Source organism: Vibrio sp. 779(2023) (assembly GCF_033344285.1).
In the GTDB taxonomy this organism is placed as follows: Bacteria; Pseudomonadota; Gammaproteobacteria; order Enterobacterales; family Vibrionaceae; genus Vibrio; species Vibrio alginolyticus.
Genome location: NZ_JAWPOM010000027.1, coordinates 1 through 55,680, shown reverse-complemented (window position 1 = coordinate 55,680; position 55,680 = coordinate 1). Strand labels below are relative to the sequence as shown.

The 55,680-nt window shown below is 43.9% G+C and carries 55 protein-coding genes, 3 pseudogenes and 1 riboswitch; of the genes and pseudogenes, 40 read left to right on the top strand and 18 right to left on the bottom strand.

Features of this window, described 5'->3' with window-relative positions:
- Nucleotides 1–98: 98 nt before the first annotated feature.
- Nucleotides 99–695 (bottom strand): tRNA-uridine aminocarboxypropyltransferase, encoded by a 597-nt coding sequence (locus R8O70_RS22470; RefSeq protein WP_258624534.1) that lies wholly within the window; start codon nt 693–695, stop codon nt 99–101.
- Nucleotides 695–2,245 (bottom strand): COG3650 family protein, encoded by a 1,551-nt coding sequence (locus R8O70_RS22465; protein WP_258624531.1) that lies wholly within the window; start codon nt 2,243–2,245, stop codon nt 695–697. The genes R8O70_RS22470 and R8O70_RS22465 overlap by 1 nt, the downstream gene beginning before the upstream one ends.
- A 47-nt stretch (nt 2,246–2,292) precedes the next feature.
- Between R8O70_RS22465 and R8O70_RS22460 the strand changes: the two genes are divergently transcribed.
- The gene (locus R8O70_RS22460) at nt 2,293–2,763 is read left to right on the top strand and encodes an EVE domain-containing protein (protein ID WP_005378735.1); all 471 of its coding nucleotides are present in this window, start codon (nt 2,293–2,295) and stop codon (nt 2,761–2,763) included.
- Between the two features lie 50 nt (nt 2,764–2,813).
- On the opposite strand, the gene R8O70_RS22455 is transcribed toward R8O70_RS22460, so the two are convergent.
- Together R8O70_RS22455 and R8O70_RS22450 are read right to left on the bottom strand one after the other, a co-directional pair.
- A complete protein-coding gene (locus R8O70_RS22455) occupies nt 2,814–3,638 on the bottom strand; it encodes a Cof-type HAD-IIB family hydrolase (protein ID WP_005378734.1) in 825 nt (274 codons plus the stop codon).
- Between the two features lie 244 nt (nt 3,639–3,882).
- Nucleotides 3,883–4,893: an alpha/beta fold hydrolase gene (locus R8O70_RS22450; protein WP_005378733.1), complete on the bottom strand. Its 1,011-nt coding sequence runs from the start codon at nt 4,891–4,893 to the stop codon at nt 3,883–3,885.
- Between the two features lie 65 nt (nt 4,894–4,958).
- Between R8O70_RS22450 and rhtB the strand changes: the two genes are divergently transcribed.
- The 7 genes from rhtB (at nt 4,959) to R8O70_RS22415 (ending at nt 11,634) form a co-directional block, all read left to right on the top strand.
- Nucleotides 4,959–5,576 carry a homoserine/homoserine lactone efflux protein gene (gene rhtB, locus R8O70_RS22445; protein ID WP_054729573.1) on the top strand — a complete coding sequence of 206 codons (618 nt, stop codon included), beginning with the start codon at nt 4,959–4,961 and terminating at the stop codon, nt 5,574–5,576.
- A 24-nt stretch (nt 5,577–5,600) separates the two neighbouring features.
- Entirely contained in the window at nt 5,601–6,824 is a 1,224-nt protein-coding gene (locus R8O70_RS22440) for an EAL and HDOD domain-containing protein (RefSeq protein ID WP_053304474.1), read from the top strand.
- A gap of 154 nt (nt 6,825–6,978) precedes the next feature.
- On the top strand, nt 6,979–7,314 hold the full coding sequence (locus R8O70_RS22435; RefSeq protein ID WP_005378730.1) for a metalloregulator ArsR/SmtB family transcription factor: 336 nt from the start codon (nt 6,979–6,981) through the stop codon (nt 7,312–7,314).
- Between the two features lie 42 nt (nt 7,315–7,356).
- Nucleotides 7,357–8,358: an ArsJ-associated glyceraldehyde-3-phosphate dehydrogenase gene (locus tag R8O70_RS22430; RefSeq protein ID WP_005383630.1), complete on the top strand. Its 1,002-nt coding sequence runs from the start codon at nt 7,357–7,359 to the stop codon at nt 8,356–8,358.
- 12 nt (nt 8,359–8,370) lie between these two features.
- Entirely contained in the window at nt 8,371–8,865 is a 495-nt protein-coding gene (locus tag R8O70_RS22425; RefSeq protein WP_318184381.1) for a cyclin-dependent kinase inhibitor 3 family protein, read from the top strand.
- Nucleotides 8,866–9,119: 254 nt separating this feature from the next.
- Entirely contained in the window at nt 9,120–10,337 is a 1,218-nt protein-coding gene (gene arsJ, locus R8O70_RS22420) for an organoarsenical effux MFS transporter ArsJ (protein ID WP_054575539.1), read from the top strand.
- 283 nt (nt 10,338–10,620) lie between these two features.
- Nucleotides 10,621–11,634, top strand: a complete 1,014-nt coding sequence (locus R8O70_RS22415; RefSeq protein WP_206955042.1) for an acyltransferase — start codon at nt 10,621–10,623, stop codon at nt 11,632–11,634.
- On the opposite strand, the gene R8O70_RS22410 is transcribed toward R8O70_RS22415, so the two are convergent.
- A complete protein-coding gene (locus R8O70_RS22410) occupies nt 11,631–11,960 on the bottom strand; it encodes a DUF2500 domain-containing protein (RefSeq protein ID WP_005389668.1) in 330 nt (109 codons plus the stop codon). The two genes, R8O70_RS22415 and R8O70_RS22410, sit on opposite strands and share 4 nt — an antisense overlap.
- A gap of 327 nt (nt 11,961–12,287) precedes the next feature.
- Here R8O70_RS22410 and R8O70_RS22405 point away from each other — a divergent pair, with 327 nt between their 5' ends.
- The 4 genes from R8O70_RS22405 (at nt 12,288) to R8O70_RS22390 (ending at nt 15,340) form a co-directional block, all read left to right on the top strand.
- Nucleotides 12,288–12,656, top strand: coding sequence for a hypothetical protein (locus R8O70_RS22405; protein ID WP_005378717.1), 369 nt, complete (start codon nt 12,288–12,290; stop codon nt 12,654–12,656).
- A 1,081-nt stretch (nt 12,657–13,737) separates the two neighbouring features.
- Nucleotides 13,738–14,358, top strand: a complete 621-nt coding sequence (locus R8O70_RS22400; RefSeq protein ID WP_005389670.1) for a lysoplasmalogenase — start codon at nt 13,738–13,740, stop codon at nt 14,356–14,358.
- 69 nt (nt 14,359–14,427) lie between these two features.
- Nucleotides 14,428–14,649 (top strand): YecH family metal-binding protein, encoded by a 222-nt coding sequence (locus tag R8O70_RS22395; protein WP_005378711.1) that lies wholly within the window; start codon nt 14,428–14,430, stop codon nt 14,647–14,649.
- 106 nt (nt 14,650–14,755) lie between these two features.
- Nucleotides 14,756–15,340 carry a YhgN family NAAT transporter gene (locus tag R8O70_RS22390; protein ID WP_005389671.1) on the top strand — a complete coding sequence of 195 codons (585 nt, stop codon included), beginning with the start codon at nt 14,756–14,758 and terminating at the stop codon, nt 15,338–15,340.
- Nucleotides 15,341–15,397: 57 nt separating this feature from the next.
- Here the strand turns inward: R8O70_RS22390 and R8O70_RS22385 are convergent, their stop codons facing one another.
- Together R8O70_RS22385 and rsmD are read right to left on the bottom strand one after the other, a co-directional pair.
- Complete coding sequence (locus tag R8O70_RS22385; RefSeq protein ID WP_005378704.1) at nt 15,398–15,664, bottom strand: DUF1145 domain-containing protein; 267 nt, start codon at nt 15,662–15,664, stop codon at nt 15,398–15,400.
- A 25-nt stretch (nt 15,665–15,689) separates the two neighbouring features.
- Nucleotides 15,690–16,289 (bottom strand): 16S rRNA (guanine(966)-N(2))-methyltransferase RsmD, encoded by a 600-nt coding sequence (rsmD, locus tag R8O70_RS22380; RefSeq protein ID WP_005378702.1) that lies wholly within the window; start codon nt 16,287–16,289, stop codon nt 15,690–15,692.
- A gap of 230 nt (nt 16,290–16,519) precedes the next feature.
- On the opposite strand from rsmD, the gene ftsY reads away from it, so the two are divergent.
- The 6 genes from ftsY to glpG all read left to right on the top strand — a co-directional run bounded on the left by ftsY (nt 16,520) and on the right by glpG (nt 22,085).
- Nucleotides 16,520–17,740 (top strand): signal recognition particle-docking protein FtsY, encoded by a 1,221-nt coding sequence (gene ftsY, locus R8O70_RS22375; RefSeq protein WP_064368850.1) that lies wholly within the window; start codon nt 16,520–16,522, stop codon nt 17,738–17,740.
- Nucleotides 17,741–17,762: 22 nt separating this feature from the next.
- Nucleotides 17,763–18,437, top strand: a complete 675-nt coding sequence (gene ftsE, locus R8O70_RS22370) for a cell division ATP-binding protein FtsE (RefSeq protein ID WP_005393800.1) — start codon at nt 17,763–17,765, stop codon at nt 18,435–18,437.
- A complete protein-coding gene (gene ftsX / locus R8O70_RS22365; protein WP_005378695.1) occupies nt 18,427–19,395 on the top strand; it encodes a permease-like cell division protein FtsX in 969 nt (322 codons plus the stop codon). The genes ftsE and ftsX overlap by 11 nt, the downstream gene beginning before the upstream one ends.
- Before the next feature lie 176 nt (nt 19,396–19,571).
- Complete coding sequence (rpoH, locus tag R8O70_RS22360; protein ID WP_005378693.1) at nt 19,572–20,429, top strand: RNA polymerase sigma factor RpoH; 858 nt, start codon at nt 19,572–19,574, stop codon at nt 20,427–20,429.
- 493 nt (nt 20,430–20,922) lie between these two features.
- Nucleotides 20,923–21,243, top strand: a complete 321-nt coding sequence (gene glpE / locus R8O70_RS22355; protein WP_005378691.1) for a thiosulfate sulfurtransferase GlpE — start codon at nt 20,923–20,925, stop codon at nt 21,241–21,243.
- The gene (gene glpG, locus R8O70_RS22350) at nt 21,243–22,085 is read left to right on the top strand and encodes a rhomboid family intramembrane serine protease GlpG (RefSeq protein WP_193838024.1); all 843 of its coding nucleotides are present in this window, start codon (nt 21,243–21,245) and stop codon (nt 22,083–22,085) included. Before glpE ends, glpG begins: the two co-directional genes overlap by 1 nt.
- Before the next feature lie 63 nt (nt 22,086–22,148).
- Here glpG and R8O70_RS22345 read toward each other — a convergent pair whose 3' ends face one another.
- The gene (locus tag R8O70_RS22345) at nt 22,149–22,559 is read right to left on the bottom strand and encodes a flagellar basal body-associated protein FliL (protein ID WP_005378687.1); all 411 of its coding nucleotides are present in this window, start codon (nt 22,557–22,559) and stop codon (nt 22,149–22,151) included.
- A gap of 161 nt (nt 22,560–22,720) precedes the next feature.
- Here R8O70_RS22345 and R8O70_RS22340 point away from each other — a divergent pair, with 161 nt between their 5' ends.
- Complete coding sequence (locus R8O70_RS22340) at nt 22,721–23,260, top strand: chorismate lyase (protein WP_005378686.1); 540 nt, start codon at nt 22,721–22,723, stop codon at nt 23,258–23,260.
- The gene (gene ubiA, locus R8O70_RS22335) at nt 23,261–24,115 is read left to right on the top strand and encodes a 4-hydroxybenzoate octaprenyltransferase (RefSeq protein WP_318184380.1); all 855 of its coding nucleotides are present in this window, start codon (nt 23,261–23,263) and stop codon (nt 24,113–24,115) included.
- Between the two features lie 64 nt (nt 24,116–24,179).
- Here ubiA and plsB read toward each other — a convergent pair whose 3' ends face one another.
- Nucleotides 24,180–26,606, bottom strand: coding sequence for a glycerol-3-phosphate 1-O-acyltransferase PlsB (gene plsB, locus R8O70_RS22330; RefSeq protein ID WP_062730810.1), 2,427 nt, complete (start codon nt 26,604–26,606; stop codon nt 24,180–24,182).
- A gap of 368 nt (nt 26,607–26,974) precedes the next feature.
- Between plsB and lexA the strand changes: the two genes are divergently transcribed.
- The 3 genes from lexA (at nt 26,975) to dinF (ending at nt 29,989) form a co-directional block, all read left to right on the top strand.
- Nucleotides 26,975–27,595, top strand: a complete 621-nt coding sequence (lexA, locus tag R8O70_RS22325; RefSeq protein ID WP_005378682.1) for a transcriptional repressor LexA — start codon at nt 26,975–26,977, stop codon at nt 27,593–27,595.
- Nucleotides 27,596–27,789: 194 nt separating this feature from the next.
- Nucleotides 27,790–28,584 (top strand): class I SAM-dependent methyltransferase, encoded by a 795-nt coding sequence (locus tag R8O70_RS22320; RefSeq protein WP_005378679.1) that lies wholly within the window; start codon nt 27,790–27,792, stop codon nt 28,582–28,584.
- Nucleotides 28,585–28,639: 55 nt separating this feature from the next.
- Nucleotides 28,640–29,989, top strand: a complete 1,350-nt coding sequence (dinF, locus tag R8O70_RS22315) for an MATE family efflux transporter DinF (RefSeq protein WP_258624517.1) — start codon at nt 28,640–28,642, stop codon at nt 29,987–29,989.
- Between the two features lie 57 nt (nt 29,990–30,046).
- On the opposite strand, the gene sthA is transcribed toward dinF, so the two are convergent.
- Entirely contained in the window at nt 30,047–31,477 is a 1,431-nt protein-coding gene (gene sthA / locus R8O70_RS22310; RefSeq protein ID WP_186584596.1) for a Si-specific NAD(P)(+) transhydrogenase, read from the bottom strand.
- A gap of 263 nt (nt 31,478–31,740) precedes the next feature.
- On the opposite strand from sthA, the gene fabR reads away from it, so the two are divergent.
- From fabR to R8O70_RS22290, 4 genes are all read left to right on the top strand, one after another.
- On the top strand, nt 31,741–32,382 hold the full coding sequence (gene fabR / locus R8O70_RS22305; RefSeq protein WP_005378632.1) for an HTH-type transcriptional repressor FabR: 642 nt from the start codon (nt 31,741–31,743) through the stop codon (nt 32,380–32,382).
- Entirely contained in the window at nt 32,382–32,747 is a 366-nt protein-coding gene (locus R8O70_RS22300; RefSeq protein WP_005378634.1) for a YijD family membrane protein, read from the top strand. Before fabR ends, R8O70_RS22300 begins: the two co-directional genes overlap by 1 nt.
- A 292-nt stretch (nt 32,748–33,039) precedes the next feature.
- On the top strand, nt 33,040–34,317 hold the full coding sequence (locus tag R8O70_RS22295) for a tyrosine-type recombinase/integrase (protein WP_025576334.1): 1,278 nt from the start codon (nt 33,040–33,042) through the stop codon (nt 34,315–34,317).
- A gap of 428 nt (nt 34,318–34,745) precedes the next feature.
- Entirely contained in the window at nt 34,746–35,651 is a 906-nt protein-coding gene (locus R8O70_RS22290; RefSeq protein ID WP_025576420.1) for a GGDEF domain-containing protein, read from the top strand.
- A gap of 469 nt (nt 35,652–36,120) precedes the next feature.
- Here the strand turns inward: R8O70_RS22290 and R8O70_RS22285 are convergent, their stop codons facing one another.
- Complete coding sequence (locus R8O70_RS22285; protein WP_318147572.1) at nt 36,121–37,656, bottom strand: bifunctional diguanylate cyclase/phosphodiesterase; 1,536 nt, start codon at nt 37,654–37,656, stop codon at nt 36,121–36,123.
- A 376-nt stretch (nt 37,657–38,032) separates the two neighbouring features.
- Between R8O70_RS22285 and R8O70_RS22280 the strand changes: the two genes are divergently transcribed.
- Entirely contained in the window at nt 38,033–39,595 is a 1,563-nt protein-coding gene (locus R8O70_RS22280; protein ID WP_064377010.1) for a sensor domain-containing diguanylate cyclase, read from the top strand.
- A 172-nt stretch (nt 39,596–39,767) separates the two neighbouring features.
- Here R8O70_RS22280 and R8O70_RS22275 read toward each other — a convergent pair whose 3' ends face one another.
- Both R8O70_RS22275 and R8O70_RS22270 read right to left on the bottom strand, forming a co-directional pair.
- The gene (locus R8O70_RS22275) at nt 39,768–40,556 is read right to left on the bottom strand and encodes a hypothetical protein (RefSeq protein WP_064377006.1); all 789 of its coding nucleotides are present in this window, start codon (nt 40,554–40,556) and stop codon (nt 39,768–39,770) included.
- 63 nt (nt 40,557–40,619) lie between these two features.
- Nucleotides 40,620–40,967, bottom strand: a pseudogene (locus R8O70_RS22270) (hypothetical protein); the annotation flags it as partial.
- Here R8O70_RS22270 and R8O70_RS22265 point away from each other — a divergent pair.
- The 4 genes and pseudogenes from R8O70_RS22265 to R8O70_RS22250 form a co-directional block, all read left to right on the top strand.
- A pseudogene (locus R8O70_RS22265) lies at nt 40,933–41,343 on the top strand (type I restriction enzyme endonuclease domain-containing protein); the annotation flags it as partial. The pseudogenes R8O70_RS22270 and R8O70_RS22265 overlap by 35 nt on opposite strands.
- A gap of 254 nt (nt 41,344–41,597) precedes the next feature.
- Complete coding sequence (gene radC / locus R8O70_RS22260) at nt 41,598–42,065, top strand: RadC family protein (RefSeq protein ID WP_064377005.1); 468 nt, start codon at nt 41,598–41,600, stop codon at nt 42,063–42,065.
- Nucleotides 42,062–42,510: pseudogene (locus tag R8O70_RS22255) on the top strand (DUF2787 family protein). Before radC ends, R8O70_RS22255 begins: the two are co-directional and overlap by 4 nt.
- A gap of 41 nt (nt 42,511–42,551) precedes the next feature.
- Nucleotides 42,552–42,983, top strand: a complete 432-nt coding sequence (locus R8O70_RS22250) for a DUF2787 family protein (protein WP_064377004.1) — start codon at nt 42,552–42,554, stop codon at nt 42,981–42,983.
- A 58-nt stretch (nt 42,984–43,041) separates the two neighbouring features.
- On the opposite strand, the gene R8O70_RS22245 is transcribed toward R8O70_RS22250, so the two are convergent.
- Nucleotides 43,042–43,251, bottom strand: coding sequence for a helix-turn-helix transcriptional regulator (locus R8O70_RS22245; protein ID WP_064377003.1), 210 nt, complete (start codon nt 43,249–43,251; stop codon nt 43,042–43,044).
- A gap of 77 nt (nt 43,252–43,328) precedes the next feature.
- Here R8O70_RS22245 and R8O70_RS22240 point away from each other — a divergent pair, with 77 nt between their 5' ends.
- Nucleotides 43,329–44,318 carry a GTPase family protein gene (locus R8O70_RS22240; RefSeq protein WP_064377002.1) on the top strand — a complete coding sequence of 330 codons (990 nt, stop codon included), beginning with the start codon at nt 43,329–43,331 and terminating at the stop codon, nt 44,316–44,318.
- A gap of 109 nt (nt 44,319–44,427) precedes the next feature.
- Nucleotides 44,428–44,874: a hypothetical protein gene (locus R8O70_RS22235; protein WP_064377001.1), complete on the top strand. Its 447-nt coding sequence runs from the start codon at nt 44,428–44,430 to the stop codon at nt 44,872–44,874.
- 39 nt (nt 44,875–44,913) lie between these two features.
- Here R8O70_RS22235 and R8O70_RS22230 read toward each other — a convergent pair whose 3' ends face one another.
- Both R8O70_RS22230 and R8O70_RS22225 read right to left on the bottom strand, forming a co-directional pair.
- Nucleotides 44,914–45,558 (bottom strand): inovirus Gp2 family protein, encoded by a 645-nt coding sequence (locus R8O70_RS22230; RefSeq protein WP_064377000.1) that lies wholly within the window; start codon nt 45,556–45,558, stop codon nt 44,914–44,916.
- A 229-nt stretch (nt 45,559–45,787) separates the two neighbouring features.
- Complete coding sequence (locus R8O70_RS22225; protein WP_236716955.1) at nt 45,788–46,804, bottom strand: hypothetical protein; 1,017 nt, start codon at nt 46,802–46,804, stop codon at nt 45,788–45,790.
- A gap of 144 nt (nt 46,805–46,948) precedes the next feature.
- Here R8O70_RS22225 and R8O70_RS22220 point away from each other — a divergent pair, with 144 nt between their 5' ends.
- From R8O70_RS22220 to R8O70_RS22210, 3 genes are all read left to right on the top strand, one after another.
- A complete protein-coding gene (locus tag R8O70_RS22220) occupies nt 46,949–47,620 on the top strand; it encodes a hypothetical protein (RefSeq protein ID WP_064376998.1) in 672 nt (223 codons plus the stop codon).
- A 328-nt stretch (nt 47,621–47,948) separates the two neighbouring features.
- The gene (locus tag R8O70_RS22215; protein WP_005378671.1) at nt 47,949–48,416 is read left to right on the top strand and encodes a Panacea domain-containing protein; all 468 of its coding nucleotides are present in this window, start codon (nt 47,949–47,951) and stop codon (nt 48,414–48,416) included.
- Complete coding sequence (locus tag R8O70_RS22210; protein WP_318147573.1) at nt 48,413–49,636, top strand: RelA/SpoT domain-containing protein; 1,224 nt, start codon at nt 48,413–48,415, stop codon at nt 49,634–49,636. The genes R8O70_RS22215 and R8O70_RS22210 overlap by 4 nt, the downstream gene beginning before the upstream one ends.
- A gap of 191 nt (nt 49,637–49,827) precedes the next feature.
- Here R8O70_RS22210 and trmA read toward each other — a convergent pair whose 3' ends face one another.
- A complete protein-coding gene (gene trmA, locus R8O70_RS22205) occupies nt 49,828–50,937 on the bottom strand; it encodes a tRNA (uridine(54)-C5)-methyltransferase TrmA (RefSeq protein ID WP_064376997.1) in 1,110 nt (369 codons plus the stop codon).
- A 184-nt stretch (nt 50,938–51,121) separates the two neighbouring features.
- Nucleotides 51,122–51,322, top strand: a riboswitch (cobalamin riboswitch).
- Nucleotides 51,323–51,377: 55 nt separating this feature from the next.
- Here trmA and btuB point away from each other — a divergent pair.
- The 3 genes from btuB to murI are packed head-to-tail and all read left to right on the top strand — an operon-like array spanning nt 51,378 to nt 54,800.
- Complete coding sequence (btuB, locus tag R8O70_RS22200) at nt 51,378–53,213, top strand: TonB-dependent vitamin B12 receptor (protein WP_258624516.1); 1,836 nt, start codon at nt 51,378–51,380, stop codon at nt 53,211–53,213.
- Nucleotides 53,214–53,272: 59 nt separating this feature from the next.
- The gene (locus tag R8O70_RS22195; protein WP_017821272.1) at nt 53,273–53,965 is read left to right on the top strand and encodes an ATPase; all 693 of its coding nucleotides are present in this window, start codon (nt 53,273–53,275) and stop codon (nt 53,963–53,965) included.
- Between the two features lie 31 nt (nt 53,966–53,996).
- Nucleotides 53,997–54,800, top strand: a complete 804-nt coding sequence (murI, locus tag R8O70_RS22190) for a glutamate racemase (RefSeq protein WP_033907261.1) — start codon at nt 53,997–53,999, stop codon at nt 54,798–54,800.
- Here murI and R8O70_RS22185 read toward each other — a convergent pair.
- Complete coding sequence (locus R8O70_RS22185) at nt 54,763–55,218, bottom strand: RNA-binding protein (RefSeq protein ID WP_017636066.1); 456 nt, start codon at nt 55,216–55,218, stop codon at nt 54,763–54,765. The two genes, murI and R8O70_RS22185, sit on opposite strands and share 38 nt — an antisense overlap.
- Nucleotides 55,219–55,680 lie beyond the last annotated feature (462 nt).

Here is a 55,680-nt window from a genome sequence, read left to right as displayed (position 1 = left end):
GCGCTGGACTAAACAAAGGCCCCCTTTTAGGGGGCTCACACAAAGCCACCTTCTTTAGAAGGTGGTAATTTACTTGGTTCTTCTACTGAGCTTAATGGTTAACGCTTAAGAGCGTGTCCACTCCTTTCAGCTTGGAACAGAGCGAGGTAATGGGCAAAAAAGCGCTGCATTTGTTGTTGGTTGTTTTGTTCTCCAAGTTGCCCGAGCAAATGTGCAGCGACTTCAAACGTACACAAATTACCTTGTTGTTGGTTGCGTCGCAGCTGATATTGTGAGTCCGCCGACGCAGACAATCCCATAGTAGGGATACCTTCTAACCAACGGCTCTTATTGATCATCTTGCGCGCCTCTTGCCAGGTGGCATCTAAAATAATAAACAGCGGAGTTTTGGTTTGTTGCTGGCTTTGGAGTACCACATGTTCGAGTGTGATACTTTCTTCACAGGGGAAGAGCAACACCGGATACCGCGACGGATCAGCTAATAGAGTGAGCAATTCTGCTGGTGGCTGTTTGCGCTCCCAGATTACTCGCTCAATGCTGAGTTGGCACTGCTCTAGTAGCTGGCCGGTATTAGTATCACGCTTCAGTTCATTCGGATGCATTAACAGCAGGATGTTGTGCTCACTGTTAAGTTTCGGCATTAGCGAGCACATACAATTGAATTGAAAACCGCAGGTTGGACACGGTTGTGACATTACAGACGAACTCCTTCTCGCACCGGGCTTATCCCATCAGAGAACAGACGCACGCCACTGACTTGGTTCGGCGTTGCCGTTGGCGCCATGCTTGGGTTGAGTGGGTAGCTAACCCCAGTGTATTGCATCACATGTTGAGCCGCTTTAGCTCCGCCACCGCTGACATTAAAAATCAGATCTCGCCAACCATGAGAGGTTTGTTGGCCGAGCATAATCGGGCTTTGCACTAGTGTAATGCGGCTATTAAATCGCCATTCCTTTTCGTGATGTTCAAATATCAGCAATGTACAGCCACCGGAACCACACCAATCCAACTGTACCAATAGCTCTTCGTTACCATCGCTGTTGAGGTCGTAAGTTAGCCAACGGTATTGGTTATTGTTGGGGGTGGTTTGATGGATAAAGAAGTAGTTGCGCACCGCGGCATCTACTTTTGAATCAAACTCTGCACTAGAAGGGACGTTAGCACTACCGATGGGGTTGTTGGTGCGTTTTTCGGCTGGTTGCATGATGCCTTCATCACGAACGGTGGCAGGATAAAGGACTAAACCACCATCGGCGATTGGGTATACCAAGTTACCGACTTTTTCTTTGGTCGCTTTGAGCTGATTGCCTTCTCGAGTAAACAGTCGCTCTGACATTAGCCTTTGCTGTTGATGATGCGTCATGACAACTTGAACCTGAGACGGACTTAACTGTTGCCAGTAACCACGCTCGATTAATGGTGCTTGTCCATTGGCGTAACGGTATTTTGTTGTGGCGCTGTGGTCTGGGTTTAAGGTCATTTGTACTTCAAAGCCTTGTGATTGGGTTGAGGTCGCGACATAGGTATTAGCCCAGCCAAGCGTTGCATCGACGTTTGCAGTCATACCACAACCTTGATACGTCTCGCCATCATGTTTTAGTGTTGCTTTCCAGCCATACAAAGAATCGCTCATTGTGTCTGAGCAGAGGTTTTCTGTTAAGCGAAGCTCACCACCTTGCAGTTGATAAGTGCGCTGGCGAGGTTGAAGCTGACTGCTGTTAATCGCTAATTTTGTGGTTTGTTTGCCGATTTGCTGGAATGTTAGTCCATTAGCCTCAAAGCTTGCCGACCAAGAAGGCTCATTACCAAACACGCGAGTTGGTTTGTTTGGTTGCTGACAACGGTTTGGGTTTTCCGTTGTGAGGAAGTTCACTTGTTCCACGACAAAGTTAGCATCGAAATCAGCAGAAAACCCATCGATGCCCGGTGGGTTGAGGTGGCCGATAACCTCGCCATACATAGTCTGGTAAGGCTCGTTATTTAACTGAATTGCTCGTTGCATTTGCTGTGGTGATAGTTGCAACCAATATTGCTTGTCGCTGCCACAAGGCATGATGTATTGGCTCTCGTGACCGACGATCACTTTTCCGCGCAGCATAAAAGTTTGAGGTTGAATGGTTTCAGGCTTATCTAAGGTTGCTGGTGGAGAGGTTGGGTCAGCAGCACCAGATTGTGGCGGCTGTGAACTACATGCTTGCAGAACCAGCAGGGTGGCAAGCGCCACTGGGTTTTTCAAAGCCTTCATGTTATATCTTCCTCATTATTATTACTCAATCGGCATCGGATGGCATTATGGCATATTGGTTATTTAAAACTGAACCAGATACCTTTTCTATTGACACGCTTCGAACCCAAAAGGTTTCATGTTGGGAGGGAGTTCGTAATTATCAGGCGCGCAATATGATGCGTGACCAAGTGAAGGTGGGCGATTTAGTCCTGATTTACCACTCTTCTTGTAAACATGTTGGCGTGGCAGGTATTGCTAAAGTTGTGAGAGAAGCCTATCCCGATCATTTCCAATTCGATCCCGAAAGCGATTATTACGATCCAAAGTCAGACCCAGACAACCCGCGTTGGATTATGGTGGATGTCGAGTTTGTACGTAAAACGGCGCGAGTGATTCCGTTGTCGGTGATGAAAGCGATGCCAGAACTTGAGAACATGCCGTTGGTGAAACGTGGAAATCGCTTGTCGATTATGCCCGTGACAGAAGAAGAATGGGACGCGATTCTTGGCAAAGAGAAGCTGCCAAGTCAGCGATAAAAGAGAAGGGCTGCGAATGTGCAGCCCTTCATTATTTGGAGTATTGAAGCTTACAGCAAGTGTTCTTGTAGGTAGTGTGCAACCGCATCTTCTGCATTGCTGCCAATTACTTCATTATTTGGTAGAGCTTTCATCACTTTTTCGTGTGATGTACCCATAACTAGCCCTTTACCTGCCATCGACAGCATTTCTACGTCATTCATGCCATCACCAAATGCTACGCAGTTTTCTAACGTGAGGTCGAGTTTTTTCGCTACCGCTTCAAGAGCATGGCCTTTAGACACGCCAGCGCTCATTACTTCCAAACACCAAGGCGTTGAAAATGCGATGTTCAGCTTATCACCAAACTGCTCACGTAGTTTGTTTTCAAATACGACCAAACGTTCGTGGTCTTCTCCTGGATGCGTGAAGAAAACTTTCGCAATACCGTCAGTTGGGGCTTGGTCTTCATCAAATAAGACGTAAGTGAATTCATCGTGGAAGTCACGTAACGTTTCATCATCCTTGTTCATCAACCAGCTATCATTTTGATACATGTGAATAAGTATTTCTTGATCATGTTTGATCGTGTCGATCACGCCTTGTACCAGTTCCGCAGGGACATTCTCGCTGTACATTAGCTGATCTTCCTGGTCATGCACTCGGGCACCATTCGACGTGATCATATAAGCTGGAATGCCAACTTGGCGACGGATGCTCGCAACGTCTACGTGGTGACGGCCGGTTGCAAAGACAAAGGTATAACCCTTTTCATGCAGCGCTTTTAGCGTCTCTTTTGAGTAAGCACTGAGCTGATGGTTAGGTGCGAGTAACGTGCCATCCAGATCAGAGGCAACGATTTTGGTGATCTCTTTGCAAGGTAGCGATGTGCTCATGAAGTCCTCGTAAACGGTTTGGATAGTGTGGAACAGGTGAATTGCAAACGGAGTACAGCAGACTGACTAGATCGTACTGCTCCGAATGCGGGGGAACTTGGGCTCGTAGCACTATGCGGTTAAACACAGTGTCAAAGTAGCCAAGTTCAAGCAGTGTACGTCAAAATGAGGATGAAAAAGAGGGTAAATCGATGTGCAGACATTTCCTCTTTAATCTTAGTCGTGAAATGGTCGCCTAGAGTTCTTATTGTGCTTGTTCGTTTGATGGCGATTTAGGGTCATTCATAAAGCGGAAAATCGCATCGAGAGCTTGATTACGATACTTGTCGGTCTCGAATAAGATTTCATGCTGTGCGCCTTCGATGGAAAGCAGCTCCGCGTGCGGGTTGGTTTTCCGCAATTTATCAATAAAACGCTTTTGCGCGAGGTTGCTAACAATCCGATCGTTTCCGGCTTGGATTAGGATTACTGGTATTTTGACTTGGCGAGTTAATAAAAAGCACTGCTTAGCGGCCATGAGCCCTTGCCAAACCCAGCGAGTGCTTGGCCCACCGACTTGCAGTTCCGGTTTTTCCGTATATAGGTTTCGGAACCATTGGTAGCGGCCGTAACTTTGGCTAAGTGGGTTATCTTCAAAGGGCTTAGGGAAGTAGGCCTGATGTCCTGGTGCATAGCGTGGCAAAGTCGATACCGCTGACATAATTTGTGTGACCGGAATCGCTATTGGTGATAGGTACCATGGCAGGTTAATGCCAAACATGGGCGCACTTAGAATCAAACCAGTAAAAGGGTGTTCTGGGTGAGTTTGCAGGTAACGTGTGGCGATCGCGCCGCCCATAGAGTGCGCGATGATGAAGCATTGTTGATATTCGCTAAGGTCGTGTTTTTTTACGACGATGTCCATATCATCAATATAATCAGTAAAGTCATAGACGTGACCCATATCTGAGTCAGATAATAAACGATCTGATAAACCTTGACCGCGGTGGTCAAAAGAATAGACATCGAAACCTTGGCGGTAGAGATCGTAAAACAGCTCTTGGTATTTCCAGGAAGACTCAATGCGTCCATTTACGATGAGCACAGCTTTTTTATGCTCTGGGTTGGTTAGCTTGCACCAGTAAATGTTCTTTTTCTCAGTCCCTTTAACAAAGCCCTCTTGGCGAGTTTGCCAAAGTGCTGCGATCGGACCACCAATTGCTTGCTCAAATAATGTCTCTTGAGTATAAGTCAAAGGTGAATGGTTAGTCGCCATTAGTTGATTACCTGAAGATACGTTGTTTACGCGATGTATCATCGAAGAATTAGTGAGGAAATGCAATGGATACCCATGTCTGGTTAGCTTATGTAGTAACAGCAATCGTTTTTAGTTTGGCTCCGGGCTCTGGCACGGTGAACTCAATCAGTAATGGTTTGAGTTACGGTACCCGTAAATCACTGGGTGCCATTATTGGCTTACAAATTGGTTTAGTTATCCACATCGCGCTGGTGGGGGCGGGTATTGGTGCGCTTGTCGCGCAGTCAGCAACCGCATTTTCTGTCATTAAATGGGTTGGTGCCGCTTATCTGGTTTGGCTGGGGGTTCAGAAATGGCGCGACACATCAAGCTTAGTCGCAGCTGAAAACCACAACGAGATGTCAGGCACGGCGCTGTTGTACAAGGCAGTGTTGATTAACCTCACCAACCCTAAATCGATTGTTTTTCTGGTGGCGTTGTTCCCGCAGTTTATTGACCCGGCAAAAGACCAAATCACGCAACTGTTGGTGCTTGGCGTCACTACGGTCGTGATTGATGCGTGTGTAATGTTGGGTTACACGAGCTTGGCAGCACAAATGGGACGCTTTATTCGCTCCGATAAAATCATGGGAAAAATAAACAAAGTATTCGGTTCAATGTTCATGGGTTGTGGTGCATTATTAGCAGCTGCAAAGTCATAAGCCATTTATAGGTCCTTCTTTAGCATGAATACAACGTATGTCGCTCGCCAGCCGATCTTTAATCGAAAAAGACAGACGCTGGGTTATGAATTGTTGTTTCGAGACGGGGAGAGTAACGCATACCCTTCACATATTGATTCAAATCGAGCGACATACCGACTGATCGTCGAAAACTTCCTATCACTGGGCACTAACCCAGTGATTGCCTCTTCAAGATGCTTTATTAACTTTCCTCATCAAAGCTTGGTGCGACGTTTGCCGCGCAGTTTGCCGAAAAACAAAATTGTCATCGAAGTGTTGGAAACGTGCCAACCTACGGATGAGCTTCTTGATGCGATTCGTGAGTTTTATCGAGAAGGTTACTTGATCGCTTTGGATGACTTCACCCTAACACCAGAATGGCGTCGTTTTTTGCCATATGTGCATATTGTGAAGCTCGACATTATGGCGATGGGGCTCGAAAAGGCCTGTGAACTGGTCAAAACACACCTTGCCAAACGCGTCAAATACCACTTTTTAGCAGAACGTGTTGAAACCGCAGAAGAGTTTGAGCAAGCGAAAGCGGCTGGCTTTAAATTTTTCCAAGGTTATTTTTTTAGCAAGCCACTCGTCTCGCAGACTAAATACGTCAGTCCTGAGCAAGTGTTGGCATTGCAACTGTTTCGTGAAGTTTGTGCTCCTGAGCCTGACTTTACTCGTATCGAGTCCATCATTACGCAAGATGTCGCGTTGTCATATAAATTATTGCGTTTTGTAAATACGCAAGCGCCGAATTTGGCTGTCGAAATCAGCTCTTTTCGTCAGGCATTGATTTATCTTGGCCAGGATAACCTTAAGCAGTTTGTCTCTTTGGTTGTGGCATCGTATATCTCCAGTAACAAGCCTCGAGAGCTGTATCACCTTTCATTGCAACGAGCTCAATTTTGCCAATTGATGTCGCGCTATCAGCCATTCTCTCATCTCAACGAACAAGGTTTCATGGTTGGTTTGCTGTCGATTCTAGATGCGCTGTTGGATCTTTCGGTGGAATCTTTAGTTAGGCAGTTACCGCTTAGTCATTCAGTACAACAAGCGCTATTACATCGCAAAGGGGTTTATGGTGCACTTATTTCCCTCGAAGAGTGCTACGAGCGTGCCGATTGGTCAGGGGTTGAAAAAATCACGATGCAATTGGGGTTGCCTTTAGAGGAAGTGAAGCTCTCCTTAGGTGAAGCGGTTCGCTGGAGTCAAAGTATCGCGACTGCATAATTTCTGGTTTTATCTTTTATCTCTTTGAATCTCTCTCTTTACAATCAAGCTGTTCGTTAGATGTGAAACTTTTATGACGATGGACGGTTTCCTCTTGACGATATATCTTAATTAAATAAACATATACGCATATCCATATATAGGTATGTTCATTATGCTTCCACATCAGTTTTTTAAGCTGTTATCCGATGAAACACGCGTACGTTGTTTAATGCTCGTGGCCCGTGAAGGTGAAACTTGCGTTGGTGATTTGGCGTTTGCTCTACAAGAGAGCCAGCCGAAAGTTTCTCGTCATCTTGCTCAGTTACGATCCAGTGGCATCTTGGTGGATAAACGCCAAGGACAATGGGTGTATTACGAGTTATCACAGCAATTACCAGGTTGGATGCGAAAGTTAATTGAAGACTTAGTGGCATCAAACTGTTTGAAGCAGGAATACCAAGACGACATCACACGCTTACACGATAAAAGTCGTGAGGCTTGCTGTTAACAGCGAATAGAGATTCAAGGTAGAAGATTAGAGGGTAAAACTATGACAATTAAAGTAGGAATTAATGGCTTTGGCCGAATTGGTCGCTTAGCGCTGCGAGCGGCATTTGATTGGCCAGAATTGGAGTTTGTGTTAATCAACGATGTCGCAGGTGACGCCGCTACGCTTGGTCACTTATTAGAATTCGATTCAGTGCAAGGTCGTTGGCATCATGGAGTTCAGGTCGAAGGCAGTGAGCTCGTCATCAACGGCAAGCGTGTCGCCACGACTCAACAACGCGATATCGATGCGGTGAACTGGTCTGATTGTGATGTTGTGATTGAAGCGACAGGCGTACATCGCAAAACATCATTCCTAAACAAATACCTAGAGCAAGGCGTGAAACGTGTCGTGGTAAGCGCACCTGTGAAAGAAGAAGGTATCGCGAACATTGTGGTGGGCGTGAACGACCATATTTTCGACCCTGAAAAACATCGTATCGTGACAGCAGCTTCGTGTACGACTAACTGTATCGCACCTGTGGTTAAAGTCATTCATGAGAAATTGGGTATCGAACAATCTTCTTTTACGACCATTCACGACCTGACGAATACGCAAACTATTTTGGATGCGCCACACAAAGATCTACGCCGTGCAAGAGCATGCGGCATGAGCCTTATCCCGACTACGACGGGTAGCGCGAAGGCGATTGTCGAAATTTTCCCAGAATTAAAAGACAAAATTAATGGTCATGCGGTTCGCGTACCTCTAGCAAACGCATCGTTAACAGACATCATTTTTGATGTGAAGCGTGATACCACAGCAGAAGAAGTGAATGCACTGTTAAAAGAAGCATCTGAAGGTGATTTGAAAGGCATCCTTGGCTTCGAAGAGCGTCCTTTAGTTTCTATCGATTATAAAGGCGACCAACGTTCAACCATCGTTGATGCGCAATCAACCATGGTTGTGGGTTCTCGTATGGTTAAGATTTACGCTTGGTACGATAACGAAATGGGTTATGCAACGCGCACAGCAGAGCTGGTTCGTAACGTTGGTTTGGCTTAAAAGGGGGTCACAATGTCTCATCCTACATGGCAATTAGATTTGGACTCCGGTGCTTTAATCTTAACACCGTGCCCAGGAACGAAAGGTGTCGATTTGCATGCGTCGTTAGAACAGTTGAAAGAGCAGGGTGTTCAAGCGGTCGTTACTGCATTAGATGATAGTGAATTAGCTGCGAAGAATGTCTCTGCATTGGGTGAAGCCACTCAGCAACTGGGTATGAAATGGTTCCAGATCGAGATTGAAGACGACTGCGCACCAAATGAAGAATTTGCGACGAAGTGGCAACAAGCCAGTCCGGAACTGCACGCGATTCTTGCTCAAGGTGGCAAAGTTGCGATGCATTGCATGGGTGGTTCGGGGCGCACAGGTTTGTTCGCTGCTCACCTACTCCTAGAAAAGGAATGGCAGTTAGAAGATATCGTGCGAGAAGTGCGGGCATTGCGCCCTGGTGCATTTACAAAACCTGTGCAAGTTGAGTACATCGAACGCGTGGCTCAAGACGCTTGATCAGCTTAAATAGCTTTTGGTTCATTATGATCCAAAAGCTAAATTCGAGCTTCTTCAGGATACGACTGTTTACAAGAAAAGCCATTAATATTAACTAATGCATTGTTTTTAAGGTGTATTTTGCTTTTTATTGATGTTGGGGCATTTTTTGAAAATCACAGCAACATTGTATTGGTCAATGTTGCTGTACAGGTTAGGAAGTATTTAGAACATGATGATCTAAATGCTTCTATCGCTGTACATATGAGGTCAATATGATTTCTCAATTAAGCAAAAGTATTCGTCAGTACATGTTAGTGACGTTTAACTATTGGAACTTTACGGTGACCGATGGCGCACTGCGTATGCTGGTGGTGCTCTATTTTCATGACTTAGGTTATTCCACGTTAGCTATTGCCTCACTGTTTCTTTTCTATGAATTTTTTGGTGTGGTGACAAACCTGGTTGGTGGTTGGTTGGGCGCAAGGTTAGGCCTAAATAAAACCATGAACATTGGTTTAGCGATGCAAGTGTTTGCGTTGCTGATGCTCGCAGTACCAAATGCATGGCTGACCATCCCTTGGGTGATGGCAGCGCAAGCTCTGTCGGGGATTGCCAAAGATCTGAACAAAATGAGTGCTAAGAGCGCGATTAAAACGCTGGTACCAGACGAACAGCAAGGTGCGCTCTACAAATGGGTAGCGATTTTGACTGGCTCGAAGAATGCACTCAAAGGAGCGGGCTTTTTTGTTGGCGGCTTGCTGCTGTCTTGGGTGGGTTTTCAAAACTCGATGTTTATTATGGCGGGTGTACTTACATTAGTGTTTGTTTGCAGCATGATCTGGCTAGAAGCGGACATGGGTAAAGCAAAGAGTAAACCTAAGTTTCGCCAAATATTCTCCAAGTCTGAATCGATAAACATTTTATCCGCAGCTCGCATGTTCTTATTCGGTGCTCGTGATGTGTGGTTTGTCGTTGCTCTGCCTATTTATCTTGGTAGCGTGTTTGGCTGGGATCACTTGTGGGTTGGTAGCTTTCTCGCTGCGTGGGTCATTGCTTATGGGTTTGTGCAAGGCATTGCGCCGCGTATTACTGGCAAAGCGCAAGGTCGTGTGCCTGATGGTAGTGCAGCATTGGTGTGGGCAGGAGTCCTAGCGTTAATTACGGCTGGTATTGCTTATGGTGTGCAAATCGGTTGGCAGCCTGAATTGGTGATTGTGGTAGGTTTGATGATTTTTGGCGCTGTGTTTGCCATTAACTCTTCGCTGCACTCGTACTTGATAGTGAGCTACGCTAAAGGCGATGGCGTCTCGTTGGATGTCGGTTTTTATTACATGGCCAATGCGATGGGACGTTTGATTGGCACGGTATTATCGGGTTGGATCTACCAAGAGGCTGGTCTTGCGGCGTGCTTATGGGTTTCTTTTGCTTTCTTGGCACTGACGACGCTGATTTCAATTAAGTTGCCAAAAGCTGATGTTGCTACTGCGTAACTATCCCCAGTATCGCTATCTGTAGATGGTATAAATGGCTCCAAATCGGAGCCATTTTTGTTTCTTATGCGCCGTTTGGTGTAATCAGATTGTGTCGGTTTGGCATGGAGAGTGAATACTGATGCTTGGTTTTTGGTTCTCGTTAAGTGATTAGAGTGGTGATGAAATCCCCGTTGTAGGTCATTGTTGAGTTAAAAATAAGCAAAAACAGATTGTTAACCATTTCACTGGTTGAGATTTACCCTATGCTATAAACGATAAGCGACTCAAAGTAGGGAAAGGTATGAGAGAAAGGGTTCTGTTTTTTGATTTATTGCGCTGCTTCGCAGCGGTAGCAGTGATCGCCATTCACGTCTTGGCACCGTATCGAAATGAGTTAGGAGTGATTCCATTTGACCAATGGCTGACAGCGGTAGGCGTGAATAGCGTAACCCGCTGGGCAGTGCCAGTTTTTATTTTGATCACCGGAGCGCTAATGCTCAGTGACACTCGACCATTTGACGGTAAGTATTATATCAAAAGGCGTTTGGGCAAAGTTTTAGTTCCATTTCTTATTTGGTCGATGTTTTATGCGTACCTTTCAGGCTGGACTTCTCAAGGCTTTGATTTTGAAACCGTAAAAGAGGTATTAAGCAATAGCCCATTCCACGCAACGTATTACCATCTCGGCTTTTTCTATTACTTTATACCACTGTATTTTGTGATTCCGCTGTTTCAATGGATGGTACGCAACGTGGATGACAACGTCTTGTATACCTATCTCGCATTTTGGCTTTTCACCAGCACACTGTTCTTGTTCAAGATTGATGGCCCTTGGAGTAATCAGATGTGGCTTTATATGGGTTACCTTCCACTGGGGTATGTTTTATTTCAAAAGGTACCTTCGAATCGCTCTATGGTGACCTTATTTGTTGGGCTAGGACTCGTGGCGTTGGCAGTGACCTTTACGATGGTTGTGACAAATAGCTTAGAGGCGGAGAAGTATACGGTTGGGCGCTGGCTCTCTTATAAAACACTGAATGTGATTCTAGCGGCTTCGATGATTTTTATGATCGGGCGTTACTTTGGTGAAGGCTTATCACCAAAAGTACAAAAAGCGGTCAGTGTGATCAGTCAGCACAGCTTGGGGATTTACTTACTTCACCCTATTTTCTTATGGCCGATGAAAGAGTTCGGTTGGTACACAGGACATCCTGCTTGGGTGATTCCAGTCTGGATCGTTCTAAGTGGATCTGGAGCCTTGGCGATGAGCTATCTCTTTTCTCGTTCTGCCAAGACTCGTTGGTTACTGCCTTAACGTTTGATAGCGAAGTGAAGGAACTTGTTGCCGCGATAGGTCAGTGTTCCCTTATCTCCAGGGTTGAGTGCATGGTAGTAATGCACTCCAATTTGGAATTCACGCTTTGGACCGATAGAACCACGTTGAACGTAAATCCAATACTCTTGATCGTCTTGACCTGGTGGTGCGTTTGGTATGTCTATCGCTTGTTTATCTAAAACCGTTACCTGCGCGCTTTGCTCTGGAGCGTCTTCGCCCACATAGTGCTTACTATAAAAACGGAAAAACACCCACGCGCCCAAGGCAATAAGGGCGAATAGGGCGACAATAAGTGAGATTGGCATATTAACCTCCAATGTTTTATCGGGTCCCATTCTACAGAACTCGCTGACGAAACGATGAGTTGAGGTAGCTTATTCATAATCTAATGAAAGGGATATGGAGATTATTCGGCGCACTTCACGATTTATCTTAATGATGCACGATGAAATCGTCGCTTCATCTGCAAGCGAAGTCACTAAAGCTGAACGAAGCGGCTTTCACTTGTTGGGCTATATGAGCTCAAGGGCACAAATTGAAAGTAAAATTGCACTTAACGGCTCGAAAAAGCTCTAAATTTATAGAAGAATAAAAATAATGAACATAGGAAGGGTCTGGCAAGGAGGGTTACGATGTCAGATATTGAAAAAGTAGTCATGCGTACCCGAACGATCGAAAAACTTTTGCGTACTCAGTACCATGCAGAAGGGAAAGGGTTGCACCAACTTATTAATAGTTGTGAAGAACGTTTACCGCATGACGTGATAGCAAAGCTTCGATTCATCGCAACCGTGCGTAACAAAGTGGTGCACGAAGACGATTACAAGCTGGATGATCGTAAAGGCTTTATGGCGGCATGTGATGCTTGTGAAAAAGAGCTGACACCAAGAAGCTCTCGCTTTATTTGGCGTACAGCAATTTTGCTAATGACGTTGATTACGCTGGCCGCTCTTGGTTTCTACTATATGCACTGGGATATTTTGTCTAAGCACATTCAGTAGAGCTATACAGATAAATAAAAAAGGACGCATTTGCGTCCTTTTTTATTTTAAATCATTGGGTTAGTACATCATTGGCAGTGTCATTAAACCCACAACCACTGCAATCATAACCAGCCCTTGTTTTTGAGAAGATGAAATCATAACACTACCCCTTAATCTTTGATGAACTCGATGAATTTAATATAGCACTGTTTTTGGGGTTTGATCAACATATGCTCGTTAATCTTTTCAAAAACCACACTTAACTTGTCTAGTTTTACGTGATTCTGACTAATGAAACTATGTTTTTTGTGCTGTATTTAAAGTGTTCACATTGTTTTATTTCTATCCTTTTTTGTTTTAAGTGTATGATTTTATAATGTTAAATGGTTTGTGATGTTGGCTTTGTAATTGTTTTTTGTTTCGAGTGGTATGTTGGGTGTTTATTTTGTCTGTATTTCTCAAAAATTGAGAAAATTAAAAAATGTGCTATGAGGTTGCATCGTCAAATCGAAAGCATGGAGTGAGATTTTCTTACCTTATGAGAAAATATGGGCTTCAAAAGTGTTTAGTGATTCTATGGTTTATGAAGTCCGCACTTTTATCTGTTATTGAAATTATGGTTTTATTTATCATTGACTTACTTTTCTTGTCTGATGTTTTTTTTACTGAATTAAGGTCGGTTTCCTTAGTTTTTACCCCTAGTCATCAGTGGTTTCTCCTCTCTTAGAGCGCTACTAAGACTATTTTCTATTTTGTGTCTGTTATTTATTCTTGTTGACTGCATTATATACATCCTGGTGGTTTAATCGTCAGTTTGTGAAATGGCGGCTTACCTGGAGCACTTATCTGTTTTTCAGTTAAATAGTTTTAGAAAGCGTTGGTTATTGTGTCGTGTGATTTGATGGGTTCGGCTGATGAGCAAAGCTTGGCCCCAATGTTTAGTGGCATCATTCAGGCTCATCGGCTTTATTATTACGTAGGCTGAGGGTTACAAAATGTTTCGAATCGCTAGCGAGATCCAACTTTCGTAGATTGTGTCTTTACATCAAAACTGGTCTACCTAGACTAGCGGCGAGTTTAAGTAAAAGGTGTATACTGCATGTGGAGTTGGCTGGCGATAGGGCTATCAGGTGTGTATTCCGTGTTGGGAGCAAAGCAAGCTAACCCGACACAATCCCTCGTGTTTAAAATCTTTACTCTGCTACTTCTTCTTGTGTTGGTGTTAACTCAAGGTGCATCCGCAACATATACCTACTGGATTGCGGGTGGGCTGATTGTGTCTATGGTGGCAGATACGCTGCACTCGTTTAAAACTCGTAAGCTAATCTATTTTACGGCTTATCTGGTTGCCCAGGTATGCTACAGCAAGTCATTTTGGGTGCAGCTTAATGGTGAGATTGTCTGGTGGCTGTTGGCCCTGCTGCTTGCAGCGAGTATCGTGGCGTTCTTTTTGTTGCTGCCTCAACTCGACTCTCTGGTATTCCCTGTTGTGATCATGGGGATGATGCTGGTTCAACTTGCTTGGGCAGCCGGTGAAGTTTGGTTACAAGTGCCGAGTTACGCCAATGCTATCGGCTTTAGCGGAACCTTAGTTTTGATCTATTCGGCGCTGGCATACGCGATACACGGTTATCGAAAACCGATGAAACACGCCTATTTGTGGGTGAGTGGCAGTTACTTTTTTGCTCATGCTCTCATTGTTGCCTCAATCATTTACTAATTTAAGTCAAAGCAGCTCTTGAGGATTTCAGTAGACTGAACGCATTGTTCTTAATAACTGGAGTCAATAATGAGTGAAATCCATGCTCACGAGCTGCTAAACCTACTTAGAGAAACACCAATGGATCGCGAAGCCCTCACACAGCACTTTGGTGCTAGCGTTCGCTTTCACACCTGTAAACTGAATGATCTAGACTTAGATGCATTACTAGCATTTTTGCTCAAGCGCGACAAAATTCGTGAGCTTGAAGGTAAGTTTGTGGTCAATATGGCGCGAGTTTGCAATCACTAAACGGCGGCTAAGATCGAGGGTGACTATGGTGTTTTCGCCCTCAGTCATATACTCATGTTGTCAGTTTGCTATACACTGGCCGCCATTTTTTAGGTGAGGCCAGAATATGGACATTCTTTCTGCAGCGACCATGCTGTTTCTAATCATGGACCCTCTCGGTAACTTGCCGATTGTGTTGTCTATTCTCAAACATATCGATCCCAAGCGTCGTCGTAAGGTATTGATTCGTGAACTACTGTTTGCCTTACTGATCTTGATGCTATTTCTGTTTGCAGGACAAAGCATCTTAAGTTTTTTGCATGTCCAGCCAGAAACGCTCAGCATTTCTGGTGGCATTATTCTCTTCATTATTGCGATTAAGATGATTTTCCCGAGTGCTGGCAGCATCACTGGACTGGCAGCAGGCGAGGAGCCCTTTATTGTTCCGATGGCCATTCCTATGATCGCGGGCCCTTCAGTGATTGCAGCCTTGCTTTTACTGTCTTCGCAACATCCAGAGAAAATGTTGGAAATGTCAGCATCAGTCGTAATTGCGTGGGGCGCAACATTTTTTATACTGATGTTTTATGGCTTCTTTAATCGCTTGTTGGGTGAACGTGGCTTGAAGGCGGTAGAACGCTTAATGGGCTTGTTACTGGTGATGATCTCCACTCAAATGTTCTTGGATGGTGTAAAAAGTTACATTGGGTGACGAACGAAACGCAGAAAAAAAACCGCTCACAAGAGCGGCTTTTTCGTATCTGAGCGATTACATCATGTGTTTACGACGAATATCGAGTAGGGCAAAAATACCAAAAATCAGGATTGAATATTTTTCCCAACTGCTCATTTTTATTTTGTCGCCAAATGCACCAATGAAGATGGCCATTTGTAAACCGTGCATGATGAACAAAAAAGCGGTCATGATGTAGAGCGCAATCGCGGCATTGCCGGGAAAGGGCATAAAAATATTTAGGATTAATACTAACCAAACAAAGGCGATAGCCGCTTTGGCCAGCATAATTAGTGCTTTCATTTAAGTATCCTTTTAAATCGAGGCGTTATGCGGAGGTACGTTCGTACAGACGATAGCTCACTTGGCCTGCTGTTTTTTCTCGATGTAATTGCCAGTTTTCTGGTAAGTCGGCAATATTGAGTTCTTTTTCTGTTTCAATATAAATCATCGCATCTTCCGCGAGCCAGCCATTTTGTTCTAGCAGAGCCACGGTCTCATCCAATAGACCTTTGCGAAACGGTGGGTCAATAAACACCACATGGTGAGCAGAACCCGGTTGCTTCAAAAAACTCAGTGCGTCGGTATTTACCACTTGGATGTTGTTCGCGTTAAGAGAGGCAACATTCTTTTGTAACTGTTGGAAAGCTTGTGGGTTTAGCTCAACCATGGTCACTTGCTCTGCTTGGCGCGAAGCTGACTCAAATCCCAAGCCGCCAGAGCCAGCAAACAAGTCGAGACATTTTGCCTGTGGTACATCTTGAGCTAACCAGTTAAACAGCGTTTCTTTGACGCGATCGGTCGTGGGGCGTAAGCCTTCAGCATCGTGTACAGGAAGTTTTCTGCCTCTCCATAAGCCACTAATAATGCGAACAAAGCCCGTTGTTGGCTTTTTTTGTGATGAGTTTTGCTGGCGACGTCTTACCATAGATTTTTTGACCGCTAATAAAGTGATACTATATCTAATCGCCCAAGCAATGAGCTTGGAGCTTGGATACAGCCCAGAATATTCAAGATGACAGAGTGTAACACTAATAAGATTAGAATTACCTAATCGGAAAGTTTTCAGAACTTTGTCATTAGCCTTTTTTAGACAGATAATAATCTTGTCAAAAAAGAGTCATTAATAGATAAAAGAACAATCTAGGATAGCCCCAGATGACGGAAAAAAAGAAGCGCGGATTACTTTCGTGGCTAGGTTTTGGTGACGAAGAACAAAGCCCAAAACCAAAAACTGAAGAAACAGTAAAAGAAGAAGCAGTGGAAGCGCCTTCTGAAGAGCAGCAAACCGAAGCGGTTGCTGAGCAAGCGGAAGCAACGCCAGAACTTGAAGAAGAAGCGAAACAATCAGAGGCTGCCCCAGCAGAAGCAGAAGCAGAAGCAGAAGCAGAAGCAGAAGCAGAAGAGCCAGAAGTCGTATCGGCCGCGCCTCGTGTTCAAGAACAAGAAAAGCCAACAGAAAGCTTTTTTGCTCGTCTTAAACGCAGCCTAAGCCGAACAAAAGCAAATATTGGTGCTGGCTTCTTCGGTCTGTTCAGCGGTAAGAAAATCGATGAGGACTTATTTGAAGAGCTAGAAGAGCAACTGCTTATTGCTGATGTGGGCATGAATACCACAACAAAAATTATCAACAACCTGACAGAAAAAGCCACACGTGGCGATCTGAAAGACGGCGAAGCCCTTTATGGTTTGTTGAAAGAAGAAATGGCTGAGATTCTTTCTAAAGTCGAACAGCCACTAGAAATCGATAGCAACAAAACGCCTTACGTCATCTTGATGGTGGGTGTAAATGGCGTGGGTAAAACCACGACCATCGGTAAGCTAGCGAAGCAGTTCCAAACTCAAGGCAAAAAAGTGATGCTTGCAGCGGGCGATACTTTCCGTGCCGCAGCGGTTGAGCAGTTACAAGTGTGGGGTGAACGTAATAATGTTCCTGTGATTGCTCAACATACTGGCGCAGACAGTGCCTCTGTTATCTATGATGCGATTGAAGCGGCAAAAGCACGTGGTGTGGATGTGGTGATTGCTGATACAGCAGGTCGTCTACAGAACAAAGCGAACCTAATGGAAGAGCTGCGTAAGATTGTACGTGTGATGAAGAAAATTGATGACTCTGCACCACATGAGATCATGCTAACGCTTGATGCAGGTACAGGACAAAATGCCATTAGCCAAGCGAAACTTTTCAGTGATGTTGCCCCTCTAACCGGGATTACTTTGACTAAGCTGGATGGTACAGCCAAGGGCGGCGTAATTTTCGCTATCGCTGATCAGTTCGGTATTCCAATTCGTTACATTGGTGTGGGTGAAGGTATCGAAGACTTGCGTCCATTTGAAACTCAAGAGTTTATTGACGCACTGTTTAGTCGTGAAGAATAAAAAGAGTTAGAGGAAATCAACGGTGATCAAATTTCAGCAAGTAAGCAAAGCTTACCGAGGTGGTCGACAAGCACTGCAAAAAGTCGATTTTCACCTGAGGCGCGGTGAAATGGCGTTTTTAGGCGGACATTCCGGGGCTGGTAAAAGTACCTTGCTGAAATTGATCTGCGCGATAGAGCGACCAACCGATGGCAAAATCCATTTTAATGGTCACGACATCACGCGTATTCCAAGCAAAGACATCCCTTTTTTGCGCCGCAATATTGGGATTGTTTTTCAAGATCATCGCCTATTGATGGATCGCAGTGTGTACGACAATGTCGCTCTGCCAATGCGTATCGAATCGATTTCTGAAAACGAAATCAAACGCCGTGTTTCTGCGGCGTTAGATAAAACGGGCTTACTCGATAAAGCTCGTTGTCTACCTAGTCAACTTTCTGGTGGTGAGCAACAGCGCGTCGGTATTGCCCGTGCTGTGGTTAATCGACCAACGTTGCTGGTGGCTGATGAGCCTACGGGTAACCTTGACCCAGAATTATCCAACCGTGTGTTGCGTCTATTCGAAGAATTTAACCGTGCGGGCGTGACTATCCTACTTGCCACGCACGATGTGGGGTTAGTAAACACTCGCCCACAGTATCGTCATTTTGAATTGAACCAAGGCTTCCTAAGTGAGGTAGAAGACTATGGCAGGTAACAAGCACTCCCAAAAGAAGGGGAAAGGCCGTAGTGCCAAGCGTGCGAATACCGATGGTTTTTTCTCTGTCCACGCAAAACAAGCTAAATCCTCTTTTAGCGCCTTATGGCAACGACCACTAGGCAACATTCTGACCCTAGCGGTCATCTCCATGGCACTTGCCATGCCAGCTTGTTTGTATCTATTGGGGAAAAACGTTGCGGGGGCAGCGGAAGATGTCGCTTCTCCTTCACAAGTTAGTGCTTACTTAGTTGAAGGCATGCCGGATGCGCGAGTGATGGTTCTCAAAGATCAAATTGAAACTTGGCCTTTGGTAAAAGAGGTAGAATATATTTCACCGCAACAAGGTCTATCTGATTTAAGCCAATATGCAGGGTTCGACCAAGCTATCAGTCTTTTAAGTGGCTATGCGCTACCTGGTGTGTTGGTGATTACGCCAGATTCGGAGCTAAAAAGTGATATTCAGTCATTAGCCAAAGACGTTCGAGAGCAACAAGATGTGACCGACGTGAGACTTGACGAAGACTGGCTGGCGCGTCTTGATGCCATCAAAACTCTCGCGAGTATTATTGTCATTACCCTGACAGTGCTGATGCTCGGTGCGGTATTTTTAATCGTTGGCAATACATTGCGATTTAATGTGCTGGCGAATAAAGAAGAGATTCAAACCATGAAACTGATCGGTGCGACGGACAGTTTTATTCTGCGCCCTTACTTGTACACAGGCATGTGGTTTGGCGTGTTAGGTGCCACTATTGCGTGGTTGGTAACGGCTTTAGTGACCATTGTCATGAATAGTGCGGTGGAAGACCTTGCTGCGTTGTACGATAGCCAGTTCCGCCTGATTGGTCTAAGTTGGGATGAATCTTTGTTATTAATCATCATTGGGAGTCTTTTGGGATGTATTGCGGCGCGTTTTTCTGCGCAACGACATTTAAAAGAAATTGAACCAGTTTAAGTGATGGCGGTCTTATTACTTGGATTTCATTAGCACTAGCTAATTTTGAACCCTTGCTTAGACCAAATGTTTATGGATAATTGCTTCCCCTTCTTGAAACTTGTTCATTTTGAGTTCAAGATATCGAAGCTAAATTGCAATGTAATGCTCCAGATCAGAGATTGATGAGGAATTGAATGACAAAAGAAGCGTATCCGATGGCTCTAGTCACGCAAGATAGCCTTGATAGCTATATTCGCTCAGTAAACAGCTACCCAATGCTGACTGCAGACGAAGAGCGTGAGCTGGCAGAACGATTACACTATAAAGGTGAGATTGAGGCTGCAAAAGGTCTAATTCTTTCGCACCTACGATTCGTTGTTCACGTTGCTCGTGGTTACTCTGGCTACGGTTTGCCAATGGCGGATCTTGTGCAAGAGGGTAACATCGGTCTAATGAAAGCCGTTAAGCGTTTTAACCCAGAAGTAGGGGTTCGCTTGGTTTCTTTTGCTGTCCACTGGATCAAAGCAGAGATCCACGAATACGTGCTACGTAACTGGCGTATCGTGAAAATTGCGACCACTAAAGCGCAACGTAAATTGTTCTTCAACCTGCGTAAGTCGAAAAAGCGCTTGGGTTGGTTTAACAACGGTGAAGTGGAAACCGTTGCGCGCGAGTTAGGTGTTGAGCCTTCTGAAGTTCGCGAGATGGAATCACGCTTAGCGGCGGTGGATTCAACCTTTGATATGCCAACTGATGAAGACGACAGTTCAAACGCTTACACAGCGCCGATGCTATACCTAGAAGACAAATCGTCTGATGTGGCCGACAACATTGAAGCCGCCAACTGGGAAATGCACACCAACAATCGCTTGGGTCATGCATTAGCGAGTTTGGATGAGCGTAGTCAGCGCATCGTGCGTTCTCGTTGGTTAGATGATGAGAAAGCAACATTGCAAGACTTAGCTGATGAGTTCGGTGTTTCTGCCGAGCGTATTCGCCAGCTAGAAAAAAATGCAATGAAGAAACTAAAATTGGCTGTGGGTGAATTTTAATTTCCACTGCTAATTGAAAGTAAGATTTTCATAGAAAGCCGAGATCATGTGATCTCGGCTTTTTTATTGTCGATCGAAAATCGATAGCGTTTGCGATCCGGATTTTATGTGCTACCTGTGTATAACTCTGTGAAGTAATTATTTATCAACTGTTCGAAACCCGGACAAAATAAGGGATTCAAGCACTTTTCCATCTGGGGATAGTTATAGATATACACACAGTTAGATCAGGATCATCACTACATATTGTGGATCAAAAGATCCAAATACACTTTATCAACGCAATTCACAGCTTTATCCACAAATGGTTGGAATGTGTACACTTTTGAAAAGCCTGATTATCCATGTGTCTAAGTTTGCCGTTGGATAGGTTACAATAGCGGCAGTATACCCAAGCAGCTTCAAATATGGATTTTATGCTGTACCACGGGTGCTGATTAGTACGTTAGGTTCGAGGTTGCTTGGGTATATTAATAAGACAATGAGAAAGTAAATGGATCAGTTTAAGCATATCGATGTACAAGGTGCGCAAGCGCTGCTCGAGCAGGGTGATGCGAAGCTTGTAGATATCCGTGACCCTCAATCGTTTGCCGTTGCACATGCCGAGTCCGCGTATCACTTAACTAACGATACGATCGTTGCGTTTATGGATGAAGTGGAGTTCGAACAACCTATTCTAGTGATGTGTTACCACGGTATTAGTAGCCAAGGTGCGGCGCAATATTTGGTTAACCAAGGCTTTGAACAGGTGTACAGTGTAGATGGTGGCTTTGAAGCCTGGCATCGAGCAGAACTACCGATAGTGAGAAGTTAATGAAGAGATTGGTAACGTTAAATAATCCACGTATGGCGCAAGCCTTTATTGATTATATGGCCTCTCGCCAAATTGACATCGAAATGATGCCAGAAGGGGATGGGCAATTTGCGCTGTGGCTGACTGATAGCCAGCATGAAATAGAAGCGGAAGCCGAACTTAAGCTGTTCCTTGCTAACCCGTCTGATTCAAAATACAGCGCCGCCTCGTGGGACGTTGCCGATACTCGTAAGAGCACATTTCATTATTCCAGCCCGAGTATCATGAGCATGGTCAAAGCGAAAGCTGGCCCCATGACTTTGCTGATCATGACAGTCTGTATCATCACCTACTTGTTACAAATGTTTGGCTTTGGCAATGGCGTGTTTAAGTTGTTGCACTTCCCGGCTTTTGAGGGGCAACAATGGCAAGTGTGGCGATGGCTAAGTCATGCGTTACTGCACTTTTCAGTAACTCACATCGTGTTTAACTTACTATGGTGGTGGCAGTTGGGTGGCGACATCGAACGTCGTCTCGGTTCCGGTAAGCTATTGCAACTCTTTGTGGTGTCGGCAGCGCTTTCAGGGGCTGGCCAGTTCTATGTTGAAGGGGCTAACTTCGGCGGCTTGTCTGGCGTGGTCTATGCACTGCTTGGTTATTTGTGGATATTGGGTTACCGCTTGCCACATTTAGGCCTTACGCTACCCAAGCCAATTATCGTCTTTATGTTGGTATGGTTAGTTCTTGGTTTTGTGCAGCCATTTATGGCGATTGCAAACACCGCTCACTTAGTTGGGCTACTGTCGGGGATGGCGATTGCGCTGTTTGATTCAGGCAAGATGAAATACCAACAGCAAGCCTAAAGCAGATGAAATGAAAAGACCGCTCAAGGGCGGTCTTTTTTTATGTTCAAAACGGATTTGGGTTTATTGATAAAGGTATTTTGTAAACAACAAATCGGCAATGATGGTTTTACCTGTTTCAGGCAAAAGTGTTTCGTTGAGGGTCGTCACTAAGGTTTTGCGCAGATCTTCTCGGCCAGACAGGGACTTAATCGTATCTTCTGTTTGCTTACCCAGTAATTCAATCACTGCATCGCGAATCAAAGGTTGGTGATGCTCAACAACTGATAAATCTTGTTGACTCATTACCATGATGTCGATGCGCACTTGCACATAACCTAACTTTTTGCCTTTGGTGTAAAAGTTAGTAGTGAGATCAGGCTCTAGGGTAAAGTATGCCAACTTAGGTCCAGCTTCTTCCGTTTCAGCCCAACTTGGTGCGGCGAATAGTATGGTTAACGCAAAAATAATTTGGGCTATATAACGTTTGTACATATTTCTAACTTTTCTTTCTCTGGATCGCGATATTCGAATCGCTTCAGTCTTGATACAATGGGCCGTCTATAACAAATAACGGAACTTACGGTTACATACATTACTATGGACGGTAAGTTGTTGCTTTATTGTACGCATAAAGCCTCCAATTGAATACTAGTATGAATCAGCCAACATCACTCTATCTTGCTTCTTTATTGGAAGTAGAGTGGCAAAACCCCGAAGAATTCGAATTTCCAAATGAATTTGCCAAGCATTGGCTTGAAGAGCAAGGGTCTTTGTCACGTCGTTTAAAACAGCACTGCCAAGCGTTAACGGTAGAATTACTACAAAATCAGATCGTCACTGCAGCGACATTAAAACAGGACGAAAGCCAGTTATTGTCCGAACAAGATTGCTTACTGAGAGAGGTAATTTTGTGCGGTGACAATAACAACTGGGTTATTGGGCGGACATTGATTCCTCGTTCAACCTTAGTTGATCAGCAGTATGATTTGGCTCAACAAGGGGATATCCCATTAGGACTAACTGTGTTCAGCGCAGATAACGTTGAGCGGGACTCTTTGCAAATGGGATGGGTAGCCGTACCAGAAGGACGTTTGTTAGCGCGACGCTCAAGGTTGTGGATGAATCACAAACCGATGCTAGTCGCCGAGTTATTCTTATCTAATTCACCAGTTTACGCTAAGGAGACAGTGTAAATGTCCGCAGAAAAAGCCAAAGCATATTGGCAACTGATGCGCATGGACCGCCCGATTGGTTCACTGTTACTGATGTGGCCAACGATTTGGGCGCTAATTATCTCAGCCCAAGGGATGCCAAGTTGGGATGTATTCATCGTGTTTGTATTGGGTGTTTTCCTAATGCGTAGTGCGGGGTGCGTGATTAATGATTTTGCAGATCGCAAAGTCGACGGCCATGTAAAGCGTACTAAGCAACGTCCACTGCCATCAGGGAAAGTGACAGCAAAAGAAGCGATTGGATTATTTTTGGTTTTGGGTATCAGCTCGTTTTTGTTAGTGCTGACCATGAACCCGCTGACGATTCAGCTATCCTTCGCTGGCATTGTGTTGGCGTTCATCTATCCATTTATGAAGCGTTACACTCATATTCCACAGCTATTTTTAGGCTTGGCTTTTAGCTGGGCGATTCCAATGGCGTGGGCTGCACAAACTGGGGAATTACCATTGATTGTTTGGTTTTTGTTCCTCATTAACGCTTTGTGGACCATTGCGTACGACACTCAATATGCGATGGTAGACCGAGATGATGATCTAAAGATTGGCATTAAATCGACGGCAATTCTGTTTGGTCGTCATGACAAGCTTATTATTGGTGTGTTGCAACTGATTGCACTCGCGATGTTGGTTTGGTTAGGGCTGTTCTACCAATTGGGACAAAGTTACTACTGGACCCTTTTGATTGCAGCGTCGTTGTTTGTTTATCAGCAGCACTTAATTCGTCACCGTGAGCGTGAGTTGTGCTTTAAGGCTTTCCTTAACAACAATTATGTTGGCATGGTGATAGCGATAGGGTTACTGGTCGCATTTTGGTAAGCGAAGAAATAGAAAAAGGCATCCGATTGGATGCCTTTTTTCTTATTGGAAGAAGGTAAAACGGTTACGACTGAAGTTGGTGAATACTCTCTTCGATCGTCAGTTTCACTTCTGGATAAAGCAGAGTGAACAGTAGTCGTGCAAATTGCTGCGTTTTCTTCGTGTCACAGTTACCATCGTTATCGAGGTATTTTTGCTGTTTGAGCGTATTGAACATCGCGGTAAACACACCTTTATCGAAGAATTCTGGCGCATTAATACCGTGCAAACGCCCTAGGCGCTGAGCAATATCTTGGCTCTTCTGCTCTAGGTCCGATTTACCCAGTTCAGGGTAAGCAACAAGCAAGTTCATCGCGATAGAGTAGCGTTGCAGCGTTTCAGTTATCGTGCGACCTAACAGAACTAAAGGCTGGTTGTTCGACTGATTGATCTCTAGCTTATCACCATCCAGACTAATCATTTTCTGATCGGCAAATTCATGCAGTGTTTTAACGACCAATTCATCCAACTCGTCTTCTTGGTAACTTAAGAACAGCTCTTTCTTCAAGAATGGGTAGATTTGCGCGACATTCGCTTGAATCTTGGCTACCGAAAGGTTGCGCTGACGAATGAGCATTTGGGCAATTAATGATGGCAGAGCGAACAAGTGAATGATGTTGTTGCGATAGTAAGTCATCAGGATCGATTGGCTACGGTCCAGCGAAATGATGTCACCCATGCTATCGGTTTCAATCACGAACTTATCAAGCGAAATTGCATGATCGACCAACTCCTCAGCACTTTCGGTAGGGATAGTGGAGGTGCTTGAGTACGGATTATTTTTGAGTAGCTTTAAGTAACACTCGATCTGGTTGATCAGCGAGTCACGAGAAAGTGCACGTTGACGAGAAGCAAGCAGTGCGGTTGCACACAAGGTCAACGCGTTTGCCGCCGCCGCATCATTGATGTGCGTCATCATCTTATTAGCGAGGTCGTTCACCACAGGATTCATCCATTGTGGTTTGTTACCACCCATGCTGTCGATGTCTTTCGTCCACTCAGGAGCATGCTCGTTCAAGTATTGGTTGAGCTGAATTGGCTCACCGAAGTTCACATAGCCCAAACCAAAGTTACGCAGTTTACGCAGAGTACGCAGTACAAGCCCTGCGTTTTCTTTCTCTTTGCGTTTGCCACGCAGCTCTTTCGCGTAAGTGCCCACTTCCATCACGTGCTCGTAGCCGATGTAGACCGGCACTAGCGTTACTGGGCGGTTTAGACCACGTAGCATTGCTTGGATGGTCATAGCCAGCATACCCGTTTTCGCTTGCAGTAAGCGACCTGTACGTGAACGACCACCCTCACTGAAGTACTCGACTGAATAGCCTTTGGCAAACAGCTCAGCTAGATACTCACGGAAAATGGTTGAGTACAGTTTGTTGCCTTTAAAACTACGACGAATAAAGAACGCCCCACCGCGACGGAAAAGCGGACCGGCCGGGAAGAAGTTCAAGTTAATGCCTGCCGCAATGTGCGGAGGCACCATGCCTTCATGGTATAAAACATAAGACAACAGCAGGTAGTCCATATGACTACGGTGACACGGAACGTACACAATTTCGTGGCCGTCTTGCGCTAAACGACGCACAGTCGAGGCGTTATTGATGTGCAAACCTTGGTATAGTTTTGTCCATAACCAACTCAGGATGCGGTCGCCGTTTTTCACCAGACTGTAGGAGAAGTCGGCGGCGATTTCATCCATGATGTCGTGGGCTTCTTTACGTGCCTTATCAATCGAGATGTTTTTGCTCTTGGCTTCGTCAGCAATCGCCAGTTCAATAGCTGGAGACTTTAGTAAACGAGCAAACAACACTTGGCGTTGTGGCAGGTTTGGGCCTGAAGCAGCCAGTTTCTGGCGTGAGAAGTGGATACGCGCCACGCGAGCCAGTTTGTGCGCAATTGCGCTGTCGGTACCGTGAGAGTCTGCCATATAACGCAGAGATACCACGGGACTAAAGCGAACTAAGCAGTCGCGTCCCGCCGCCATTACCGCTTTGGCTTTTTGCGGACCATTCATCGGTTGAAGGTAAGGCTTTTGGTTCTCTTCTTTACCTGGCTTACGCCCCCAAAGCACGGTTGCAGGGATCATTTGAACATCCAACTCACTATCCAGCTTGTGCAGTTCCAGTAAGTCAGTGAACAGAGAGACAGAATCGGTTGGGACATCATTATCGTTGTTCATCACAGTTGGACGCGCAGCGATAAAGACGAAACGGTTCAGCGTTTTGCCATTGATTTCCAGCGGGCTGAGCGGGTCGGGTAGACCAAGGCTCATGGCTTGTTTTTGCAGTGTCAGCAAATCCACGTTCGAGCGGAACGGCAGGGCATATACAATCGGTTTAGTTAGGTCGATGTTCAGATCTTCAATCGGGTTCGACGGGATTGCGGTGCCCTTTACCAGTACCGATAAAGGTAGTTTTAGTAATGAACGTGAAAATGATTGTCCAGAAGACATAAAGTTCACAGCCTCAATAGGTATTCAAACAGGCCTAACCTTATTTCAGTTTCCGCTTTGCATGTCTTCTCTATAAAAAGAGATGAGTACGGCAATAGAAATAAGCCTAGGCGATAAAATTTAAGCGCTGCAAGGATACCAGAAACTGGTCAAACCTTTTAATTTTATTGGCTGTAAATTAGTCGAACCCCTAAGTTATTGCTTTGACTTGATTAACTGAAAAGTCGATGTTTTAAACGAATAAAGAATGAACTTAATTGGTAAGCTGAAAGCTCCCCACAAATAAATTAAAAAACAACCAATTGGGTTTTCATTTGAGCATTTACTGGATATACTCACAGTTAACTGTATAAAAAGACAGGTGAGACATGAAGCCGTTAACGCCACGCCAACAACAAGTCTTCGATTTGATTAAAAGTAAAATCGACGACACCGGAATGCCACCAACTCGTGCAGAGATTGCGCGTGAGCTTGGCTTCCGCTCTGCGAATGCCGCAGAGGAACACCTAAAAGCGCTTGCTCGTAAGCAAGCAATTGAAATTATTCCAGGCGCTTCTCGTGGGATTCGTATCCTGCTTGAAGACGCAGCCAATGATGAGCAGGGTTTGCCTTTGATTGGTCAAGTCGCAGCGGGTGAGCCAATCTTGGCTCAAGAGCACGTAGAGGCGCACTACCAAGTCGATCCTGCGATGTTCAAACCGCAAGCGGATTTCTTACTTCGTGTAAATGGCGAGAGTATGAAAGACATCGGGATTATGGATGGCGATTTGCTCGCGGTGCATAAAACCCAAGACGTGAGAGACGGTCAAGTTGTCGTTGCGCGTGTTGATGATGATGTGACTGTGAAGCGTTTGGAGCGCAAAGGCTCAACCATATTACTGCATGCTGAGAATGAAGAGTTTGCCCCAATCCAAGTGGACTTAACGTCTCAGCACCTTACGATTGAAGGCTTAGCCGTTGGTATTATTCGTAATACCGATTGGATGTAAGTGCATTTAAGCAGCCCAGTTGATCTGGGCTGTTTTGTCTTTTCTCTTCTTTTCTCTTTTTCTACTTCCTCCAAAAGCTTGCTCATCATCTTGACCTTGTTTGTTTTGGCCAATTTATAAGCTTGATAATGTAATTGATATTCATTATCATCTTTATTAATGTCTATGTTTTCTCTCTGGCGCAGGAAATGCCCATGTCTCAGTCTAAACATCAAGTTCCTAACCATCTATTGAAGCCACTGTTATTGCGTAGCCGTGAAAGCATGGTCGACAATGGCTTGGTGTACGATCCGATAGCTGCTAAAGCGTGTTTGAGCTGTAAGATGGCGCCGGATTGTTTGAGTGGTGATATTGCGCAGAAGCAATTGCTGCACGTGACGCTGACTCAGCTTTGTGACCAGCAGGTTAGTCACTTCTTACAGCAGTATCCCGATGCTTGGATAATCAATGTCGGAGCGGGGCTGGATACCCGCTTTTATCGTTTGGATAATGGACGCTGCCATTGGATAGAGCTGGATGTGACGGAAAATTTGGTATGGCGTCAGCGCTTGTTCCACAAAAATGAACGCTATGAACATCGCTGTGGCAGTGTGGATGAAATGTCGTGGCTAGAGACGTTAGCCATTCCAGAGCAAGCACCAGTACTCATTTTATGTGAAATGGCACTGCTCGATTGCACAGAGCGCCAAGTCGCGAAATTTATTCAAACCTTGGGTCGACATTTTGTTTCTGCTGAACTGTGTATGGTGCTGGCAGGAGATTTAACGGAAACCAAGTGGGGGCAAAAGCTTGGCTCTGATCGTTATGCTCATGGCTTTGAAGCGCCTGCAGCACAGATATTGCAATGGTTACCATGGGCACAATGGGTGAAAGCTTTCTCGCCATTCGATAGATTCTGTTCTCGTTGGAAAGCTTGGCAGCGTTGGCTTAATAAGATTCCAATGTTGAAGCATCGCCTCACGCCAGTCCTCGTTCACATCAAGTGGTAATTGGCTAGTCGTTAAGCGCTCAGGTACACTCGTCGATCTTACTGATGAGGTGCCTGTGACAAATTCAATCTTCTCTCCTTTATCTAACCCAAAAGTTCATCGTCAAGTCTTAGCTTTAGCTATACCTATGGTGCTGTCGAATATTACTGTTCCATTGCTCGGTTTGGTCGATGCTGCGGTGATTGGTCATCTAGACCACGCTTGGTATTTGGGTGGTGTTGCGTTGGGCAGCACCATGATCAGCGTGACGTTTTGGCTGCTTGGTTTTTTGCGTATGTCGACTACTGGGTTGGCGGCGCAGTCCTATGGCGGTGAAGACCGAAAGCAACTTGCCTTGGTGTTTATGCAAGGCTCACTTATGGCGCTGCTGTTTGCGTTAGTCTTCCTTATTGCCCATACCCCGATAGCTGATTTGATCTTTGGTTGGAGTGACGCCAGCGCAGAGGTAAAACACTACGGTATGCAATATTTCTCTATCCGTGTGTGGAGTGCCCCCGCTGCGCTAATGAACTTTGTGTTGTTGGGGTGGCTGCTCGGAACGCAAAATTCCAAAGCACCAATGTGGATGGTGATCATCACCAACGTGACTAATATTGCCCTCGATTTGTTGTTTGTGATTGGTTTGGGGTGGAAAGTAGAAGGCGCTGCGCTGGCATCGGTGATTGCTGACTACTCAGGCATGGGTTTTGGTCTCATGTGTGTCTGGAAAACCTGGCGAGAGAGGCAATTACCATCACCTCAAAAGTTGCTAACCAGCACTCAACACGGTTTAGGGCGCTTCGTGAAATTGAATCGCGATATTTTCTTGCGCTCTTTGTGTCTGCAAGCGGCTTTTAGCTTTATGACGTTCCAAGGTGCGAGCTTTGGTGATGAGGTTGTCGCTGCAAATGCGGTTCTGATGAGCTTCCTGATGATTATCTCGTATGGCATGGATGGCTTTGCTTACGCAATGGAGGCCATGGTCGGGAAGGCGATTGGTGCCAAAGATAGGCAACAATTGAGTGAATCGCTTGTCGGCACTTTCTTTTGGAGTTTGGTTATTTGTTTAGGACTGACCGCGCTCTTTGGTTTGGCGGGATCCCAGTTGATCGCCATGATCACTTCAATTGAGGCGGTACAACAGCAAGCAGCGGTGTATCTACCTTGGCTGGTGGTGATGCCACTTGCGTCGATGTGGTGCTTTCTATTGGATGGCATTTTTGTCGGTGCAACCAAAGGCAAAGACATGCGCAATAGTATGTTTGTCGCGACCAGCAGTTTCTTCGTTGTCTTTTACTTGTTCGCCGAGTGGGAAAATCACGCGCTGTGGTTTGCAATGACGAGCTTTATGTTGATGCGGGGTATTGGTTTAGGGGTTATCTTTTTCTACCAATGGCACAAGGATACCTTCCTAGCACAATGTTGATATAAAAACAGCAGGTCCAAGCCTGCTGTTTTTCTTTCTGCTATCAAGAAGCATAGATTAGAACAAGCGGTTCAAACCATTCAACGCAGCGACACGATACGCTTCGGCCATTGTTGGATAGTTGAAGGTGGTATTGACGAAATACTCGATGTTATTCGCTGAGCCTTTTTGCTCCATAATGGCTTGACCGATGTGGATAATTTCCGCGGCACGTTCGCCAAAACAGTGAATCCCTAAAATTTCTTTGGTTTCACGATGGAACAATATCTTCAAGCTACCGATGTCTTTTCCTGCGATCTGTGCACGAGCTAGATGCTTGAACGAAGAGCGTCCTACTTCATACGGTACTTTCGCAGCTGTTAGCTCTTGCTCGGTTTTACCCACAGAGCTAATCTCTGGGATGGTGTAGATACCCGTTGGAATATCATCAATCAGATAGTTTTCTGCCTGACCTTTCGTAATGGCTTGTGCGACAAATCGCCCTTGGTCATAAGCGGCGCTTGCAAGGCTAGGGTAACCGATGACATCGCCTACAGCGTAAATGTGCTCAATATCGGTTTGGTAGTTACGGTTTACTTTTAGTTGTCCGCGAGAGTCCGCTTCCAGACCCACTGCACCCAAATTCAACTTATCGGTGTTACCTGTTCGACCATTCGCATACAACAAGCAGTCTGCCTTCATCTTCTTGCCAGATTGTAGGTGAATAATCACGCCATCTTCTGTGCCTTCGATTTTTTCATAGGTCTCATCATTACGAATTACTACACCGCTGTTCCAGAAGTGGTAAGACAGCGCATCTGACACTTCATTATCCAAAAACTCCAACAAGCGGTCTCGGGTATTGATAAGGTCGGTTTTCACTCCAAGGCCGCGGAAGATAGAAGCGTATTCACAACCGATAACGCCCGCACCGTAAATGATGATATGGCGAGGGTCGTGTTTCAGGCTCAAAATGGAATCACTGTCGTAGATGCGCTCATGCAAGAAATCTACGTCGTTAGGCTGATACGGACGAGAACCCGTCGCGATGACAAACTTATCTGCAGAATAGATTTCTTCTGTACCGTCGCTTTGCATCACTGCAATTGAGTAGTTATCGATAAATCGCGCGGTTCCGAACAAAAGTGTGCATGAGTTACGGTCATAAAAGCCCTGACGAAGTCGAGTTTGCTTATCAATGACCGATTTAGCATGACCTAAAATGTCAGAAAATGTTGCATGAACGCTGGTGTTGTTTCGACAAAATAGCGGGTTGCTATTAAATTCGATGATGCGGCTAACGGCATGACGCAGTGCTTTAGATGGAATAGTTCCCCAGTGAGTACAACCGCCGCCGACACTGCTTTCTTTCTCGACAATGGCAACATTCAGTCCCGCTTTGGTTAATCCCATTGCAGCCCCTTCTCCGCCAGGGCCACTACCGATTACGATCACGTCATAGTGATTAACATGCGCCATGATGCCTTCCTTGTTATATTTGCTTAACATTGCTTTAGCGCGATTTTAACTCATTTACTCTATTGGTACACGTAATGCCTGTTAGAGAGTGGAAGTGATCACGCAGAATCGACCAAAAGGGTGATTTGGTATGTTGTATGTCTATAAATTGCATCGAGAACATTGCAATTAGATGCATGCCAATAGTAACGTTCTCGGCGCTCAGAGCGAGCGAAGCAACATATCTTTCTCCGTAGGAGCAAATTGCGTTATATTGAGGCTCTTGTACCCTACAGAAAAAGAGCAAGTTAAGAATGAAATCGATGGGAATCCGCGCACAGCAAAAAGAGAAGACACGTCGATCATTGATCGATGCGGCATTTAGTCAATTAAGTGCGGATCGCAGCTTTTCCAGCCTTAGCTTGCGAGAAGTCGCCCGAGAGGCAGGGATTGCACCGACTTCTTTTTACCGTCACTTCAAAGATATGGATGAGCTAGGCTTAACCATGGTTGATGAAGGCGGTTTGCTACTACGTCAACTGATGCGTCAGGCGCGTCAACGTATTGTGAAAGAAGGTAGCGTAATTCGTACCTCGGTCGAAACCTTTATGGAATTCATTGAAAGTAGTCCGAACGTTTTTCGTTTGTTGTTGCGTGAGCGCTCCGGCACTTCTGCTGAATTTCGTACCGCTGTTGCTCGAGAAATCCAGCATTTTGCGGCAGAATTAACCGAGTATTTAATGAGCACCGGCGTGACCAGAGAAGAGGCGTATACTCAAGCAGAAGCGTCTGTGACTTTGGTTTTCAGTTCGGGAGCTGAAGCTTTAGATTTAGATCGACGTGAGCGCGATGAACTCGCCGAGCGATTGATCATGCAATTGCGAATGATAGCCAAAGGGGCCTATTGGTATCGCAAAGAACGTGAACGTAACCGATTAAAAGGCGGGATAGAATAATGTCGAATGGAAATAAATCTGAAAAGAAAACGCTGATTTTGGCACTGGTTGCAGGTATGTGTGGTGATGCTTTGTTGTCATGGTTGACCATGAGTGAAGTGTCTTTTTCAATCTTCCCATTGATTGCACTCGTACTGGCTGTACAAGCTCTTTACCAAGAGTACCTAAATAATCCGGTATCAGAAGATATCCCATTAGTTGGCTTGGCGTGTTTCTTCGTAGGTGCGTTTGGTCACTCTGCGTTTATTAAAGCGCAATACCCAGAAGCAGGCTCAAACTTCTTTGCGATCATGGTTTCAATGATCTTACTCGCATGGATTGGTAAGAAGCTAGGTTTTGTCAGCAAGAAGACTTCTGCGGAATAAGCAAAACGAATCAAATTAAAAAGCGAGCCATTGAGCTCGCTTTTTGTATTTGACGCCGTGGGTTACACTTTGCGTTCCAATAGCACTCCCGCTTCCATGTGGTGGGTAAATCGAACTCTGAATCTTGTAACGTCTTCTAAAATCCAACTTTTCATTTTAATATGTTGTTTTTAATCGGATTTTAATTGTTCCTTGTCCAAGGATGTCTTTAGCCGTACAATGAAAACTCGTCTTTCCCCGTACCCCACGCCGTACCCAGAGCTGTACCCAGAAATACAGAGGTTTTTCAGTCATGATCAAGCCAGTCGATAAAATTAGTACGAATGCCACGCTGAAAGCATTGAAGCCACAAGGCAAGGAATATTTAATTCCAGATAAGAAAATCGAAGGATTGAATATTCGCGTTCGACCAACGGGCACGATGACTTGGATCTTTCGCTTTCAGGCTGGTAACAAACACGAAAAAATCACCATGGGACGGTATGTTAAGTTGAAACCGGAAACGGGGATGACACTTGAACAGGCTCGAACAGAAGCGGGGCGTTACCGTAGCTGGCTGGAAAACAATAAAAATCCGAAACAGGAACTGGCACGTGAACAGCGCGAGCAAGAGGAAGCAAAAACTTTTGATGATGCTTTTGCCAGTTTTGACGAGAAGCGTTTGTCCAAGCAGCTACGAGGAGAACAAGCGAGGGCAACCTATAGCCGGGATGTCAAACCATTTCTTGGTCACATCAAATTAGAAGAGTTGAGAATTCATGATCTTAATAAAGTATTTGATGCAAAGGTTGATGAGAATGGACAGCGAAAAGCGGGTGCGATTAATGCATGCCATAGAATTATCAATCAGGTGATCAACCATGCGCTAGCTTTGAATATGATTGGTGCACACCCTGCACCACATTTGAAATCCAAGGATGTCGGTGGTGGTTCTAAGGTCACAAAACGCAATTTGAGCTTTTCAGAATTGAAAACATTGCTAACAAGCTTGCCTTCTTGGCGTACAGAGCCCTCAAACGTCCGTCTAATGCAGTTTTTGCTCGGGTGTGGGCAACGTATTAGTGCTGTGCTTGAAATGCGTTGGAGTGAGGTAGATTTGCAAGAGAAGGTATGGTTGTTGCCAGCCAGTTCAAAAGAACGTCACACCAAGAGTCAGGAGAGCCGAAAAGTACCATTAAGTGATTACCTACTGAAACTTCTTAAAGAGCAGCGTGAGAATGTACCAAGCAAATGGAAACTTGTTTGGCCGCAGCTTATGGATGACAAACTTCAAGAACCCGCAGCAGTACGTGCTCTGATCAAACGCAATTTACCGGAAGATTTTGAGCGTTTTTCGCCACACGATCTACGCCGCACCTTTATCAGCCGTTGTAGCGAAATGGGGCTGGATATCGTGGCGATTGAAAAGACGGTTGGTCACCAGCTACCAGGTATGTTGCGGGTATATAACCATCACGACTATCTTGAAGAGCAGTTAGTGGTACTGCAAGCATGGGGAGAAAAGTTGCAAGCGTTAGATACAAGCAATGTCATTCCTTTAGAGTCGATGAAGTTGCCTAAGCATTTGTAAAATTCTTAGAGATTATTCTTACTAGTTAGGGGGTGTTACTCTTTATCTGAGCGAAATTTAATCGTGGCTCTTTGGCTATGTGGGCTTCATGAATGGGGAAGTCTTTTGGAAGACGATAGAGAGAATACATAACTCGCTAAGATTTTTCGTATGCTCCCTTCTCTTGTCCATCGGCAGCATCCACTATCATCTCTCCAACTAAACGAGCTTAGGGTTAACCTTCATCAAAACGTTGACTGTTATATAGATCAAATAACTACTCCAAAAAGTCCCTCACATTGACGGTGCTTTAGTATTATTGAGTGGTATGTTTAATACCTCTTTAGTATTACTAAAATCAATATTTTCAAATGTAATACAGTACACCAATAAAAATAACAAAAAATTATCATATACATAAAATATTTTGCTGCATGCTGGAGGCCATAATGTATCTTCAATTAGGAAGGCTGGGAGTTAATCTTGATGATCTTATTGAATCTCTTGATCATCTCGAGACATATGTGTTCATCAAAGATACGCAATCCAGATATATCTATGCAAATAACCTAAGCCTGCAGTTAATGAGAATTGATAAGAAAAAACTGGGTCAAATAAGAGATTCGGATTTTTTACCAGAGGATACCGTTGAGTTCATAAAGCATATTGATGCTAAGGTCATCAAGGGAGAAACGACTAGGGAAGAGGTTTTCATTAATGATGCAAATGGTAAGCAACGGATTTATCTTGAGATGAAATCACCAATTTATAGCCCCGAATCCTCTAATGAGGTTGTAGCTATCTTAGGTATTTCGACTGATATTACAAAGCAAAAGGAACTCGAAAAGAAGGCATGCCAGCAAGCTCAAATGGATGAATTAACTAAAGTTTTCAACAGGCGTGGACTCATCGAAAGCGTACAACGATACCTAAAAAAGAGGATAAGTGAAAACACTTTTTCTGCTTTTCTATTTATTGACTTGAACGATTTCAAAAAAATTAATGATGATCATGGCCATACAGTAGGCGATCACATATTACGTGAAGTAAGTGAACGTATGAAAAGTAGTGTGAGGGCTTCCGGCCTAGTATCAAGGTATGGCGGAGATGAGTTTGTCGTATTTTTAGGGAGCGTTGGGAGTAGCAATAGAGAAGCGGAATACTACACGGAAGAGGTGATGTCGAGAATTGAGAGTGCACTCGCTGGTCCAATAAATATCGGCAAAGGTAAGGTGCAGGTAGGTACGTCAATAGGTAAGTATATTATTGAAGGAGCAGACTTTTCCCTAGAGTCAGCGATAACTAAAGCCGATGAGAATATGTACTACGAGAAAACGCGAGTAAAGAAGATTTAGACTGAACTAAAGTGTCGCAACTCATGCTTGACCTTACAAACCCACAGGTTAGTACAACTAGGTCGTACTGCGAATGTGCTGGTGTCGTAACTCACAATGGGACAAAGCGATTTGCAAAGAGTATGGTATCTACTCGAAAGTTTTAGTAGTTTGACTGATGAACTAAGATGCCGTAGGTGATTTGAGTTGTGGTCAGTCGTATAGAGAGAAAATTAGAGAAGCTGCTTAAAAATGAACGTCACTTGACTAGGGCTGAAGCAGTTAAGCTACTAGCAAAATTGAAGCAGAAAAAAACAAAAAGCAAAAGTAAACATCAAGCACTGAAAACCGTTTCAGGGGGAGCTGTTTCTCCTCGATAGAACAAGTTGTCTAGCATCACACCAGTATTGAGTAACGCGCTCAATTAATGATGCTTGTCGTCGGCAGTTCAGCAATCCTCCACAGCATGCTATTTGGGACAAACGCTCCTTCAGTTTTTGGGCCTGCTAGACACTGCAATGAAATCAACTTTATTGTCTTGCGAAGTTATATTTAATTTCTCTTTTAATTCTTCAACAGGTATTGGGTGGCTTAGATAGAAACCTTGGGCTTGTTCACAGCCTAACTCTTCAAGAATTCGTAACTGGTGATCGGTTTCTACTCCTTCCGCAACGACTTGAATTCCGAACCCTTTTGCAATGTCGATAATGCCCGAAGTGATCGCTCTTGAACGATAATCAACCGCAATATCTTTGATGAAACTACGATCTATCTTGATTTCATCGACGTCGAGTCTATTGAAAATTCTAAATGAGGTATAACCGACCCCAAAGTCATCGATAGAGAACGCTACACCAGACCTTTTCATTTTTGTTACTAGGCTTGCACATTTTTCTATATTCTTAAGTGTGGCTGTCTCTGTGATTTCAAGGCATAGGTATTTTGAAAGCTCAGTGTCTTGATTTAGCTGATGCTCAATTTGATGAATACCCCCAGTGCTATTTAGCTCAGTCGCTGAAATATTTACAGATACGCTTTGGATGACACGGCCTAGGAGCTGAGCTTCTTTAAGTTGCTTTGATGCTTGCTTAATTACTAGCTTCGTTAAAGCGCTACTAAGATTATTTTCTTCTGCCAGCGTGACAAATACTGATGGAGGTATATCTCCGTATTGAGAGTGGGTCCAGCGAGATATCACTTCAACTCCCGCCACTCTCTTGTCTTTTAGGCGATATTTTGGTTGAAAGACTATCTGTATTTGCTCTTCTTGAATCGCATGACGCAACTCTATAATCATGCGTTGTTTTTGGAAATCTTCTTCAGCTAGTTTTTTATCGTGGTATCGGATAGTATTTTTTGTTTTTTTTGCCTGAGCTAGAGCATATTTTGCCGACGACATGAGTTGCTTGACACTCTCTCCATCACATGGGTAGAAGGCCACACCAATAGAGCATGTCACATCAATTTCATGATTTTTTGCATGTTGATTAAACTGCTTTTGAACGCGAGCTAAGTGCAGAGCTATTTGGTTTTCATCATGCATTCGTACCAAACAAGCAAACCCATCAGAGTGTATTCGTGATGAGAGAAGAGGAAAGACCGTATGAGAGTCAATAGATTGTGCGATATCCTTTAGAAACTGACTACTTTTCGTAAAACCGAGGCGATCGGCTATGGGTTTAAAGTTATCAATATCAAGAAGAAAAAGAACGTAGTGTTCATCTTCTTTGGCACTTTGGATTTTTTGTTCTAGGTAGCGAAAAAATACCAAAGGGCTGTGTAAACCTGTTACAGAGTCAATGTCATTCGTTTGTTCAAGTTCTCGATTGTTCTTTTTTACCAGTCCCCACAGCAATAAAGATGTGACCACTATAAATAACATTCCCTTCAGTGATTGAACCAAGGTATAGACTTGTGTATTGCTCGATAGGAGTGCTACTGCTTTATCTGAGAACCAAACCCATAGCGACGCAAACACAAAGTAAGTAAAAACGAGCTTAGTGGAGGATTTTATATCTCTTTTCATACTGACCACAGTATTATTTGTTTACTGCCCATGAGTAAGTTTATACTTATATAAGTAAATGAGTAAACTATCATTAAATTGCGTGTCAATCTAGTGGCACATCACTAAAGTGTTTAAAATGTTACATCGAGCATCAATCACAGACTGTTAGGGCTATTCTGGCGTTTTAACGTATGTTGGTTAGTCACGTCTTGGAGTTACTCTCTATGGGGTTTTGCTCAAGATAACTCTAAGTAAGGAGTGATGTTTCATACAGAGTATTCAAAGGTCTGATTAAGTCTTTGAGTTAGTATAGAACTGTGAGTGGCAATGTCTTTTATATATAATGAAAAAATGGATGATTTAACTTATGGAGTATATGGAGGAAATGAAACAGATGAGGGATAAGTTAAATCTGAGAAAGTTAATTCTGTGCCTGAGTGTGTTCAGTGTACTAGTCACTCTTCTTAATACTTTTCACTCCATATATAGAGTTCAGCATGAGCTGCTAGTTAACAATACCATAGAGTCTAACCGTGTATATGCCGTTAAAATGGCGGAAATGACGGATACTTTTATTGATTATGCTTTATCCCAACTAGAGTACAGCGCACCGATAATCAGCCGTAGAATGCTTGAGCCGCTTGTATTGCAGCAAGAGGCAAATCGATTGCGAACTCAAACCGACTCTTTCAACTCTGTCGTAATTGTTAATGCGGACGGTGTCATCATATCGGTTTCACCAGAAACTATTGAAGTGAAAGGTGTTCAATTAACTGAAGAAAGCGCGTTACAGTCTCTAAATGCGAAAACTCCACTTATCACTAATCCATTTGTATCCCCTTCTGGTAACTATTTGACAAGCATTTCGTATCCTATCTTTTCTGAAAACGGCGATTACTTAGGCTATGTTGCGGGATCCATCTACCTCGATCAAAAAAATATATTAAGGACAATTCTTGGGCAGCATAGTTACAAAGATGGGTCATATTTGTATGTTGTCGATAAGCATCAGACGTTGATTTATCACCCTGATCCGCAACGAATTGGAGAAGTTATTACTAATAACGAAGCAATAAGAGCGGTAAGTCGTGGTGAGGAAGGGGGAAAAGCTATCGTTAACTCCCAAAGCGTTGGCATGCTCTCTGGATACGCGCCCGTAAAACATGCTGGCTGGGGGATTATTGCTGAGAAGCCAGAAGAGCGCGTTTTGTCTATGCTTGTCGATCAAATGTGGCATATGTTTATAGAGTCACTCCCAGTTAGTGTTCTTATATTTTTGATTATTTGGGTTTCTTCGATTTTTATATCGAAACCTTTATGGCAATTAGCCAGTGTAGTCAAAAGTTTTGAAAGCCATAACTCTACCAAGCAAGACTTAAATGAAGTGAAGCCTTGGTATTTTGAAGCATCATACTTGAAACGTTCATTTCTCAGCACGTTCAATATTGTATCCAGCACTATTGATCAGCTGCACCTAGATACTTTAACTGATCCCATGACTGGGCTACTGAACCGCAGAGGTCAAGGTAAGGCGATTGATACCTTGCGAGCACAAAAAACTCCCTTTTCTGTGCTAGTTTTGGATCTTGATTACTTTAAAAAAGTGAATGATAGCTTTGGTCATGATGTCGGCGATGATTTATTAGTCAGTGTGGCAAGTATGATCAAGGCTCAGGCACGAGAAGTTGATATTGTTTGCCGCTCTGGTGGCGAAGAGTTTATCGTTTTCTTAGTCAAAACGGACATACATCAGGCTAAACTCGTTGCCGAGAGAATTCGTAAATCTATTGCATTAAACAAGTTTGATGCCGTAGGGCACGTTACGATTTCTATCGGCGTGTCTCATTGGTCAGCAGAAGATGAGCCTATTAGCGCGACTCTTAAACGTGCCGATGATGCTCTTTATCAAGCTAAACATAATGGTAGGAATCGCACCGAACTCGATCTCTTCAAGTGAGAGGCCTGAAATTAATGATATAGCCCCATTATGCGCAGTGCTTAAGTATTAGGAAGGTCATTGCTCCTTCCTAATACCTGATTTCAAGTATTTTGAAGAACAGAAGTCGGGGCGAATTAGTTTTGATAGGTGGCTAGAGGTAGTTATTTCACGAGACTTCTGCTTCGTTTCTTTACCATCTGCCCTCAGCATCGTCAGCCGAGTGATATGTTGAGTTATTCCCTTCAAATTTCAGCCGACCAAAACTTTCACATAATACATCAAGAGCGATGTCGCTTTCTAAGATGGTTTCTACAGGCACTGCGAGAGTTTCATCGTCTGAGAAATCGTTAATATCCAGCTGATAGAGCTCAAAGCTGCGTTGTTCTTCGTCCGTTAAAGATGACTTGAGTTTGTGCTCAAATACTCGACCATATAACCAGCATTTGATATTTCCTAGTGAAAATTCAATAAGCGGTGCTTCACCATAAATCCCATCCATTCGATTGTTGGCTTTTAGCATCGAGTGAACCGTTAATATTATTGCCACACTGTATGATCTTCCTGCAACCTGTATTTCAGGACGCGCAAGCTCACACCAGTGATCCGAAGAAGATAGCTCGTACAGTTTATTGCTTCTAATCGTTGCTGCGTCAATGACTTCTTCGCGTAAGTAGGGATGAGAATGAGCCGTTCCAATGTATTGATAATCCTCGCCGAACACTTTAGCGATATCTTTTTTTATTGAAAGAGAGAGTGGGTTCCATTCAACTGAAGAGCGTTTTCTTTTAGCTGATGTTTCAACAGAAACATGATTTATCGTACATTTAAATGGGTGGGCTTTATTCGCATATCCCCAAAGGTGGGCCGCTGTCTCTATGGAGACTGATTTGCTGCCCTCATGCTTTATCGCATAAGCCTCTAAACCAGCTATGATTAGCTCAAATATCGCACTTTTACTGACTGAAATTGTCGCGGTCATTTTCTCTTGGTTCCTATTATTGACGGTTATTTTCGTAGTTTGATGAGAGGTAAGACACAAGAGTTATTGGGCGAACTCTACATGTTCTTTCAGTTTGTTTTTATAGCGCTCATGAAGCGAATCCCATACATCTTCACTTACCATGACTAGTGGTAAGTATTCTTCAAAAATGACACCACTGTCGTCAGGGTAGGCAAGCTCGGTATAAGCATAACGTGGGCCATCTACATAAAGCGCTTCCCAACATTCGATGCATTCATCTTTAAACCACTCTTTTGTGATTGGCTCAGGGCCGTTATCCAGAAGATGAATTAAGTTCTTAGAATCGAAGAAATGATGTTCTTCACTTTTGATATCAAACAGGTAGCTAGAAAATAGAGTGATGGCTCTTCTGCAGAAATACCATAATCGCAACATTGAAACCGCGCAGGTGATTGAAGAGCTGATACAGTGGGCGAAAGAGATGCAAGCTGACGCTGAGATGATGGAAAAACTGGGGCTTTCCACTGATGAAATTGCGTTTTACCGTGCATTGGTCACCAACGAGGCATCTGTGCGCACCTTAGGCGATGACAACTTGCGCCAACTCGCTATTGAACTCACGCACCAACTGCGTAAATCGGCTACTGTAGATTGGCAGAAACGAGAAAGCGTGCGTGCGCGGATGCGTAACCTTGTACGTCGTTTATTGCGTCGCTGGAAGTACCCACCTGATGCGGCTGAAGAGGCGATTAAGCTGGTTCTGGATCAAGCAGAAGTGCTAGCTGACGGGTGGTATGCAGCATGATTAAATGAAAGGCAAGGTCTGAGAGCCTTGCTTTGTCATATCTAGGCATAACTTCCATGATGTATAAATGAAAACCCTTTCAAAAAGAAATCGTTGATCATATTTCTCTCTTAACCAGCAACGATGCGAGATAATAGGTTGCCGCACTTTTATCTCAAACTGACCATCTCATTCCTCGTAATAATAATTAAATTTATTTCAGATAGATATTATCTGCGTGCATACCTCAACGGTTTCATTTTTAGGAGCTTTTTATGCGCGAAAATAACTACTACTTTGATGGCCCTGTTACAGCAGATAAGGTGCTCGACGCGGCCGCTGAAATCCTTGCCACACGGGCTCTCCGAGGCGAACAATATTGCAATCCCGAAGCAACAAAAACCTATTTATCTTGCAAATTAAAACACCATGAAAGAGAGGTTTTTGCGGTGATGTTTCTAGATAATCAGCATCGCCTTATTGCTTTTGAAGAGCTCTTCTTTGGCACAATTGATTCGGCAAGTGTTTATCCCCGAGAAGTCCTCAAAGCGGCTTTAAAAGTCAATGCCGCCGCACTCATCTTTGCTCACAATCACCCTTCTGGTGATGCCACACCTTCCCAAGCCGATAAACAAATTACGCAAAGGCTCAAAGAGGCTTTAGCGCTGGTGGACATTCGAGTTCTTGATCATATCGTGGTTGGCGATAGCGCCATCTCTTTTGCAGAAAGGGGGCTACTATGATCCAGAAAACATCGGGTGAACTGGAATTGCAGGATGGCTTTCATCGAGCATTGCTTTTGGTAATCCAACGTTATTCGATTCCTCCACAAGCTCAGCGTATGGTCCTGAACTGTCGACAAAGACGCTATTACCAGACGGGGCAGGGGCTTCACCCCATTGAAATACAATTTCGTCGGACATCGGCCAGTGAAGATTGGCAGGTCGTCTGTTTAGCGAGTTTTTCTTATTCGGAAAGTAAACCTAGTGAGATGGAGCCTGAACTCTACTTTCATCTCTTCAATCTTTGGTGTTATCAACCAGATAGCGGTGCTGCAAGTCTTGCACACCCGCAAGTGAAAGCGCTGTTATATACTTGGCTGAACGCTCTCTCTCTCGACACCTTACTCAGTCCCTCTTTGATGACATTCAGTTATCGATGATTCAAACCTTCGATGAACACCATTAATGATCACGTTTTAACCTCGGCCACTTTTAGGAGATCTAGCCATGTCTATACTGAATTTTACGCCGTCAGTACTGCCTGTTTCTAATAAGCTTCTGACGTTATTAAACCAACATTGTCATGCCTCGATGGAATCAACACAGTCCACCAGTCATGCCCTCTCTATCCATTTTCGAGACAAAAGCTATAGCGCGGAGGAAGGGGGATATCATCCGGTTGAGATTGGCCTCAACATTGTAAATGGTAAAACGGTTGATGTTCTCTACATTACCGACTTTGCGTATATGGGGAGCTATTATCCGGAGTTAGAGCGATGCATTGATTTTGATTTTGGCAATCAAGTCGCTTTTACCGTCGCCACGGGATGGCAAAGCATTCGCTCTCCAGGCATCGATGAGCTGTATCAAATGTGGGAGCAAAACTTTCTTCAGTACGTCGAATGGGAGTGTTACGACGACATTCAGATTTCTCATTAACTTTTATCAATCTAGCTAATCTTTAACCTGCTGCTTTATATCTCCACCAAAGAATCAATCAAACTTCTGGTTGTGGTAATCCCAACTGTTCATCTCGCTCTGTCACTCTTTCTAATATCCAGTATTGGACTTCGCTTTCTACCCAAGCCACGCTGCGAAAGCCCAGTGATACCGATTTAGGGAACTTACCCTCAGCCATGAGCTTGTACATGTACGCACGGCTCAAACCTGTATTATCCAGCACTTCTTTTAGTCGAATTAGTCTCATTTTTCTGTCCTCATGATTTGTTCGTCATAAGGAGGTAGCTAGTTGTAATTTTTCCGGACGCTAACTAAGGAGCGCCTATGTCCGAACAGCACGATCTTTTCACTACGCTTGAAAGCGAGATACGCCAGGCATCCCTCAATGAACGTACTCGCACCAAGTTACTCGATAACCTCAAACAAATGAGAGCCACCGAGCTCAACATTCTCATTACAGGAGCCACCGGAGCAGGAAAAAGCTCAACGATTAACGCTCTCTTTGACATGAGTGTTGCAGAGGTGGGAATCAGTTGTGAGCCGCACACTCAGGGTGTTACGCAATATCGTCTGAACAATCTTATTCTTTGGGATAGTCCTGGTCTGGGGGATGGTATCGAAGAAGATAAGCGCCATGCCCGCTTATTGAAAAATACGCTGAGAGCGAGAGATGAGCAGAATCGTTTCGTGATTGACTTGGTACTTGTGATTCTTGATGGTAGCTCACGCGATTTAGGTACACCTATCACCTTGATTAGCGATGTGCTTATTCCGGTATTAGGCGAAGACGCACAGCACCGTTTAATCATCGCCATTAATCAAGCCGATAATGCGTTAAAAGGAAATCAAGCCTGGGACTACGAAAGCAATACACCGACACCCGCATCAAAAGCTTATCTTGAAACCATGGTGCGCTCGGTTCATCGACGCGTATTGCGTGCAACAGGGGTTTATCTAAAGCCCGTCTACTACGTTGCGGGGCACTGTGATGGATTGGCCAAGCAACGGCCCTATAACCTTTCCAAGTTGCTGTATTTGATTGTTGAACGTTTACCAAAAAATAAACGGCTCTTACTGGCGAATCGCACGCTTTCCCCTCGACATGAGAATTGGAAAGACAACGATGCCAGTGATTACAACAAAAAAACCAGTCTTAGTTTGTGGGAGGCAATCTTCGACACTACGACTCAAGGTGCGCAATACGGCGAAGAAATAGGAAGTGTGTTTGGCACTATGGGCAAGCACCTAGGCAAAATTATAGGCGGTGCGCTAGGGGCATGCTTAGGCGGTTTACGCTATCTCTTTGGCTGGTAGATAAGCGCCGCTACGGTTACATCTCTCAAAGCCAATCTCTCTTCGACATAAGTTGTCGCAACCACCTTTTAATATCAACTCATTGAATAATATATAAAGGATATCTCTCATGAAACCTATTGTAATTACCGCAGCATTAACACTGCTCATGACCTTTACTGCGTCTGCTGAGAGCTACAAAGTCGAATACAAAGACATCAACACCCGATGGGGACCAAAGACGAAAATATATGTAACGTCCCTCTTTGACTACTCGACTGTCTTCGGGATCGAAGTTAACCGAGGTAACTGTGAAGTCGCTAGACCAGAAACACCAAAGATTACCGTCAACAAGAATAAATACAGCCAATCTGAAGAGTTACTCAAAAACATGATCAACCCTGATTACAAAAAGCCTTCCAGTAACAACAAGTCTAGTGGTGTGAAATGGCTTCCTTATTCCGAAGTGGATTTGAAGTACGGAGAGTCTACTGGTTATGTCACTACAATGCCCTGTAGAGTCCTACAAATTGACATTCACTCTAGTGAAGGGAGTTACCGCTTTAATGCGGATTAAACAACTGAAAGGCCACAAGGGCCTTTCTTTTTTGTCTTCTCACTTGCAACTGCTGTGGAAGTTTTTTCCTTTATCCCCAAAAGGCTTACTTTCAAGTTTTGCTAAATAGCTGACACGGTAAAAAGCCTGATTGTATTGGTTGTAAAAAGTCTCCGTATCTAGTCGCTTATTAATTTCATAAGTACCGTTATTAGGGAAAAAAATCGCACTACTTGCTTGCCCGACCGTAATACCGATTGCACTTGCCCAAGCCTTAGCAACCATCCCTGAAACGTATTCACCCGTAAGATCATCATAAGGCCCTATTCCTTGAAAAACATCACCATTTAGCAATATGGCTACGTGATAGTGAGGATACACTGAAGTGACTATCTCTTTACACCAGATAAATCGAGGTTGAGAGTGGCGGTTGTGCTTCTTACGTTTTAGATAAGCACACATGATAGCTTTGAAGGACTCTTGGAACTTAGTAATCTGTTTGCCAGTTACCCCGTTAACCGGATAACCATCCGGGTAATGTAAATCAAATCGCATTAGCCGTGTTCGAGGGTATTGGCTTAACGCATAATCGAAAGTCTTCTTGATTTTTCGTAAGTACTTTGGTTCAAGGGCCCCTTTGTTGGTATTGAAACTCAATGGCATACCGTTGATGTGTAACTTACATGCATTGTTGATGTTATTCATTTCTATCATTCCTATTGGTTAGTGTTCTCAATAGGTAGATAGGTTGTTGTAATTAATTAGATAAGGTTCATATAAATATTAGATAAGGTTCATATAAATAATATTAGATAAGGTTCATATAAATACTATTATTACCGACAGTTTTTCACTCCCTTCCTCCAGCCACGCATCTTTGCTCGACAAGGCGTCCTGTAGCTTCAAAACTTGCAAAAGTTACTCTGATAAAAAGTTAGGCCCCCCGTTTGAGAAGGAGTCTCTGATTTTTCTCATTGATACCAATCGCAAATTGCTTTCCATCAACAACATCAAGGGCTTTGATTGTACGTGCTAGGTCCAATGCACGATAAGCAAGAAATTCGATTAACTTATTGACTTTCTCTTTCTCAAGCTTAAGTGTTGACCAGGCAAAATGTTCACGTATAACACGCTCATACCACTCAATGTCTGTACAAACCTTTCCTTCGACATTGATGAACTTAATGATTTCACTTTCAATAAAGTAATCTATGTGTTCTGCAAACTCTTTATTGCATTTTACGTCAGCAACTTTTTGAAATAATAAAGGTATTGTGAGGTTGTAAACGGGATTCAGCGCACCAGACGATTTTAAATGGGCGATAAAGCTGTAGTAGCTTTTTTGAGCGTACATGGATAAGTTCAGAAAAATTATTGACTTTCTTTTCTTTAGAACAGAGTGGCTGAGACCTTTGATATATCCCCTGATATAACCAAGTCTTCTAAGCTTGCTGAGCATTGCTTGAGCTTTACGTTCAGTGCATCCCATAAATCTGCATAAATCTCTAAGGCTTATACTATCAACAATCCCAGATTCCGTAGCCTCACTTAAAAGATGGGTAAGCATTAAGCGATTTGACAGCGTCAACTCTTTAGCATGCTGATTACTATACCAAAGATGATTCATCCACCTCCTCATATAGATGGGGCGTTGTTCAAACTGACTACTCAACTCATCAAAATCAATGCCTGTAAGTTGATAGCGTGTGACTGGTCTTCCTCGTTTTCTAGGTACTTCTTTCTCAGGTATCAAGAGAATAACTTTTGCCTCTATCAATAAGCGTAGACAGCGCCTTATAAGGCGTTCTGAGGCTTGGTATTTTCGGGCCATATATAGAACAGGTTTTCTGTAAAAATTGTCTGATTCGGCATCCAAATACATAAGCAGCAGTAGCATTCTAGCTTCAGCGTTTAGTTTGTCATTCTCTTGGAAAGTCCAGTTTACAATCATAAAATCACATTTATATTTATTTATAGGGCGTTTTGGTATGTATATTACTTGGTTTTTCTTTCTATGTCCTTGTACTAAGTCCAAAGACATAGTTATAGTGTGAAGGATGCCAACTATATTAAAAACGCTGGAAGCTAGAGTGATATGAGTGAGAAAAAAATACGTCCATTAGAAGGTTTTAGCTTCAACAATGAATCTCATGTGAAATGGTTAAATACGTATCTAGCAAAAGCCAAAACTAATCCAATTGTCGAAAAGCATTACTTTGGGTTATTTCAGTTATCAGCATCACCTAAAAAACGACTTCAAAATTTTTTTATAGATTGTAAAAATTCAGCTGATGGTAGAGAGATCTGGTTACTTATGCATGGAGCTTGGGGGAAAAGGTCGAGAAGAGAAAAGCAAAAGCGGAAGGGGAAAAAACAGTATAATTTTGAACTCACGATAGAATTTGGTCAAAATCTTCAAGCTTTAGCCACAAAGAGGGGACAGACTCAGCAGAAGGTTCTTGAAGAGCTTGTAAATGGTTCATTAACATCAATGCTCGAAGTTCGAAAGTTACAAGAAACTGATAGAATTCTATCACTAGAAGCTACAGCCAATACCACGTTAGAAAAGGAGTTAGGCTCTGCTCGAAAAAAAATTTTAGAGTTGGAGTCAAAAATTGCGACTCTTAAAAAAGAGAACCTTCACAAGCCCTCTGAAAGCGACAATGTTTCTACTAACCATCATGCAGATGAACCGTTACAACTGACTCTAGAAAGAAAAGGTCGTTCAATTATTCACATGCAGCCAAAGGACAGTGACCAAGACTAAGCATCTTTACACTATAAATACCACTAGTAGAGCTGGTGGCTAGGCGCTTGGTGTGAGTATTAACATGAAGGAGATCGGGTTATTGAGTGATCAGCTTGGGTGAAAATACACACTTGGTGTGCTTAATGTAAGGAAATTGTCTGCTTACTGCATGTGAGCATATAACGCGCTGTCAGCGCTGACTATTCACATGAACATGTTGCTTATTTTTGCGAACTAGCATCTAACAGTTAATAAAATCACTGTCTTTAAATACAGCGATGGTTTACACTTTTTGCGTTATATCAACCGGATTATGTAAACTATTTGGACGAAATTGGAATAAAAAATGAAAGCATATCACACATACAGTGCTGTAGACGTTGCATGGAGCTTGCTCAAGCATGCGAAAGAGCAAGGTAAATGCTTCTCCAATTTGCAGCTACAAAAACTTACCTATGTTTGTCATGGTTTATCATTGGCACACTTCCAGCGTCCTCTCGTCGTAGATGATGTATTTGCTTGGAAGTTTGGTCCAGTGGTGCCATCTGTTTACTTTCGCTTTAAATCTTACGGTAGTAGTGTGATCACTGAACAATGTGATGTAGCACTAGACCAAGAAAGTGAGTCTATTGTTAAAGATGTAGTCTCTAAGCTGGGCCATTTGACGGGGCCTCAACTTGTAGATTTAACTCACCGCGAAGGAAGTCCATGGCATCAGGTATGGGATGGCACACACCAAAAAGTGATTCCGGACCATTTGATTCAAGCCCATTACACTCAAATCAAACAATCCGGACGAACAGCTAGCCTGTGAGTAACAAAGAAAATAGTGTCGTCAGTTTTTACATTGACGACACCCCCACAGCTGAACAAGCTTCAAAAACCTTCCAAGACGACTACGAACTGGACTTTCAAGATTTTATAGAAAGAACGGTAAATGAAAGTGCTGCTGAAGACTTCTCGTACTCAAATAATGGAGTAAAGAAAGCTGGAAGACGGCTTCGCAAGAGAGAGGGCGACCTCAAGTCAGCTACTGCTACAATCCAACAGTTTCGAGCCGCACACGAAAAGCCATTAAACACTATCGCATATCTTGTTGGTCGCTGTTGCCGTGAGCTGGGTATAGATGTTAAACCAGTTACACGGTTAAAGCGCTTAGAAACAATCGTAGATAAGTTGCAGCGTAAATCTCTTGATGGTGAAACGGCAAATGCTACTTGCGTAACCAATATGAATGATATTGGCGGCTGCAGGGCGATTTTTCCGGATTTAATTTCATTGGAGAAGGTGAAATCTCAACTGCAACTTACAGTTGAGAAGGTAGGCCGAGTTAGAATTAAAGATATTGATGACTATATTACTAGTCCTAAACCTAATGATTGTGGTTACCGAAGCTTGCATGTGATTTATCGCTATGACCATGCTAGCGGTAAAAGTTTTAACATTGAGGCTCAGCTACGTACTCGACTTCAACATCTTTGGGCTACTACAGTGGAAATTGTCGACATCCTAGAAGGTACCAAGATTAAGACTCACTCTCACAGTTCAAATGAAGGCAAGAGCAGTTTACAGGTTCAGTGGGAAGAATTGCTTTCGATAATGAGCCAATGCATTGCTGATGCTGAAGGGGCTATAGAGTTAAGTGATATCGATAAAGCCGATTTTTCAAAGCGTTTGGTCGTCTTGGACCGCGAAATCAATGCGCTAAATCGGTTGAGTAGTTTTAAAATTTTATCTGAAAAGGTTAATTCTTACTGTGATGGTTCCATTGAGCACGTATTGCTAGTTATTAACGAAACTTCACGAGAATTGATCTTTAGTGAAGAGTTTGAAAATTACAGCCAAGCAATTTCAGTTTATAACGCAGCTGAGAAAGTCACTCGTAGCTACTCACGAGCAACCTCAATACTCAATACCCTTCTCATATCCACAAAAAATATGGGCCAACTTTCGGAAGCCTACCCTAACTATCTAGGCGATTGTGCCTCATTCATCACTCTGCTTGAAGACACAATGCTGTCTGGTGAAAGTTAAATACAAACCTTTCTTGTTGTTATTGACCCTTGTATCTAATCCTGCTTGTTAAAACGTGCCCAATCTGTCATCGAATTTGGTATGTGTAAAATATGGCTTCCTGTGATGGCTTGAGGGTTAGACTTTATTGTCCCCGTACCCCAAGCCGTACCCAGGGTGTTTTTTGCTAAAGATAAAAGCCGTTCAGGTCCTTATTTTATGCGCTCTAGAAGCACTCCAGACTCCATATGGTGGGTATAAGGGAATTGGTCAAACAGAGCAAAACGCGTCACGTTGTGTGTTTCGCATAGAATGTCCAAGTTCTCTTTTAGAGTCTCAGGGTTACAAGAGATGTACATGATGCGCTCGTAACCTTGCACCATCTTACAAGTATCGACATCCATCCCAGCACGTGGTGGGTCGACAAAAATCGTATTGCAGTTGTAGCTCTTCAGATCTACACCTGCATCTTGTAGACGACGGAATTCACGCTTACCTTCGATCGCTTGAGTAAATTCCTCGGCTGATAGACGTAAGATTTGTACGTTATCAATCTTATTGGCGGCGATGTTGTACTGTGCAGATACAACCGATGGCTTCGCTAGCTCAGTTGCCAGTACGCGGTCGAAATTCTGTGCCAACGCCAGCGAGAAGTTACCGTTACCACAGTAAAGCTCTAGTAGGTCGCCAGTGCTTTCTTGGGTACAGTCGACCGCCCATTCCAGCATCTTCTCTGCGACTTTGCCGTTCGGCTGAGTGAAGCTGTTCTCCACTTGTTGGTAGATGTAGCTTTGACCATTGACATCGAGCTTCTCGATCACGTAGTCGCGGTCTAGGACAATCTTCATCTTACGAGCGCGACCAATGATGTTTAGGTTAAAGCCTTCATCATTTAAACGCTGTTTAAGGGCTTTCGCGTTTTCAATCCACTCTTCATCAAGTTGGCGATGGTAAAGGAGTGAAACCAGAATCTCACCGCTTAGCGTCGACAGGAAATCCACCTGGAACAGTTTACGACGTAGCGAGTCGTTGTCTTTCATCGCTTCAACCAATAGCGGCATCAGGTCGTTGATCAGACGGCTTGCTGCAGGGAATTGGTCAACTCGGTATTTCTCACGAGTCTCTTGGTTGAACATGATGTAGTAAAGATCTTCGCCTTCATGCCAAACACGGAACTCAGCACGCATGCGGTAGTGCTGCTCTGGTGATTCAAACACTTCCAGTTCTGGCATGTTGTATGGCGCGAACATATCCGTGAGACGTTCGACTTTTTCAGCCAGTTGTTCTTGGTAGCGTTGTGGGTTGACATCAAGAGTAGCCATGATCTTACCTTTTATGGTGCATTCAATTTAAGAGCGCAGATTTTATTCAATCTCAATAGGATGTCCAGTTTTGTACTGGAATTGATTTAAAGATAGTGCGTACAGGCAGAGTAGAAAGCAAAATCAATCAAAACGTTACAACTTCTAAGGGCAATATTGGCTGGACAAATAATCAATAGCTGAATAATATTTGCCTCAAGTTGGTGCTATCTAGCAATCTAGATGGCTGAAATGGGAATCTGGTGTGAATCCAGAACTGACGCGCAGCGGTAAAAGAGAACGAACGCTCATCAGACACTGCATTAGTTTATGTGGGAAGTCGAGCAAGTAGGCGGTACACCCGTGCTCTTGAGTCCGAATACCTGCCAACAACTGAGCCACAGCACTGGACTGTCATGATGACAGGGCTCGGAAGGAATTACGCGATTTAGGACAATACAATGAGAAAATCCGCACTGGCGATCACTTTGGCATCGCTGCTTTCACCTGTCTCTTATCTACAGGCCCAAGAAACCTCCACTGACGAAACCATCGTTGTTACTGCAAACCGTTTTGAGCAAGCCGAAAGCCGTACGTTGGCAGATGTCGAAGTAGTTACTCGACAAGACATCGATCGCATTCAAGCGAAAACCCTACCAGATGTATTGCGTCGCCTTACCGGAATTCAAGTTTCACAAAATGGTGGTCGTGGTCAGTTAGCGTCTTTATTTGTTCGTGGAACCAGTTCCGACCAAGTTTTAGTACTGGTTGATGGCGTACGTTTTGCACGAGCAGCGAAGGGCGCTGTGGACTTTAACCAAATCCCACTTACTTACGTTCAACGTATTGAGTACGTGCGTGGTGCGCGTGCGTCACTTTACGGCTCAGAAGCGATTGGTGGCGTGATCAATATCATCACCATTGCGCGTGCTGACGAAGAAGGAACGAAGTTAAGTGCGGGTTTAGGCAGCTTAGATTACCAGGAATTGAGTGTGGCATCTGGTATTAAAGTCGCAGAGAGCGGCCAGCTAAATATCGCGCTTGGTAGTGAAAGTGATGATGGTTATAACGTTCGTCCTGTACCGGGAGTTAATGACGGCGATCGCCATGGCTTTGATACAAAGAATGGTCTGCTAGGTTACGTGCACAACTTCAATGACCAGTGGTCTGCATTTGGTAACCTACGTGCTTACGAAAATGTTTATCAATATGACAGCAGCTACGGCAGTCGCGGTTACTACGAAGCAGAAAAAGACGATCTTTCTGTCACTCTGGGCGGTAAGTATCAGTCTGATAATGTGATGTCAGAACTGCAAGTAACGGCACAGAAACAGAAGTCTTGGAACTATGAGCAAGCAAAAGGCAAACACTCAGGTACTAAAGATGAACTTGAGCAGCAGAATGTCCAGTGGACCAACAGTTACTTGCTAAACAACAATACGACGTTGGCTGGTGGTATTGATTGGCGTAATGAGTCTTATAAAGACAAGAGTGCGAATAAAACGTTTGATCGTACCAATGGCGCTCTGTTTGGTATGGCAACGACTAGTATTGATAAAGCAATGCTTGAGGGCAGTGCTCGCCTTGATGATAACGAAGAATACGGTAGTGAGTTCACTTACAGTTTAGCGGCTGGTTACCAATTTGTGCCAGAGTTTGGGGTTAAAGCTTCTTTTGGTACTGCGTTTAAGGCTCCAAACCTATATCAACAGTATGACCCAACATACGGTGAGAAAGATCTGAAGCCGGAAGAGTCAGATGCTTGGGAGCTAGCATTCAGCGGTGATGTCCAAGGCGTTTTTTGGTCCGTCACGGGTTATGACTATAAAATCACGAATCTTATCGATTACCATCCAACCACATACAAATATTTGAATGTCGATGGTGAAACACATATCCAAGGTGTGGAGCTTGTTGCTGAGTTTGATACAGGGATTGTGCAGCACCAGTTGAGTGCAGATTACAAAGATGCTGAAGACGATAAAGGGCATCAGTTGCAGCGCCGCGCTAAAGAAATGTATAAGTGGAATGCTTTAGTGAGCTTCGATAAAGTGGATTGGTCGGTTAGCTATCAGTACGTCGGTAAGCGTCCAGATGTGGATTACAGCACTTGGCCTTCACAAGATATTACGCTTTCTTCTTACTCGTTGGTTGATACGGCGGTGACTTACTATCCGAATGAGTCGACCTCTATTAGCGCTCGTATCGATAATCTACTTGATGAAGAGTATGAGATGGCAAAAGGTTACCCTGCTGCAGAGCGAGCGTACTATCTCAACGTTGGCTACGAATTCTAATCGTGAATGAGCACAAACCGCCTTCGGGCGGTTTTTAATATTTTGTGGTGGAAAATCGAATGAAGAAACCCAAGCGAGTGGTGATCAGTTGGTCCAGCGGTAAAGATTCGACATTAACGCTTGAGCGCCTTAACGAGAATCCAAATTATCAAGTTGTCGGTTTGTACACGACTTACGTAGGGAAAGAAGTCCCTTTCCAAGCAACTCCGCTTGAAGTCGTACAAATGCAAGCAGACTTACTTGCGCTTCCGCTCATTACTATCGAGCTACCTGAAGTCTTTCCAAGTAACGACATTTATCAATCGACCATCGTTAATGCATTACAAAGTAGTGGTCTGAATATAGAAGCTGTCGCATTTGGTGATATGTTTTGTAATGGCATTGCCGATTACCGACGCAGCTATATTGAACCTGTTGGCTGGGAATGCGTCTTTCCTCTATTAGGGGAGAGCAGCGAAAAACTAGCGATGGAAATCATAGAGCGTGGTATTCAAACTATGTTAATCACCATCGACGGAAGAGTTCTCCCTCCAGAATGGTGTGGTCGCTGGTATGACAAAGCCCTAATAGAGTCATTACCAAGTCAAATTGATCCCTGTGGGGAAAATGGTGAATTTCACACATTGGTTACGTCTTCGCCATCTTTTCAAGGACATATCGAGTTGACGAAGCGAGATGTAGAATCTGGAGATAGATTCAGCCATCAAAGATACCATGCTAAAGCATTGCCAAAACAAATCTACGCAGTATGATCGCAACGTTTCTGTTCTTTAGGTAAGACTCGTGCGAGTAGCAAGTAAGAAAAAAGTCCTAGTTTTTGACTCTGGTGTTGGTGGTCTTTCTGTATTCCAAGAGATACATCGCCTATTGCCCCAGTTAGACTACTTATACTTATTCGATAATCAGGCTTACCCTTATGGTGAACTCGATCAGGCTGTACTCATTTCACGAGTTAACCAACTGGTCTCTTCATTAGTCGAAGAACACCAAGTCGACGTTGTTGTCATTGCTTGCAACACGGCGAGCACCATAGTGCTTCCTTCCTTACGCGAAAATTTATCGATTCCCGTTGTTGGTGTTGTCCCTGCGATTAAACCCGCATCGCTTTTAGCATCAAAAGGGGTAGGGCTGATCGCCACTCCGGCGACAGTAACACGCCAATATACTCACGAGTTAATACGGGACTTTGCGCAAGGCAAACCAGTTGAGCTGGTGGGATCAACTCGCTTGGTAGATATGGCCGAAGAGAAGTTGCGAGGCAACAGCGTTTCTCTCGACGAACTGACAAATATCCTGCTTCCCCTTCGCGATAAAGTCGATGTTGCGGTGCTCGGTTGTACTCACTTCCCTTTAATCAAAGAGGAGATTCATCAAGCTTTGGGTGGGGACGTTACTTTAATTGATTCAGGCGCAGCGATTGCACGTCGAGTAAAAGCATTGCTATTAAGTGATGAAATTGAGGATACAGAAGAGGGAAGTAAGTCGATCTATGCCAGTGCAACTCCTTGGCAGGAAGATGCACTGAACATTTGTTTAAAGAAGCTAGGTTTTAATCCTGTTCAGGTTTACCGCCATCCGGATGTTTAGGATCGTTCGCAATTCTCACTTTTAGCGTTCTCTCCATATATTCCTTTTCATTAAGTTTAGCGATAGCTGGCTTGGCATCTGCCGCAGCCATCACTACAAAACCAAACCCTCTTCTTTTTCCAGTGCGCTTATCTTTCATTAAGCGTACTGCATAGACCTGTCCATATTCAGCAAACAAATCGCGAACATGACTCTCATTGGCCTTATAAGGAAGGTTGCCGACATACAGCGTTTTAGTTGAAGGATCAGGATCCGAAGATTGAAGAACAGGTGTTTTGCTAGAAAATGAAAAAAGAAAAGCAGTAGCGATAACACCAATGAGGAAGCTCAAGGCTGGTGGGATGATGAATTGAGAGAAGATGATTCCCCCAACGATGGCCAGCCCAACACATAAAATCAGATTTTTTTTAGACGTCATTTTAATTACTACACATAGTGATAAAGAGATCGATTGCCCATTAACAGAATAGACACATGAATCTTACGTATATGGTTGGTGTTTTTCCAACCAATTGCTGTGATATGTCTCAAATGTGACGAAGAAATATGCAAATATCGCACTTTTGGCTAATTTGTGACCGGTTGGTTTTTTATTTGCAAAAAACACTTGTACTAATTTCTCAACTCCCTATACTGCGCATCCACCGACACGGAGTGAGACGAAAGTCACACAGCGAGTCGGGAAGAGAGAAAATAAATTTGAAAAAATGCTTGACTCTCTCACGGTGTGAAGTAAGATACGCACCCCTAACGACGAGCAACTAAGTTGCTGAAAATGTTAGAAAAGCTCTTTAAAAATAAGAACCTATCAATCTGTGTGGGCACTCGTTGATGATAATCCAATTAGATACCTCGGTATCAAATTAGGTTTCAATGAAAC

Bases quoted from the DNA above. Each gene is read 5' to 3' on its own strand.
- R8O70_RS22345 (WP_005378687.1), bottom strand. From the start codon at position 22,559: ATGTACAAACGTTATATAGCCCAAATTATTTTTGCGTTAACCATACTA.
- R8O70_RS22235 (WP_064377001.1), top strand. From the start codon at position 44,428: ATGAAACCTATTGTAATTACCGCAGCATTAACACTGCTCATGACCTTT.
- btuB (WP_258624516.1), top strand. From the start codon at position 51,378: ATGAGAAAATCCGCACTGGCGATCACTTTGGCATCGCTGCTTTCACCT.
- R8O70_RS22240 (WP_064377002.1), top strand. From the start codon at position 43,329: ATGTCCGAACAGCACGATCTTTTCACTACGCTTGAAAGCGAGATACGC.
- R8O70_RS22280 (WP_064377010.1), top strand. From the start codon at position 38,033: ATGAGGGATAAGTTAAATCTGAGAAAGTTAATTCTGTGCCTGAGTGTG.
- ftsY (WP_064368850.1), top strand. From the start codon at position 16,520: ATGACGGAAAAAAAGAAGCGCGGATTACTTTCGTGGCTAGGTTTTGGT.
- R8O70_RS22195 (WP_017821272.1), top strand. From the start codon at position 53,273: ATGAAGAAACCCAAGCGAGTGGTGATCAGTTGGTCCAGCGGTAAAGAT.
- R8O70_RS22415 (WP_206955042.1), top strand. From the start codon at position 10,621: ATGAGAGAAAGGGTTCTGTTTTTTGATTTATTGCGCTGCTTCGCAGCG.
- R8O70_RS22215 (WP_005378671.1), top strand. From the start codon at position 47,949: ATGAAAGCATATCACACATACAGTGCTGTAGACGTTGCATGGAGCTTG.
- R8O70_RS22395 (WP_005378711.1), top strand. From the start codon at position 14,428: ATGAGTGAAATCCATGCTCACGAGCTGCTAAACCTACTTAGAGAAACA.
- rpoH (WP_005378693.1), top strand. From the start codon at position 19,572: ATGACAAAAGAAGCGTATCCGATGGCTCTAGTCACGCAAGATAGCCTT.
- R8O70_RS22220 (WP_064376998.1), top strand. From the start codon at position 46,949: ATGAGTGAGAAAAAAATACGTCCATTAGAAGGTTTTAGCTTCAACAAT.
- R8O70_RS22245 (WP_064377003.1), bottom strand. From the start codon at position 43,251: ATGAGACTAATTCGACTAAAAGAAGTGCTGGATAATACAGGTTTGAGC.
- R8O70_RS22275 (WP_064377006.1), bottom strand. From the start codon at position 40,556: ATGACCGCGACAATTTCAGTCAGTAAAAGTGCGATATTTGAGCTAATC.
- R8O70_RS22455 (WP_005378734.1), bottom strand. From the start codon at position 3,638: ATGAGCACATCGCTACCTTGCAAAGAGATCACCAAAATCGTTGCCTCT.
- R8O70_RS22405 (WP_005378717.1), top strand. From the start codon at position 12,288: ATGTCAGATATTGAAAAAGTAGTCATGCGTACCCGAACGATCGAAAAA.
- trmA (WP_064376997.1), bottom strand. From the start codon at position 50,937: ATGGCTACTCTTGATGTCAACCCACAACGCTACCAAGAACAACTGGCT.
- ubiA (WP_318184380.1), top strand. From the start codon at position 23,261: ATGTCCGCAGAAAAAGCCAAAGCATATTGGCAACTGATGCGCATGGAC.
- fabR (WP_005378632.1), top strand. From the start codon at position 31,741: ATGAAATCGATGGGAATCCGCGCACAGCAAAAAGAGAAGACACGTCGA.
- R8O70_RS22185 (WP_017636066.1), bottom strand. From the start codon at position 55,218: ATGACGTCTAAAAAAAATCTGATTTTATGTGTTGGGCTGGCCATCGTT.
- R8O70_RS22410 (WP_005389668.1), bottom strand. From the start codon at position 11,960: ATGCCAATCTCACTTATTGTCGCCCTATTCGCCCTTATTGCCTTGGGC.
- R8O70_RS22390 (WP_005389671.1), top strand. From the start codon at position 14,756: ATGGACATTCTTTCTGCAGCGACCATGCTGTTTCTAATCATGGACCCT.
- rhtB (WP_054729573.1), top strand. From the start codon at position 4,959: ATGGATACCCATGTCTGGTTAGCTTATGTAGTAACAGCAATCGTTTTT.
- radC (WP_064377005.1), top strand. From the start codon at position 41,598: ATGCGCGAAAATAACTACTACTTTGATGGCCCTGTTACAGCAGATAAG.
- R8O70_RS22225 (WP_236716955.1), bottom strand. From the start codon at position 46,804: ATGATTGTAAACTGGACTTTCCAAGAGAATGACAAACTAAACGCTGAA.
- R8O70_RS22250 (WP_064377004.1), top strand. From the start codon at position 42,552: ATGTCTATACTGAATTTTACGCCGTCAGTACTGCCTGTTTCTAATAAG.
- R8O70_RS22400 (WP_005389670.1), top strand. From the start codon at position 13,738: ATGTGGAGTTGGCTGGCGATAGGGCTATCAGGTGTGTATTCCGTGTTG.
- rsmD (WP_005378702.1), bottom strand. From the start codon at position 16,289: ATGGTAAGACGTCGCCAGCAAAACTCATCACAAAAAAAGCCAACAACG.
- R8O70_RS22295 (WP_025576334.1), top strand. From the start codon at position 33,040: ATGATCAAGCCAGTCGATAAAATTAGTACGAATGCCACGCTGAAAGCA.
- R8O70_RS22430 (WP_005383630.1), top strand. From the start codon at position 7,357: ATGACAATTAAAGTAGGAATTAATGGCTTTGGCCGAATTGGTCGCTTA.
- glpE (WP_005378691.1), top strand. From the start codon at position 20,923: ATGGATCAGTTTAAGCATATCGATGTACAAGGTGCGCAAGCGCTGCTC.
- R8O70_RS22465 (WP_258624531.1), bottom strand. From the start codon at position 2,245: ATGAAGGCTTTGAAAAACCCAGTGGCGCTTGCCACCCTGCTGGTTCTG.
- R8O70_RS22440 (WP_053304474.1), top strand. From the start codon at position 5,601: ATGAATACAACGTATGTCGCTCGCCAGCCGATCTTTAATCGAAAAAGA.
- sthA (WP_186584596.1), bottom strand. From the start codon at position 31,477: ATGTTAAGCAAATATAACAAGGAAGGCATCATGGCGCATGTTAATCAC.
- R8O70_RS22470 (WP_258624534.1), bottom strand. From the start codon at position 695: ATGTCACAACCGTGTCCAACCTGCGGTTTTCAATTCAATTGTATGTGC.
- R8O70_RS22290 (WP_025576420.1), top strand. From the start codon at position 34,746: ATGTATCTTCAATTAGGAAGGCTGGGAGTTAATCTTGATGATCTTATT.
- R8O70_RS22285 (WP_318147572.1), bottom strand. From the start codon at position 37,656: ATGAAAAGAGATATAAAATCCTCCACTAAGCTCGTTTTTACTTACTTT.
- R8O70_RS22340 (WP_005378686.1), top strand. From the start codon at position 22,721: ATGAATCAGCCAACATCACTCTATCTTGCTTCTTTATTGGAAGTAGAG.
- R8O70_RS22300 (WP_005378634.1), top strand. From the start codon at position 32,382: ATGTCGAATGGAAATAAATCTGAAAAGAAAACGCTGATTTTGGCACTG.
- R8O70_RS22435 (WP_005378730.1), top strand. From the start codon at position 6,979: ATGCTTCCACATCAGTTTTTTAAGCTGTTATCCGATGAAACACGCGTA.
- R8O70_RS22450 (WP_005378733.1), bottom strand. From the start codon at position 4,893: ATGGCGACTAACCATTCACCTTTGACTTATACTCAAGAGACATTATTT.
- R8O70_RS22230 (WP_064377000.1), bottom strand. From the start codon at position 45,558: ATGAATAACATCAACAATGCATGTAAGTTACACATCAACGGTATGCCA.
- R8O70_RS22425 (WP_318184381.1), top strand. From the start codon at position 8,371: ATGTCTCATCCTACATGGCAATTAGATTTGGACTCCGGTGCTTTAATC.
- R8O70_RS22460 (WP_005378735.1), top strand. From the start codon at position 2,293: ATGGCATATTGGTTATTTAAAACTGAACCAGATACCTTTTCTATTGAC.
- lexA (WP_005378682.1), top strand. From the start codon at position 26,975: ATGAAGCCGTTAACGCCACGCCAACAACAAGTCTTCGATTTGATTAAA.
- ftsX (WP_005378695.1), top strand. From the start codon at position 18,427: ATGGCAGGTAACAAGCACTCCCAAAAGAAGGGGAAAGGCCGTAGTGCC.
- R8O70_RS22320 (WP_005378679.1), top strand. From the start codon at position 27,790: ATGTCTCAGTCTAAACATCAAGTTCCTAACCATCTATTGAAGCCACTG.
- arsJ (WP_054575539.1), top strand. From the start codon at position 9,120: ATGATTTCTCAATTAAGCAAAAGTATTCGTCAGTACATGTTAGTGACG.
- glpG (WP_193838024.1), top strand. From the start codon at position 21,243: ATGAAGAGATTGGTAACGTTAAATAATCCACGTATGGCGCAAGCCTTT.
- plsB (WP_062730810.1), bottom strand. From the start codon at position 26,606: ATGTCTTCTGGACAATCATTTTCACGTTCATTACTAAAACTACCTTTA.
- R8O70_RS22385 (WP_005378704.1), bottom strand. From the start codon at position 15,664: ATGAAAGCACTAATTATGCTGGCCAAAGCGGCTATCGCCTTTGTTTGG.